At 59.9% G+C, this 57,671-nt stretch carries 42 protein-coding genes, 4 tRNA genes, 1 pseudogene and 1 riboswitch (2 of these 48 only partly in view); of the genes and pseudogenes, 33 read left to right on the forward strand and 14 right to left on the reverse strand.

The features are described 5' to 3' along the window. A protein-coding gene (locus tag CLV65_RS03370; protein WP_158216099.1) for a SpaA isopeptide-forming pilin-related protein crosses the window boundary here: on the forward strand, positions 1-3,147 show its 3' portion. It extends 1,782 nt beyond the left edge of the window; the window shows 3,147 of its 4,929 coding nt (coding positions 1,783-4,929); its start codon lies beyond the left edge, outside the window; the stop codon is at positions 3,145-3,147. 265 nt (positions 3,148-3,412) lie between these two features. Here the strand turns inward: CLV65_RS03370 and gdhA are convergent, their stop codons facing one another. The 3 genes from gdhA to CLV65_RS03385 form a co-directional block, all read right to left on the reverse strand. Continuing rightward, entirely contained in the window at positions 3,413-4,759 is a 1,347-nt protein-coding gene (gene gdhA, locus CLV65_RS03375; RefSeq protein WP_094691311.1) for an NADP-specific glutamate dehydrogenase, read from the reverse strand. 302 nt (positions 4,760-5,061) lie between these two features. Then, positions 5,062-5,679: a DUF4125 family protein gene (locus CLV65_RS03380; RefSeq protein ID WP_094691405.1), complete on the reverse strand. Its 618-nt coding sequence runs from the start codon at positions 5,677-5,679 to the stop codon at positions 5,062-5,064. A 278-nt stretch (positions 5,680-5,957) separates the two neighbouring features. Next, positions 5,958-7,994 (reverse strand): DUF4037 domain-containing protein, encoded by a 2,037-nt coding sequence (locus CLV65_RS03385; protein ID WP_094691310.1) that lies wholly within the window; start codon positions 7,992-7,994, stop codon positions 5,958-5,960. Positions 7,995-8,258: 264 nt separating this feature from the next. On the opposite strand from CLV65_RS03385, the gene CLV65_RS03390 reads away from it, so the two are divergent. From CLV65_RS03390 to rho, 6 genes are all read left to right on the forward strand, one after another. Further along, positions 8,259-8,331: transfer RNA gene (locus tag CLV65_RS03390), tRNA-Thr, on the forward strand. Between the two features lie 103 nt (positions 8,332-8,434). Then, positions 8,435-8,515, forward strand: a tRNA-Leu gene (locus CLV65_RS03395). Positions 8,516-8,698: 183 nt separating this feature from the next. Further along, on the forward strand, positions 8,699-8,896 hold the full coding sequence (locus CLV65_RS09185) for an IS1/IS1595 family N-terminal zinc-binding domain-containing protein (protein ID WP_420848396.1): 198 nt from the start codon (positions 8,699-8,701) through the stop codon (positions 8,894-8,896). Between the two features lie 79 nt (positions 8,897-8,975). Continuing rightward, a complete protein-coding gene (locus CLV65_RS03400; protein WP_094691309.1) occupies positions 8,976-10,103 on the forward strand; it encodes a mannose-1-phosphate guanylyltransferase in 1,128 nt (375 codons plus the stop codon). A 183-nt stretch (positions 10,104-10,286) separates the two neighbouring features. Next, positions 10,287-11,984 (forward strand): glucose-6-phosphate isomerase, encoded by a 1,698-nt coding sequence (gene pgi / locus CLV65_RS03405; protein ID WP_094691308.1) that lies wholly within the window; start codon positions 10,287-10,289, stop codon positions 11,982-11,984. Between the two features lie 431 nt (positions 11,985-12,415). Continuing rightward, the gene (rho, locus tag CLV65_RS03415; protein WP_094691306.1) at positions 12,416-14,287 is read left to right on the forward strand and encodes a transcription termination factor Rho; all 1,872 of its coding nucleotides are present in this window, start codon (positions 12,416-12,418) and stop codon (positions 14,285-14,287) included. A 130-nt stretch (positions 14,288-14,417) separates the two neighbouring features. Here the strand turns inward: rho and thiC are convergent. Next, positions 14,418-16,379: pseudogene (thiC, locus tag CLV65_RS03420) on the reverse strand (phosphomethylpyrimidine synthase ThiC); the annotation flags it as partial. Positions 16,380-16,436: 57 nt separating this feature from the next. Beyond that, a riboswitch (TPP riboswitch) is annotated at positions 16,437-16,544 on the reverse strand. 467 nt (positions 16,545-17,011) lie between these two features. Between thiC and CLV65_RS03425 the strand changes: the two are divergent. From CLV65_RS03425 to CLV65_RS03455, 5 genes are all read left to right on the forward strand, one after another. Beyond that, positions 17,012-17,458, forward strand: coding sequence for a hypothetical protein (locus CLV65_RS03425; protein WP_100346271.1), 447 nt, complete (start codon positions 17,012-17,014; stop codon positions 17,456-17,458). A 150-nt stretch (positions 17,459-17,608) separates the two neighbouring features. Further along, positions 17,609-18,076, forward strand: a complete 468-nt coding sequence (locus CLV65_RS03430; RefSeq protein WP_094691304.1) for a hypothetical protein — start codon at positions 17,609-17,611, stop codon at positions 18,074-18,076. Further along, the gene (locus CLV65_RS08705; protein WP_144441880.1) at positions 18,076-19,734 is read left to right on the forward strand and encodes a hypothetical protein; all 1,659 of its coding nucleotides are present in this window, start codon (positions 18,076-18,078) and stop codon (positions 19,732-19,734) included. Before CLV65_RS03430 ends, CLV65_RS08705 begins: the two co-directional genes overlap by 1 nt. Continuing rightward, entirely contained in the window at positions 19,722-20,414 is a 693-nt protein-coding gene (locus CLV65_RS03445) for an ATP-binding cassette domain-containing protein (protein WP_157847209.1), read from the forward strand. The genes CLV65_RS08705 and CLV65_RS03445 overlap by 13 nt, the downstream gene beginning before the upstream one ends. A 170-nt stretch (positions 20,415-20,584) precedes the next feature. Beyond that, positions 20,585-21,040 carry a chorismate mutase gene (locus tag CLV65_RS03455; protein ID WP_094691299.1) on the forward strand — a complete coding sequence of 152 codons (456 nt, stop codon included), beginning with the start codon at positions 20,585-20,587 and terminating at the stop codon, positions 21,038-21,040. A 215-nt stretch (positions 21,041-21,255) separates the two neighbouring features. Here CLV65_RS03455 and valS read toward each other — a convergent pair whose 3' ends face one another. From valS to CLV65_RS03475, 4 genes are all read right to left on the reverse strand, one after another. Further along, complete coding sequence (gene valS / locus CLV65_RS03460) at positions 21,256-23,982, reverse strand: valine--tRNA ligase (protein WP_094691298.1); 2,727 nt, start codon at positions 23,980-23,982, stop codon at positions 21,256-21,258. A gap of 117 nt (positions 23,983-24,099) precedes the next feature. Then, complete coding sequence (locus CLV65_RS03465; protein ID WP_157847210.1) at positions 24,100-25,893, reverse strand: ABC transporter substrate-binding protein; 1,794 nt, start codon at positions 25,891-25,893, stop codon at positions 24,100-24,102. A 107-nt stretch (positions 25,894-26,000) separates the two neighbouring features. Next, positions 26,001-26,630 (reverse strand): endonuclease III, encoded by a 630-nt coding sequence (gene nth / locus CLV65_RS03470; RefSeq protein WP_094691296.1) that lies wholly within the window; start codon positions 26,628-26,630, stop codon positions 26,001-26,003. Positions 26,631-26,789: 159 nt separating this feature from the next. Next, positions 26,790-27,560, reverse strand: a complete 771-nt coding sequence (locus CLV65_RS03475) for a winged helix-turn-helix transcriptional regulator (protein WP_094691295.1) — start codon at positions 27,558-27,560, stop codon at positions 26,790-26,792. A gap of 279 nt (positions 27,561-27,839) precedes the next feature. Between CLV65_RS03475 and CLV65_RS03480 the strand changes: the two genes are divergently transcribed. Continuing rightward, positions 27,840-28,634: a hypothetical protein gene (locus CLV65_RS03480; protein WP_094691294.1), complete on the forward strand. Its 795-nt coding sequence runs from the start codon at positions 27,840-27,842 to the stop codon at positions 28,632-28,634. A 179-nt stretch (positions 28,635-28,813) separates the two neighbouring features. On the opposite strand, the gene CLV65_RS03485 is transcribed toward CLV65_RS03480, so the two are convergent. Next, positions 28,814-29,308, reverse strand: a complete 495-nt coding sequence (locus tag CLV65_RS03485; protein WP_094691293.1) for an inorganic diphosphatase — start codon at positions 29,306-29,308, stop codon at positions 28,814-28,816. A 354-nt stretch (positions 29,309-29,662) separates the two neighbouring features. On the opposite strand from CLV65_RS03485, the gene CLV65_RS03490 reads away from it, so the two are divergent. Next, positions 29,663-30,409 carry a L,D-transpeptidase gene (locus CLV65_RS03490; RefSeq protein ID WP_244569151.1) on the forward strand — a complete coding sequence of 249 codons (747 nt, stop codon included), beginning with the start codon at positions 29,663-29,665 and terminating at the stop codon, positions 30,407-30,409. Positions 30,410-30,539: 130 nt separating this feature from the next. Here CLV65_RS03490 and CLV65_RS03495 read toward each other — a convergent pair whose 3' ends face one another. Next, the gene (locus CLV65_RS03495; RefSeq protein WP_342351802.1) at positions 30,540-31,475 is read right to left on the reverse strand and encodes a LysR family transcriptional regulator; all 936 of its coding nucleotides are present in this window, start codon (positions 31,473-31,475) and stop codon (positions 30,540-30,542) included. 472 nt (positions 31,476-31,947) lie between these two features. Here CLV65_RS03495 and CLV65_RS03500 point away from each other — a divergent pair, with 472 nt between their 5' ends. Further along, positions 31,948-33,357 (forward strand): aspartate ammonia-lyase, encoded by a 1,410-nt coding sequence (locus CLV65_RS03500; RefSeq protein ID WP_244569155.1) that lies wholly within the window; start codon positions 31,948-31,950, stop codon positions 33,355-33,357. Positions 33,358-33,389: 32 nt separating this feature from the next. Here CLV65_RS03500 and CLV65_RS03505 read toward each other — a convergent pair whose 3' ends face one another. The 3 genes from CLV65_RS03505 to CLV65_RS03515 form a co-directional block, all read right to left on the reverse strand. After that, a complete protein-coding gene (locus tag CLV65_RS03505; RefSeq protein WP_094691400.1) occupies positions 33,390-34,463 on the reverse strand; it encodes an asparaginase in 1,074 nt (357 codons plus the stop codon). 79 nt (positions 34,464-34,542) lie between these two features. Further along, positions 34,543-36,099: an amino acid permease gene (locus CLV65_RS03510; protein ID WP_244569150.1), complete on the reverse strand. Its 1,557-nt coding sequence runs from the start codon at positions 36,097-36,099 to the stop codon at positions 34,543-34,545. Positions 36,100-36,544: 445 nt separating this feature from the next. Then, positions 36,545-36,621, reverse strand: a tRNA-Met gene (locus tag CLV65_RS03515). A gap of 166 nt (positions 36,622-36,787) precedes the next feature. Between CLV65_RS03515 and CLV65_RS03520 the strand changes: the two genes are divergently transcribed. The 11 genes from CLV65_RS03520 (at position 36,788) to nucS (ending at position 48,903) form a co-directional block, all read left to right on the forward strand. After that, positions 36,788-37,828, forward strand: a complete 1,041-nt coding sequence (locus CLV65_RS03520) for a homoserine O-succinyltransferase (RefSeq protein WP_094691292.1) — start codon at positions 36,788-36,790, stop codon at positions 37,826-37,828. A 321-nt stretch (positions 37,829-38,149) separates the two neighbouring features. Next, positions 38,150-38,986: a F0F1 ATP synthase subunit A gene (gene atpB, locus CLV65_RS03525; RefSeq protein ID WP_094691291.1), complete on the forward strand. Its 837-nt coding sequence runs from the start codon at positions 38,150-38,152 to the stop codon at positions 38,984-38,986. A 94-nt stretch (positions 38,987-39,080) separates the two neighbouring features. After that, positions 39,081-39,311, forward strand: a complete 231-nt coding sequence (gene atpE, locus CLV65_RS03530) for an ATP synthase F0 subunit C (protein ID WP_094691290.1) — start codon at positions 39,081-39,083, stop codon at positions 39,309-39,311. 69 nt (positions 39,312-39,380) lie between these two features. Further along, a complete protein-coding gene (locus CLV65_RS03535; protein WP_094691289.1) occupies positions 39,381-39,917 on the forward strand; it encodes a F0F1 ATP synthase subunit B in 537 nt (178 codons plus the stop codon). 55 nt (positions 39,918-39,972) lie between these two features. Continuing rightward, positions 39,973-40,791 (forward strand): F0F1 ATP synthase subunit delta, encoded by an 819-nt coding sequence (locus CLV65_RS03540; protein WP_094691288.1) that lies wholly within the window; start codon positions 39,973-39,975, stop codon positions 40,789-40,791. 99 nt (positions 40,792-40,890) lie between these two features. Continuing rightward, positions 40,891-42,558, forward strand: coding sequence for a F0F1 ATP synthase subunit alpha (atpA, locus tag CLV65_RS03545; protein WP_094691287.1), 1,668 nt, complete (start codon positions 40,891-40,893; stop codon positions 42,556-42,558). A 2-nt stretch (positions 42,559-42,560) separates the two neighbouring features. Further along, a complete protein-coding gene (locus tag CLV65_RS03550) occupies positions 42,561-43,499 on the forward strand; it encodes a F0F1 ATP synthase subunit gamma (protein WP_094691286.1) in 939 nt (312 codons plus the stop codon). Between the two features lie 14 nt (positions 43,500-43,513). Continuing rightward, the gene (gene atpD / locus CLV65_RS03555) at positions 43,514-44,995 is read left to right on the forward strand and encodes a F0F1 ATP synthase subunit beta (protein ID WP_420848398.1); all 1,482 of its coding nucleotides are present in this window, start codon (positions 43,514-43,516) and stop codon (positions 44,993-44,995) included. After that, positions 44,995-45,318 (forward strand): F0F1 ATP synthase subunit epsilon, encoded by a 324-nt coding sequence (locus tag CLV65_RS03560; protein ID WP_094691284.1) that lies wholly within the window; start codon positions 44,995-44,997, stop codon positions 45,316-45,318. Before atpD ends, CLV65_RS03560 begins: the two co-directional genes overlap by 1 nt. Positions 45,319-46,875: 1,557 nt before the next feature. Next, positions 46,876-47,520 (forward strand): sugar O-acetyltransferase, encoded by a 645-nt coding sequence (locus tag CLV65_RS03565; protein ID WP_144441878.1) that lies wholly within the window; start codon positions 46,876-46,878, stop codon positions 47,518-47,520. A gap of 513 nt (positions 47,521-48,033) precedes the next feature. Then, complete coding sequence (nucS, locus tag CLV65_RS03570) at positions 48,034-48,903, forward strand: endonuclease NucS (protein ID WP_094691282.1); 870 nt, start codon at positions 48,034-48,036, stop codon at positions 48,901-48,903. Between the two features lie 249 nt (positions 48,904-49,152). Here the strand turns inward: nucS and CLV65_RS03575 are convergent, their stop codons facing one another. Next, a complete protein-coding gene (locus CLV65_RS03575; RefSeq protein WP_094691281.1) occupies positions 49,153-50,376 on the reverse strand; it encodes an FKBP-type peptidyl-prolyl cis-trans isomerase in 1,224 nt (407 codons plus the stop codon). A gap of 168 nt (positions 50,377-50,544) precedes the next feature. On the opposite strand from CLV65_RS03575, the gene CLV65_RS03580 reads away from it, so the two are divergent. From CLV65_RS03580 to argS, 7 genes are all read left to right on the forward strand, one after another. After that, positions 50,545-52,533 (forward strand): hypothetical protein, encoded by a 1,989-nt coding sequence (locus CLV65_RS03580; RefSeq protein WP_094691280.1) that lies wholly within the window; start codon positions 50,545-50,547, stop codon positions 52,531-52,533. Then, complete coding sequence (locus CLV65_RS03585) at positions 52,533-53,570, forward strand: DUF8094 domain-containing protein (RefSeq protein WP_094691279.1); 1,038 nt, start codon at positions 52,533-52,535, stop codon at positions 53,568-53,570. The genes CLV65_RS03580 and CLV65_RS03585 overlap by 1 nt, the downstream gene beginning before the upstream one ends. Before the next feature lie 102 nt (positions 53,571-53,672). Then, the gene (locus CLV65_RS03590) at positions 53,673-54,644 is read left to right on the forward strand and encodes a tetratricopeptide repeat protein (protein WP_094691278.1); all 972 of its coding nucleotides are present in this window, start codon (positions 53,673-53,675) and stop codon (positions 54,642-54,644) included. Positions 54,645-54,803: 159 nt separating this feature from the next. Further along, positions 54,804-54,876, forward strand: a tRNA-Arg gene (locus tag CLV65_RS03595). Between the two features lie 298 nt (positions 54,877-55,174). After that, entirely contained in the window at positions 55,175-55,561 is a 387-nt protein-coding gene (locus tag CLV65_RS03600; protein WP_420848395.1) for a Rid family detoxifying hydrolase, read from the forward strand. A 239-nt stretch (positions 55,562-55,800) separates the two neighbouring features. Continuing rightward, on the forward strand, positions 55,801-57,180 hold the full coding sequence (locus CLV65_RS03605; RefSeq protein WP_100346273.1) for an amino acid permease: 1,380 nt from the start codon (positions 55,801-55,803) through the stop codon (positions 57,178-57,180). After that, positions 57,177-57,671, forward strand: partial view of an arginine--tRNA ligase gene (gene argS, locus CLV65_RS03610; protein ID WP_094690642.1) — the start only. The gene runs 1,278 nt beyond the window's last position; 495 of the gene's 1,773 nt are visible here — the first part of the coding sequence; the start codon lies at positions 57,177-57,179; its stop codon lies beyond the right edge, outside the window. The genes CLV65_RS03605 and argS overlap by 4 nt, the downstream gene beginning before the upstream one ends.

Consider the following 57,671-nt stretch of genomic DNA (forward strand, 5'->3'; position numbering starts at 1 on the left):
AACGGCGTCTACATGGTGCAGGGAGACACTGATTCAAAGGGAAACCCTGAGTGCGGCATCAATATCTATAACATATGTGACGCTCCCAGTTCCGTCTCGTGGAAGAAGGTCGCATCCGACGGCACCAAGCTGCTTCCCGGGTCGAAATGGTCATTGACGAATACCGGTACGAACGCCGAATACGAGGTCGATGACCTTGCTGACCCGGTCACGGGTCTGACATTCACGACTTCGACGGGCACAACCTTTCTTGGCTTGATGTCTGGCAACACCAATCAAACCAAGGTGACGGTGACATCGGACGGCGTCACGTCAGCCATCCGCTATGCCTCCACGGACCCTGACGTCGCCTCGATTAACTCCACGGGTCTCGTCACCGGGCATGCTGTGGGCAGCGCGCAGGTCATCGCCTATGCAGGAGACAAAACCGCCACCATTCAGGTGCGTGTGGTGTCATCAAGCTCCCCTACGTCTTCCGGGTCAGGCGACTCCATCAGCATTCGTGGTGCGTCCGTCATGCAGCCCCACGAGCAGCAGAAGCTCATGCTGCGTCAAGGCGGGGTGGCATTGCCCAATCCGTCCGTGGCGACATGGACATCCAGTGATGCAACAGTGGCAACGGTAAACGGTGGCAATGTGACAACGGGCGATTGCACATCCGCCTCCGGCTGCCAGGTCACGATCACCGCGCAGTACCAGGGCTACACCGACACTTTTAACATAACGGTGGCCTCCTCCAACGTCGTGACGTGGAAGAACCCCATCACGATCTACTACTACACGCCGCGCCGTCTGTCGTGGAACGCCTACTACCTCCACTACGCCTTCGTGAAGAACGGCTCGGCGGTATTCGACAACAGCGACATCAAGATGGACTCGGCGTGCTCCAACTGGGTCAAGGCCACGGTGACGGACGCCGACGCGCTGCCCCTCGTCGTGACCTTCACCGACACGCCGTATCAGGCGGGCACTACGCAGACCAACGCGCATTGGGATTCCAACAACTCGAAGAACTACTACCTGGCCGCCGGCTACGACACCTATGTGTTCGACCAGGAATCGAACGGCACCAACCACACCGCCCCGTCCTGCTCCGTCACCTCGCTGAGCGTGACCGGCAGCAATGTGGCGGCAGACGGAACGATGACGATGCAGTCGGGAACCAAATCCCAGCTGAACGCCACCATCACGCCGACCGGTGCGGCGAAAGTCACATGGACATCCGACAATACGACCGTCGCCACCGTCGATGGCACGGGCCTGGTCACGGCGCTTAAGGTCGGCACTGCCACGATCGCCGCGACGGCAGGCGGCCAGCAGACGCTGATCAACCTTACGGTTCGTCCCAACACCGACGGCGAGGTCATTGTGGAGGGCAACGACGAGATGATCGTCGGCCGCACACAGACGCTCACCCCCCAGCTCGACGGCGAGAAAGCCGTCACAATCACCTCATGGGAGAGCTCGAACCCCGACGTCGCCACGGTGGACCAGACCGGCCGTGTAACCGCGGTCTCCACCGGCACCGCCACCATCACGGCCACCGGATACGCTACGGTAGCCGGACCCGACAGCGGGTCGAAAAAGGGTATGATCTCCCTGAAGGTCGTCACCACACCGCCGTACTGGAACGATACCGACGCTATCAGCGGCCAGTTCACGGTCAACGGCCTGCCGGACGGCTCCTACACGCTGTGCGAGACGACGCCGCCGAGCGGATACGCGGCGAGCGGTACCTGCTACACCTTCACGCTGTCAGCAGGCAAAGTGACGACGACAACCATTCCGTCTACAGGCGTGACCAATAGCCAGACCAGTGTCACATGGACCAAGGTGGACGCCTCCGACACCAATACGAAACTCTCAGGCACCCAGTGGAAGATCACGGGAAGCGACGGAACATCCGTGTGGTGTGTTGCTGACGGCGGCACCGCCAAAACCACGTTCGCGGCGAATGTATGCAGCGGCACCGCTCTGGCCGACGCCAACGGTTCCAATGACGGCGTCATCATCGTTCAGGGCCTGCCTGCTGGTTCGTATACGCTCAAGGAGGTTCAGGCACCCGCCAATTACAAACTGAGCACCGCTACATACAACATGGTGATTTCGGGCAACTCCACGGTGAAGAGCACTGTGGGCGGCGATTCCAACCTGCATATTGAGAATGACAAGGATTACGGCAAGGTTCTGTGGGTCAAACAGGACGAAACGACGCATGCGAGCATCACCGGTTCACAGTGGGACCTGCGCCGTTGTGACAGCGACGTGAACGATGTGTCCGAGGTCAGTGCCGACAAGTGCAAGACCTCTGTAAAATCTTACGAAGACACGACAGCGTTCACCTTCGAATATGATTCCCTGGTTCTTGGCACGTATTACCTGCTCAAAGAGACCAATGCCCCGTCCGGATACCTGCTGGGCAGCAAACCGTGGTATGCGGTCAAAGCCACGAGTGCGGCGACTCCCGCTACCATCACGCCGCTGTCCAAGGATTCCGCGGTGCAAGGGCAGGTCGGCGATCCGACGACCGACGGCACCTACCCGATTTACAACCGCAAGGCGGCAACGGCCACATGGAATAAGGTCGACGGTACCGGCGCGGCATTGGAAGGCGCTGAATGGACGCTCACCCAGTACAAGGACACGGCGGATTCCACAAACCCATCCGCTGCGCTGCGCGTTTACACAATCACGTACACCAAGCCATCGGGAACGGCCACACAAGGCAGCTACTCCATGACCTGCACGACCGGCACATCCAGCAGTCTGTGTGCAGAGAATGGGGGCAGTCTGTCCGTGACCGCGCCCACAGATAAGCCGGGCGTGACCGCGCTGTCGTATTTCATGGTCTCTGGCCTGCCGTGGGGCTATTACGTCCTCACCGAGACGAAAGCGCCTTCCGGTCATTCCATCGATGGCACCATCCCCGGCCAAGCGGTTGGCGGTGACACGGCGAAATTTGCCATCGAATATGGCACGGTGACGAACCAGAATTCCGTCACGGCGCTTCCTCTGACCGGAGGAACATGGACACCACGTCGCGTGTTGGTGCTCGGCGCGATTCTGTTCACGCTGTCGGGCGCGGCATATGCCGTGGCGCGGCGCAGTGGATGGCGCAGTGGATGGCGCAAGTCCGGTCGTCGGTAATGTGTCGGTGAATGGGTGAATGTGTCGGCGATGTGTCGCTGGCACATTCACCGGCGCACCACGCGCGGGCAAGGCATGCTGAGCAAGGCATGCTGAGCCAAGGCGGCACGCTCAACAACGCATGAGGGCCATGCATCCCATTGGAGGATGCATGGCCCTCATGTTTTATGCATTTGCGATGCACGGTCTGTGCGTGCACCGTTTTGCGTTATGTGTTTGCGCCCGCTGCCGCCATTCAACACAGTGGCAGCGGGCAACTACAGCGTCACAGGATGCCCTGTGCCACCATCGCGTTGGCGACCTTCTCGAAGCCGGCGGCGTTGGCGCCCAGCTGCAGATCGCCTTCGTGGCCGTACTTCTTGGCGGCGTCGAGCGAATTGTGCACAATGCCCACCATGATGTCATGCAGCTTGGAGTCGACCTCTTCGAAGGTCCACGACAGGCGCTCGGAATTCTGGCTCATTTCAAGAGCGGACGTCGCCACGCCGCCGGCGTTCGCAGCCTTGGCAGGGCCATAGAGCACGCCGTTGGCCTTGTAGACGGCAATTGCCTCCGGGGTAGACGGCATGTTGGCGCCTTCGCACACCACGGTCACGCCGTTGGCGACGAGCGTCTTGGCGGATTCCTCGTCGATCTCGTTCTGCGTGGCGCACGGCAGGGCAATGTCGCCCTTGACGGTCCACACGCCCTTGCAGCCCTCGTGGTATTCGGAGCCAGGCACGCGCTCGGCGTATTCCTTGATGCGGCCGCGGTGACCGAGCTTGATGTCCTTGACAACGTCGAGGTTGATGCCGTTGGGGTCATACACGTAACCGTTGGAATCGGAGGCGGTGACGACCTTGGCGCCCAGCTGCTGCGCCTTCTCGGTGGCGAAGATGGCCACGTTGCCGGAACCGGAGATGATGACGGTCTTGCCGGCGAAGCTATCGTTGCGCAGGGTCTTCAGAGCTTCCTGCGTGTAGTAGCACAGGCCGTAGCCGGTGGCTTCGGTGCGGGCGAGCGAGCCGCCGAACTCCAGGCCCTTGCCGGTGAGCACGCCGGAGTATTCGTCGCGGATGCGCTTGTACTGGCCGAACAGGTAGCCCACTTCGCGGCCGCCCACGCCGATGTCGCCGGCGGGCACGTCGGTGTCAGGTCCGATGTGGCGGCACAATTCCGTCATGAATGCCTGGCAGAAGCGCATGACTTCGGCATCGGACTTGCCCTTGGGGTCGAAGTCGGAGCCGCCCTTGCCGCCGCCGATGGGCAGCGTGGTCAGGGAGTTCTTGAGGATTTGCTCGAAACCGAGGAACTTGATGACGGATTCGGTCACGGACGGGTGGAAGCGCAGGCCGCCCTTGTAGGGGCCGATGGCGCTGTTGAACTGGATGCGGTAACCGCGGTTGACTTGCGGCTTGCCGGAATCGTCCACCCAGGCGACGCGGAACTTGATCACGCGCTCCGGTTCGATGAAGCGTTCGAGAACAGCATTCTTCTCATACTCGGGATGGGCTTCCACAACCGGCTGGAGGGTTTCGAGAACCTCACGCACGGCTTCGAGGAATTCGGGCTGGTCGCCATCGCGGCGTTCGGCCTGTTCATAGACGCGCTTCACATAGTCATTCGTGAACAATGCTTCTCCTTTGTTTCTTTTGCTGTTTCTTTCGATTTTGATTTTTACGGCGCGGGCGCAGCTCCGCGCTGAACGGCGATGCGATGAGTCATCCTTGACGGTTTGCCAATCGTGTACGTCGCTTCACACATCGTAAGCCGCCGCGCTTCGAATTGATAGGCGTGTTGGTTAAATTCGTTGCCAAAATTATGAAAAAACACCGTGAAAACCGCTCAATTACGAGAGTTTGCGAAAGTTGCAAATTCGCATGTGAGTCCACGGCCCATTCCGCATTCTGGACTTCAGGCGTGCGGCGCAATGCCTCACGCCTGCGCTTCCTCCGACTCGTCGAGGGACGCGAAACCGCCGAGGAGCACGGTGTTGCGCACGGTCAGGGCCGTGATATTTTCGCCAGCCTGTGCATAATCGCGCACCATGAGGTCATATAGGTCGAGCGTGCGCTGCGAGTACGTGCTCAGTTCGCCGCGCAGATATGTTTCGAAACTCGTGAAATCCTTCGTGTCGTCGCTGGTGCGCAGTGTGCGCATGGCCGCTCCGAGCCGGGGATAGCGGTTCGCGAAGTCCTGCGCCCATGCGACCTGCGTGGCGATGATGCGCTCCTGTTGTTCGATGCGAGCAGTGCTGAGCGTCGGAAGATACGGTTCGAGATTCGTGCGGTAGTAGTCGGGGTCGGTGGATTGCATCATGCGCGCATATTTCTCGGTGAGCAGGTTGCGTCCCTGTTGTGCGGCCTGCCGCAGGTCGGCAAGATAGCTGATTTTTGCATCGTGCGGCCATGTGAGGAATTGTGACAGACGCATCTGGTGGAACGTGGGCCAGTTTCCTTGGCACGCTGCGCGACCGCCTTCGTTGTTGACGCCTTGGAATTGCTGCCATTCCTCGCGCACAATCGCCTCTTCGACGGGTGTGCCGCCCGGCATGCCGATGCGCTTGTCCGGGTCGAGGGGAGCGGTGGACACAGGCGTGCCGTCGATGTCGATGATGGGCTTGGCAGCGTCGTCCGTGGTGCTGACGTTGGCACTGTTGGTGGTCGGAGCAGTCGCGGGGGCATGGGAGGAATCCGTGGTATCTGCCGGTGACACGGTGTCTGTCGATGGCGCCTCAGGGTCGGATCCATGCGATGTGGATTCCGACAGGTCACCGATTCCGCCGAAGTCGCTGACGAATCCTTTGTCTTCCTTATGAGTGGGACGGAGCATCAGTCACCTTCCTTCATTTTTGTGTAGTCGCGCATCTTTTCATCCACGTATGGCCGATGCCAGTCGAGGAACGTCTCATCGCTGCGAGTGAGCCCCAGTTCCTGCAAGACGGCTACGATCTGGCGACACACGGAGTCAACCAGCTGTTCGGCACGTGGACTCAGCACATCCGCGCCAACCACATTGTCTAAGGCAACGGTGGAATCTGATGTAGCGGGATTCAAGATGGCGGTGGAATTCGTGACACACAGGGAATCCAGGTCGCACAGTGCCTCCAGCGGCGCGCACACGCCCCGCAACCTCATGCCAGGGCGTCGTGAAAGTTTGCGCAGCGCTGCAAATTGCCATTTGTAATACGGCATGTAGCCTACGGTCAGGGGATTGTTGAGCAAAAAAGCAAGCGATGTGACCGCGGTGCAAAATTCGCTTACGCACATCCGCATCGCCGGTAGGTCGCCGCGCCGTGCCATACGAGGCAGGTTGTATTGACCGGCTTGCGCCGCCATGCCCAGGCGTTGGGAGATGCGTCGCAGGATTTCCTCGTCGGGCATCGAACGGAATCCTTGGCGCACGTGGCTGAACGCTCCCAAGGGATCGGCGAAAACGCGGCCATTCGTGGCAGCGGCAAGCGTCGGTTCGTCAAGGGTGACCCATAGGCGCGGGTCTGTGGGAGCCTCGGGCATCCCGGTGATAGATTCAAAGAATTCGCCGATCCGGAACACTCCCACGCGCTTGCCCGCATGGTCGGATTCCACACGGGGGCCAAAGCCGTGGAATTGCTGGGGCAACGCATCGTAGTCGGCTTGCAACTGCGCGCCGAATCGTGCATAGTCCTCATCGGTCAGCCATAGGCACACGCCCGGGCCGAAATCATGGTCGCGGCTCAACTCATCGTCGAAGCCATAGCATTCCGAGCCGTGGCCGACGAGTCCGGCGGCGATGCGGTCGCGCACCCGCTCATATTTCGCGGCGATCATGGGCTTGCAACATTCGTCCCAATACGCGCGCGCCAGCGACAGTCCCGTCACATTGTCCACAATGCGGATGGCCGTGGTTGGCTGGTGATTGTCGCGATTGTGCTGGTCTTGCGGGCGTTGTGGATTCTGCTGGCCTTGAGCCTGCTGACTTTGCTGGTCCTGGGGCTGATCTGCGAGCTGCTGCCCGGACTGCTGTTGGGATTCCTGCTGGGCGTGGAGGTCATCCGCTGCTTGCCGCGCAGCGTCCAGCGCATGCTGCGCGGTTTCCCTGTTGTCGCGCGTCACGCGGAAGTAATCGCTGTCTTCGCCATAGCGCTCGCGGATTATGCGCAGCGCCGCATCATATTCCCTCACGGAGGTGGCAGGGTCGCCGCGCAGCAGGAGCACATGCGCCACAGTGGCATGGGCGGCGGCTGCATGGGCGGAATCCAGACCGTTGTCAAACAAGCTCACGGCGTGGGACGCATGGTCATAGGCTTCGTCCAGCTTGCCTTGCGCGGCAAGGCTCAACGCCAGGTTTGAATGCGTGGAGGCGATGTCGACGACGGTGTCGGGGGACGTGGCACGCACGGAGTTTTCAAGGATTTGCAGCGCCGTTGTGAATTCGTCGATGGCGGCGTCATGACGATTGGTCTCTTGATACAACAATGCCAGGTTGTTGTGCAGGGCAGCGAGTTCGTGGCTGTCGGGCGCAAGCGTGGACTTCGCTGATTCCAGCGCCTGGTGGTACAGATCCTCGGCCTGCTCGTATTGATGCGCGGCGCGCAGCTCCGTGGCGGCGTTGATGAGAGTGTTCGTGAACTCCGGTGTGCCCTCCAGCCCCAGGCTCAGCGCCAATTCCAATGATTGCTGCACAAGGGGAAGGTTTTCTTGATGGCGTCCGCGTGACCGGTAGAAGCCGATGAGTTCGGCGAGCACGGCGAGGCGCGCCTGGGCATCGTCCGCTTCATCGGTCTGAGCCAACGATTCCAGCAGGAACTGTTCCACCTCGGTGGTGCGATGCTGGGCGAACAATTCATCTAAATCGCGATGGAAGCGGTCGATGTCGAATGATTCCATGCCTTCAGTCTACGATGGCGGTCGTCCGGTGCCGTGCATCAGGTGGCTGCGCATCAGGCGACTATCCGTCTGGAGGCTGCGCGTCTGTCGAAAGCGTGTGATGGTCGCCGCTGCGCATGTGCGTAATGGCGTAATGGTCGCTCGGCAAGGGAGTCCGATCGGCGCGATGCGGGGCGGCACGCCGTGAGCGGGCTCAATTGGACAATCTGAGAAAATGCATTATGATTCTTTAACTGTGCATGACGCTCACAAAGCGTTGAGCATGCCACTTTAGCTCAGTAGGTAGAGCGGCTCACTCGTAATGAGCAGGTCGGCAGTTCGATTCTGCCAAGTGGCTCCCCAAAATCCCGGCCGCATGACCGGGATTTTTCTTTCGGCACGGCCGGCGCCTCCATCGATGCGCTTCCACCTATGATGGTGCGCTGCGCCGTGCCGAAATCGCGCGAGTGGCGGAACTGGTAGACGCGCAGGATTTAGGTTCCTGTGTCTTCGACGTGAGGGTTCAAGTCCCTTCTCGCGCACGGTTCACGGCCTTGCAGACATCGTGCTGCGAGGCCTTTTGTCTATGCGCTCGTTCATGTGCGCTGCTTGCCCCATGCTTTCTTGGTATATAGGAACCAAAGTTATTGCTTATAATCCCCGCAGGCGTTGTGGCCGTAGGCGTGTCGGGGTGTCGGACTCGGCTCCCGTGTCTTCATGGGGTGATGAGGACACGATCGAACAGGGCCCCGGAGTGCGGATTGTGCGGGGCGCGGATGAAGAAGAACGGCCATGACCGGCTCGGGCGCCAACGCTGGATGTGCCCGGGTTGCAGCGCGACGGAGACGCCCCGGAACCCGACACCTCAATCGAATGGACCGACCTGCACATGCCCGTCTTCAACACCTGAACGAGAAGTCTAAAGCAATAACTTTGGTTCCTATATGCCGCTTTCTTCGCCATCGCTATGGAATCGCCACGGATATGTGAGAAGATAACCGTATGAGTGGCGAAATCATTGACAATTTCTACGCGATCATTCCCGCGGGCGGTGTCGGATCGCGTCTGTGGCCGATCAGCCGCAAGGATCGGCCGAAGTTCCTGTATGACTTCTTGGGAACGGGCAGCACGTTGATTCAATCAACCTACCTGCGCCTCGTGGCGCTGGCAGGCGACGGCCATGTGCTCGTGAGCACGGGGGAGCGCCATGTGGAGGCTGTGCGTGAGCAGATTCCCGCGCTCAAGGAATCCGATATCTTCGCCGAACCGGTGGGACGCGATTCCACCGCCGCCATTGCGCTCGCCACCGCGATCCTTGCCCGTCGGCATGGCGATGACATCGTCGTGGGTTCGTTCGCCGCGGACCATGTGATTCGCGACCAGCGTGCGTTTGCACAATCCGTGCGTCAGGCCGTAGCCGCCGCGCGCGCAGGCTACGTGTGCACGATCGGCATCGCGGCATCGCGTCCCTCCACCGCCTTTGGCTACATCCAGCAGGGCGAACCGTTAGGTGGCGCGATTGCGGATGCCCCCGACGCCTACACGGTGCGTAAATTCGTCGAAAAACCTGATGCTGCAACGGCTCAGGCATATTTGCTCACTGGCGAATACCGGTGGAACGCAGGCATGTTTGTGATGCGCGCCGGCACGCTGCTGGAACGCCTCAAGGAATACAAGCCGGTGATGGCGGGGCAGATTGCCCGCATCGCGGACGCATGGGACACCCCGCGTCGCGATGAGGTCATGGCATGCGAATGGGCGGGAATCGAAAAGATCGCCTTCGACTATTCCATCGCCGAACCCCTTGCCGCCGAAGGGGGAGTCGCGATGGTGCCCGGCGGGTTCGGCTGGGACGATATTGGCGATTTCAATTCGCTGGCGGCGCTGCTTCCCAGTCGCAATGCGCAGAACATCAAACTGCTGGGCGACAACGATAGCCTCGTGCAGCTTGACAGCGCAGGGGACGTGGTGGTTGCCGACGGGAACCGCACGATTGCACTGCTGGGCGTGAACGACATGGTCGTCGTGGACACTCCCGACGCCCTGCTCGTTGCCCCGCGCGCTCGCAGCCAGGAAGTCAAGGACATGGTCAAGAAGCTCGACCAAAACGGGCGTGACGACATCCTGTGACATGGATCGACATGGCTGATAAGGGCGTTATTGAGAAGGGGAAGGCGGGTATCCGCATGCCGTCTTCCCCTTTTCGCCTGTCCGCTGTGTGAGTAGATTATTGAGAGGAACTTCATAGGCCGCAAGGTCAGAAGAATAGCCGTCAATTACATGGCGGTAAATACAAAGGAAAGGACCAGCATCATGGCCATCAATCCTCCTGTTGATGCAACGCAGACCCCGGCGTGGGCTGCCCTGCAGAAGCATTACGACGAGCTGCAGGCAGAAGGCATCAACCTGCGCAAGTGGTTCGCTGAGGACCCCCAGCGCACCGAGAAGCTGAGCTTCCAGGCAGGCGACCTCTACTTCGATCTGTCGAAGAACCTCATCAAGCCGGAAACCCTCCAGCTTTTCGCAAACCTCGCCAAGGACGTCAAGCTTGATGAGCGCATCAAGCAGCAGTACACCGGCGTGCACATCAACAACACCGAGGACCGCGCTGTGCTCCACACCGCATTGCGCCGCCCGGTCGAGGATGAGGGCAAGTACATCGTCGACGGTCAGGACACCGTCAAGGACGTGCACGAGACCCTCGACCGCATCTACGCCTTCGCCAACAAGGTTCGCTCCGGCGAATGGAAGGGCGTGACCGGCAAGACCATCAAGACCGTTGTCAACATCGGCATCGGCGGCTCCGATCTGGGCCCCAACATGGCTTACGAAGCCCTCAAGGCTTACGCTGACGCAGGCATTTCCGCTCGTTACGTCTCCAACATCGACCCGACCGACCTCGCCGAGAAGACGAAGGACCTCGATCCGGAGACCACGCTGTTCATCATCGTCTCCAAGACCTTCACGACGCTCGAGACCCTCACGAACGCCCGCTGCGCTCGCACCTGGCTGCTGGGCAAGCTCGAAGCTCAGGGCGCCATCGACGGCTCCGACGCTTCCAAGAAGGATGCTGTGAAGAAGCACTTCGTTGCCGTCTCCACCGCCCTTGACAAGGTCGAGGCTTTCGGCATCGATCCGACCAATGCATTCGGCTTCTGGAACTGGGTCGGCGGCCGTTATTCCGTCGATTCCGCCGTCGGCACCTCCCTGGCCGTCGTGCTCGGACCGGAACGCTTCGAGGACTTCCTGCGCGGCTTCCACACCATCGACGAATACTTCGCCACCACGCCGTTCGAGAAGAACGTCGTTGCCCTCATGGGTCTGCTCAACGTGTGGTATGTGAACTTCTTCAAGGCTCACTCCCACGCTGTGCTGCCTTACAACCAGTACCTGCACCGCTTCCCGGCATACCTGCAGCAGCTCACCATGGAATCCAACGGCAAGTCCGTGCGTTGGGACGGCACGCCCGTCACCACCGAGACCGGTGAGATCTTCTGGGGCGAGCCCGGCACCAACGGCCAGCACGCCTTCTACCAGCTCATCCACCAGGGCACCCGCCTCATCCCGGCTGACTTCATCGCGTTCGTCAACACGAAGAACCCGACGCAGGATGGCGACCAGGATGTGCACGAGCTGTTCCTCGGCAACTTCCTCGCCCAGACGAAGGCCCTGGCATTCGGCAAGACCGCTGACGAAGTGCGCGCCGACGGTGAGACTCGCGAGGACGTGATCCCCGCCCGCGTGTTCACCGGCAACCGCCCGACCACCTCCATCCTTGGCGACGACCTGACGCCGTACGCACTCGGCGAGCTCATCGCCCTGTACGAGCACATCACGCTCGTCGAAGGCACCGTGTGGGGCCTGGATTCCTACGATCAGTGGGGCGTCGAGCTGGGCAAGGTGCTTGCCAAGCAGATCACGCCGGCCATTTCGCAGGATGATGACGCCCTCGCTGCGCAGGATCAGTCCACTCAGGGCCTCATCAAGTTCTACCGCGCACACCGCCGCTAGAATCCACCCGTGCGGAACCGCAACCATTCGTGTGCATGGCAGTGCACAGCAGTGCATGACCGTGCATGATGGCTGTTTTCGGTAAAAGCGCGATTAAAAATCAAGGAGCTCGGAACCATGTGTCCCGAGCTCCTTTGTATTGTGAGGCGGCGGTTGCAGCCGCAATGCGCCACGCCCGAGTCAGAGGCGTTTTTGATTTGGTCGCAGGTTGTGGGTATTCTTTCTCACAGTTCCGCAGTTCGCATAGCGATTCCGCAAGAGTTCATGCTTCATCCCTCATTAGGTTTCCGCATGGCTGTTTGCTGCATTGCATTGGATTTTGTCGAACTTCGGTTGAGGAAGAAAAGGAATTCAACCTCGTATCTTATGGATATCCCGGCAGCGCAGTGAAGGCATTCGCATGACCGGGAGCAGTGAAAGGTACACACAAAGTGGCAGATAGCCAGAATCTTTCATCATTGACAGTCGCGGAGCTCCGTGAGAAGGCCAAGAACATGGGCCTCAAGGGCTTCACCGGACTGCGCAAATCCGACTTGGTCAACAGAATCGAGCAGTCCCTGCCGCAGCCTGCCGAGGCTTCCGCTGCTTCGTCCGAGCGTGTTTCCGTCGAGGAACCGACCCCGTTGGTGCGGGTTGCAGATACCGGTGCGGGACGTCGCGTGACGCGCAGCGCCGGTCAGCCAATTCATTTCGATTTTGATGACGTGCGCAGCAAGCGCAACCAGGCTCCTTCGCAATCCCCTCGCAAGGAGAACGCGGCGGAAGAGTCTGCACACACCGGTCAGCTCGATCTCAATCTTGACCTTCCGCGTCGCCGTCACCGCGGGGCGGAATCGCGCGACAACGGACGCAATGCTAGCGTTGCCGCCGAACTCGACAACATCCTTGCCAATCTGCCCAATCGTGCGCATGACGCAGCCAACACTCCGTTGCCGCCGAACTCGCAGCACGCAGGTCGCGCAACGGGTGGTCAGCGCAACGATTACGCAGACCGCAATGACCGTGTGAATCGCCGTGACATGCGAAACCAGCGCAATGACCGCAATGACCGTTTTGCTGAGCGTTCCAATGACCGTCGCAACGTGCGCAACGACCGTAACGACCGCAATGAGCGCGGCAATGCTCGCGTGCGTGAGGAGCGTGTGGAAAGCTACACGCCGGTCGCGGGCATTGTGGATGTGCTGGATTCCTATGCGTTCATCCGCACATCCGGCTACCTGCCTGGCCCCAACGATGTGTATGTGTCGATGAGCCAGGTGCGCAAGTACGGTCTGCGCAAGGGCGATGCCGTGCGCGGCTACACGAAGGCGAATGGCGGCGAATCCGGGCGCGGCGGCAACGGGCGCAACGCACACCAGAAGTTCGTGCCGCTGCAGGGTCTCGAGACCATCAACGGCATGAGCGTGGAAGAAGCGGCGCAACGCCCGCAGTTCAGCAAGCTCACGCCGCTGTATCCGCAGGAACGTCTCAAGATGGAAACCACTCCCAACCGTCTGGTCGGCCGTCTCATCGACCTGTGCGCGCCCATCGGCAAGGGACAGCGCGGTCTGATCGTGTCCCCGCCGAAGGCTGGCAAGACGATCACGCTGCAGCAGATCGCCAATGCCATCACGACGAACAATCCCGAAGTGCACCTGATGGTCGTGCTCGTGGACGAACGCCCTGAGGAAGTCACCGACATGCAGCGCACGGTGCAGGGTGAGATCATCTCGTCCACCTTCGACCGCCCCGCAAGCGATCACACGATCGTGGCTGAGCTCGCCATCGAACGCGCCAAGCGTCTCGTTGAGCTGGGCCAAGACGTCGTGGTCCTGCTGGATTCCATGACGCGTCTCGCACGTGCTTACAACATCGCCGCCCCGGCGTCCGGCCGAATCCTTTCCGGCGGTGTGGATGCGCAGGCACTGTATCCGCCCAAGAAGTTCTTTGGCGCCGCCCGCAACATCGAGAACGGCGGTTCCCTCACCATCATCGCTTCGGCGCTTGTCGAAACCGGCTCCAAGATGGACGAGGTGATCTTCGAGGAATTCAAGGGCACCGGCAACATGGAACTGCGCCTTTCCCGCGATCTGGCCGAGAAGCGCATGTTCCCCGCCATCGACATCAACGCTTCCGGCACGCGCCGCGAAGAGCTGATCACCGATCCGAAGGAACTCATGATCATCTACCGTCTGCGCCGTGCACTTGGCGGTATGGAGCCCGAGCAGGCATACAACGCGATTGTGCCGCGCATGAAGAAAACCGCGACGAACCGCGACTTCCTTGCTGCGCTCGCCACGGGGCAAAATCCCAACGCCGCGTAAGTCTTGCGCACAACGCGACATGAGGCGTGGCGGCCCTAGAGCTCACACGTTCATAAATGATGAATGCATAAAATGATGGCCGGTTTGCTGGGCAGAGCAAACCGGCCAAGTTTTTAATCCATGCGGCGAATCAGTTGAGCCGCACGGTCTTGCGGAACTGTCCGCTCAACGCTGCGGCGCCTTGCATCGTTGCATCAGCGCTGGCATTGCCGAGCGTGCCCGTGCCAGTGGTGGCGCTGTTCACAATCGCGTTGACCAGATCGCGCTGTGCGTCAGCGCCGCCGAACTGGTTGCGAATGTTTTGCGAAATCGCCATGGAGCAGAACTTCGGCCCGCACATCGAGCAGAAGTGCGCGAACTTCGCCGCGCCCGCGGGCAATGTCTCGTCATGGTAGGCGAGCGCGGTGTCAGGGTCGAGCGACAGGTTGAACTGGTCGTCCCAGCGGAACTCGAAGCGCGCGCGGCTCATCTCATCGTCACGCTGGCGTGCGCCGGGATGGTGCTTCGCCACGTCGGCTGCATGGGCGGCGATCTTGTAGGTGATCACGCCGGACTTCACATCATCCTTGTTCGGCAAGCCCAGATGCTCCTTGGGCGTGACATAGCACAGCATGGCGGTGCCGTAGCGTGCGATCTCCGTGGCGCCGATGGCTGAGGTGATGTGGTCGTAGCCAGGCGCGATGTCGGTGGTGAGCGGTCCGAGCGTGTAGAACGGGGCGCCCTTGCACAGAGCCTTTTCGATTTCGATGTTCATGCGCACTGTGTCGAACGGCACGTGGCCGGGGCCTTCGATCATGACCTGCACGTTGTGATCCCGTGCGCGCTGCGTGAGCTCGGCGAGCGTGAGCAGTTCGGCGAACTGCGCTTGGTCGTTGGCGTCCGCAAGGGAGCCGGGGCGCAGGCCGTCGCCCAGTGAGAAGCACACGTCGTACTTGGCGAAGATGTCGCACAGTTCATCGAAATGCGTGTACAGGAAGCTTTCCTGATGATGCGTCAGGCACCATTGCGCCATGATGGAACCACCGCGGGAGACAATGCCGGTCACGCGGTTCGCGGTGAGCGGGACGTATCGCAGCAGCACGCCTGCGTGGATTGTCATGTAATCCACGCCCTGCTCGCACTGTTCGATCACGGTGTCACGGAACAGTTCCCAGCTGAGCTTCGTCGGGTCGTCCTCCACCTTTTCAAGTGCCTGATACATCGGCACGGTGCCGATCGGCACGGGGGAGTTGCGCAGGATCCACTCGCGGGTGGTGTGGATATCGTTGCCGGTGGAAAGGTCCATCACGGTGTCAGCGCCCCACTTGGTTGCCCAGCGCAGCTTGGCGACTTCTTCGTCGATGGAGCTGGAGACGGCCGAATTGCCCATGTTGGCGTTGATCTTGACGAGGAACTTCTCGCCAATGATCATCGGCTCCATCTCGGGATGGTTGATGTTGCCGGGAATCACGGCGCGGCCTGCCGCCACCTCGGAGCGCACGAGCTCGGGGTCGCAGTTTTCGCGCGCAGCCACATAGCGCATCTCCGGGGTCACGATGCCCTGGCGGGCGTACCACATCTGAGTCACCGGATGCTCGGTCTTGCCGTTTGCATCGGTCTTGGCGCGCAGTGGCGTACGCTTGGCTCCGCGCCATTCCTTGGAGGCTTCGCCACGCTGCTGGGCGCGCTTGCCGTCATCGGCAAGGTCGCGGCGGCGGCCTTCGTATTCTTCAACATCACCGCGGTCGGCGATCCAATCGATGCGCAGTGGTTCTAGGCCATCCTTGGGGTCAACCTGAGGACCTTCGGTGTTGTAGTCATAGACCGGTGCGTTCGACTTCGGCGGCACGGTCAGTCCGTTCGCCAGCGTGAAGCTCGGAGTGTCTTCCAGCTTGATTTCGGTGAATGGAATGTCCAGGTCATAGGAGCCGAATTGATTGTCGAAATGCACGGGGCGGGTGATGCGCTTTTGCACGGCGTCGCGGCGAGCGCTGCCACGTGCGGCGTCGTCCACCTTGTGCTGCTTGGCGAAACGCTTCGCGTCAACAGGGTCGATGCCATTGGCTGCGGCATCCTGCGCGCCGCATGTACACTCATGCGCAGCGTGTGACTGCGGGGTGTCGACAGAGTCGTTTGTGGAGTCGTTTGCTGAGGGGAACTGCTGAATAGGCATAAGAAGCCACTCACTTCCTTCGCACGCATTAACGTGACAGGTTCGGCCGGTGCTCAGGAAACCATCCTGATCTCAGCTCCTTACGGAGCGCCCGGGTGTTGGACATTTGTGAGTATCGCATGGAGGGTTGACAGCTCCCCGCCCCGCTCAAGCGAGCGCGCGTCGTCGGCGTGGCGAGCGAATTCCCCACATTTTGTAAACGCGGCGTTTACCAATGGTGATGGCGCGGCTCACGAGTTGCTACACTACGAAACATCGCTTTGTTTTCGAGACTGGGATTCACGATTCCATCAGGCTGTTTCTTATGTCGATAACAATGTTGTTGACGGCGTCAATATTGGAGGTGATTTCGATTGAGCTATTTTAGAGATGCTGAGAAAAACCAGCTGGCAGCTGGTAATCCTGGGAATGATTCTGATTGCGGGGTTCGCAAGCGGTATCTGTGTGAGCGGTGGGCTCTTCCCATTGGCGTTGCAATGGCAGCTCTAGGCTTTGCCGCGCGTTTGATTCGTCGGCAGTCATTTCAACAATTGTTGGATTCTGCTCACGAAGCAGGGATTTCCAACGATGGCATGGATGCGGCCTCCTTTGAATCCTCCTTGCGTTTTGGGTATTACTTGGGAATTGCCTCCAGCGCGGTTCCGTTCATCATCCTTGCCGTTGCATTGATTGCCTTGACTCGCCGCGCCGAACGCCGAGCCGTGGAGGAATACTTGCCTCGTGTGGCGCCTCAACCGTGGTTGCCTTGGGCGACGCTGGTGATCGTCTCGGTTGCATGCGTGTGGATGTCTGCGATGGTGGTGCTCCAAGTGAGTGGCCTTGCTGCCTTGGTGCTGCTTGCAGTCGGTTTCGCTGTCTGTTGCCTGATCAATTTCTTGGTTATTAAGCCACAGGATCTTCTCAATCCTCTCACGTGGTGGCAACGGGCGTTGCCACTTGTGGCGGGAATCATTGTTGTCGCTGTGATGTTCACGGATGTCGTGAAAAGCGCTGGCTCCGCTTTGGGCATTTCAGCCTGACTGAGTCAATCCGTGCCCGCTTGTGAAAGTGATGCAATGATGGCGGCCCCACTGTACTGCGCATGAGGGAGTCGTGGTGCACTGTGAATAAAACAGCGAGAACAGGCGGATTCGCCTGCTCCAATAGAGAATAGAGAAAGGAAGAGCATAGTGGAAAAGGAGACTGTCACATCTTCCACTCCCGCGGATAGCGCGAGCCCAGACGGGGAACGTTCTGAATCAGAGGTGCGCGGTGCGTTGACATGGGCGGTATTCGCGTGGGCGGCGGCGATATTGTGCAGTATCGCCGCACTCGTGGTATGCGCAATAAACGGTTATGGTCCTGCGATTTTCACTGACTCGACCGTTCCGGCCCAGCGAGTGGCGTCAATCGGTGTCATCTGTCTGTGCGCACTGCTGAATATTGTCGCGGCGTTTGTGGTTCGCAAGCATCCTGTGGCTGCATTTATCTGCTCTGCATGGTGCTCCGTCTGCGCCGTTGCGGTGTGGAGCTTCATTCCCGTGACCCTGGCGAAGGTCTTGGAAATCGTTGCGATTGCTCTGACCGCTGCAGGTTTGCTTATTTCGCTGCCGGCGGCGCTGGATTCCAGTGAGAAAAAACATCGGGATTTCTTCTGATGCCGCGCGATGCAGTTGAAGTATGTGATGTTCAGCCACGAAGCGACGCCCATACGCAGGCACCGTGGAGTGCGGGGAAGACCGCGATATTTCTATATGTGAGTGAACGGCTTGATACTTTGGGACTGTCACTTCCGCCGCTTGCCGTTGCCAAGATCATGGGATTCCTGGGTTTTGTAGCGTGGACTGTTTACGTGATGGTGATCAGGGTCGTCATGGCTCAGCTGGATCCGCAACAGTCCGCGTCCTCTGCACGAAGCGGGGCTGCGGCGGCATCCGTCAGTGGTTTGGTAACGATTGGTGTGGTGTTTGCAGTCGGAGATGTTGCCGCTGCCGTAGTGAAGATGGTGGGGACGCAATGGCACACCGATACGGCGTTCGCCCATTGGCGGATGCTTGCGATTTCAGCACGTGAAGCATTCACAACGACCGTGCTCATGCCTCTGTTCATTGGCATTGCATGGTGGTGGACTCCATTGGCGGTGTGTGTGGGCACATTCCATGCACGCATGTCGGTGAGTGATATCTCAGGCGTACTGCTGCTCGTGGCAATCGGGGCGAGTGTGTATGCGTTCATGATGCGAGTGGAGAGTGGTTGGCTTCAAGGCACTTCCACACTGCGATGCTATCCCGGTTTGCAATTGGCTCTTCGATATGGTGCGATGGCGATTGTGGGGTGCTGTGGGGGTCTGCTGTCCCTTGGTGTTGTCCCTGTGGTCCAAGCCGTGGTGAATCATTCGACGAACATGGCGACAATCGGTGTCGTAATCTGGGATACTCTCATGGGCTTGCCGTTTCTTGGCGAATTTCAACGCTTGTTGGCATATCCTACCGTGTGTGTGCTGTGCGGTATCGCAGCGGTGGGAGGTGTGCTGTGGTGTGTGTGCGTGGTGTGTTCAGCGTTGCGCCGTGTGCCGATAGCGCGGCAGGATTTTGCACGGGGACCGGTTGAAGAGCGGTTTGCAACACGCGATTCCCACACGGATGGATTCCGATCCGGAGTGAACGATGCTTCGGAAGCCGGCGCCTCCATGCGCCCTGTTTTATCTTCGCGGCTGCTCTTCCCCGTAGCAGGCATTGGCATGGTGCGTTGGGTGCTGAGCAGGGCAGCGAATCAATTGTATGCGCTTGCAGCGGCGTTTGTCGCGACGATTGCCGTCTGTCATCCTGTGATGCTTCCAGCAGATGGCCAACTCGGTGCCGCATTAGCATGCGCACTATGTGAAGCCACGATGCTTCCCTCGTTATGTGAAGGCGCGCTTCTTGGCGAAGCTCGATCACGGTATCGCTTTGCTGTTGAAATGGGAGAACGGGCAGAAGTGATTGCGCTCAAGGCGTGTGCTGTAATGCTGCTGTGCGCTGTTCCCAGGCTGTGCACAATTTATGCAGTGTTGATGCTTGTGCGCATACCTTGGTGGCTGGCATTGTGCGTTATGATGCTCCCCGCGGTGTGTTGCCTGCTGGCAGATGCTTTCTTTGCAGTGCGGGAACAGGGCAGGATGAGCACGATGTTGCTGGTGGCGGTGCTCGGCTTCGTGTTGAGCGTGGGGTCGGTCGCGCTGTGCATGAAATTTCCGATGATGGCGTGCTGCGTAGTGATGACGCTACTCATTGGGTGTGCACTGACATGGAAAAGGAGATTGGCATGTGCCGTATGACGATTCAACAATTGGCGATTGCACCGTCCTGTGACGAGAACAGCCTGAGCGCGGGTGCGCACGATGCCGCAGACATAGACCTTGAGGTTCGACGGATCAGCGCTGGCTACCGCGGCCGTAAGAGCGTGCTCAACGATATCTCCCTGCATTTCGCAGGACCGGGATTGTATCGTCTGGATGCGCCGAATGGCACCGGCAAATCAACGCTGTTTGAGGTGCTCAGTGGGTTTTTGCCGGTTCGCAGCGGTGAGATGTTGCTCAATGGCGAAACGTTGACTGCTGCCCGGCTGTTGAGAGAGATCACCTTGGTGCGTACGCAGCCTCAACTCGTGCCGTATATGACGGTGAGGGACAACCTGTTGCTGTGTGCGTCTCGTTTCGGGACTGACCTTTCCAAGGCACTGGGGAGAGCGCGCGAATTCGGTCTTGCCCCTCATATGCAAAAAATCCCATCGGAACTATCCACCGGCACTCTTCGAAAGACATGGCTTGTGTGCACGCTACAGAGCGACAGACCTGTGTTGCTGCTTGATGAACCGTTTGATGGGCTTGACGTTGAGGCGAGCGAATTGCTCGTTGACTGGCTGAAATCATTGTCGGGCAGTCGTCTCGTCATCCTCATCGCCCATACGCTTCCCCAACGGTTGCGTGTAGCGGAAAAGGAGAGCAGTGTTGTTTGATTCGGCATCTGACGAATTGGGAATTCCCCAGGTCGCTATCTTCGATGATGACCCCTATGCGGCAATCGGGCTTTCCGCGTGTGTCCAGAAAATGCTCGGCGTCGCAGGTGCAGTAGAGGGGGATGTGCCTATATTCAGCAGACGGGGGAGGACGCGGGTAAGCTGGAAGCATGAGTGAAACAAGCAACGGCACAGGTGAGTGGCCCCAGGGCCAAGGCAATACTTCTTCTCCCAGCGATGCTCTTTCTTCGCATGCTGGCACCGACCAGCAAGCCACTACCATCGAGGCGGCGGACACCCCTCAGACGCACGAAGCTGTGCGCAAGATTGAGGCGTTGCGTGCCACCATCGACAACATCGATGCCGCCGTGGTGCATTTGCTCGCCGAACGTTTCAAGGCAACATCGCAGGTCGGCGTGCTCAAGGCCCAGGCTGGTTTTGCCCCTGCGGACCTGCGGCGTGAGGAGCAGCAGATCGAGCGTCTGCGCCGCATCGCCCAAGATGCCGGGCTCGATACTCAGATTGCCGAGATGTACAAACAGTTCGTTGTCGAAGAGGCAAAGAAACGTCACCGTCGCATCGCTGAAGCCGGCGGCGACCCTGGCGTGCTCGATATCTACGCATGATGTGGGCAGGAATCGGCATGAAAAGTAATCTCGGCGTAATTGAATCCAATATCCGTTGCTTCAAATCATCGTGAAGAATCACGAGAAGCAAGCGTGATATGCGTGTGGGGCATCGAACGACTCGATGCCCCACACGCATATGTAGATTCGGGATTCTGCTGGCAATCAGTCCGTACAACGAGCTGATTGCCAGCAGAACCTAGTCAATCATGCGATCATGCCTTTGGCTTCTTGGCCGGCGGCTCACCCAGCTTGCTGGAGACGACCTTGATGCCAGTGTCCTGGTCGTCATCGGCGTCATTGGCATGCGTCACGGCGGTAACCGCAATCGGACCGGTCACATGGCCGGCTTCTGCGATATCGATCAGCGCGGACTTGACGAAGCCGGCGCCTTCACGGTTCACGTTGATCTCGGCGCTCAGGATCGGCGTCTTCATCGAGACCTTCGCCTCGGACTTGATCTTGCGCAGCGCGGCAAGCGTGCGGCCAGCCCAGTCAAGCTGCGCCGGGTCTGCCTTTCCTGCAATGGCGGCATAGTAGCCGGCATCCGGCCATGCGGCGCGATGCACGGAACCGCCGTCGGAATGCATCCAGCTCCACACTTCTTCAGCGGCATACGGCAGGTATGGCGCGAACAGGCGGGCGAAGGCATCGAGACCCAAGCCGAGCGTGGTACGTGCGGAGAGCACATCCTCCGGGCTGGGCACCTGATGCGTGGCGTCCGCCGTGCCGTAGGCGCGGTTCTTGACGAGCTCGATGTAATCGTCGCAGAACTGCCAGAAGAACGTCTCGATGGCGTCGAGCGCCTTGGCGTGATCGTAGTTCTCCAGCGCGTCGGTGGCTTCGCGAATCACCGCGGCGAGCGCGCCCATCGTCGCACGATCGAGGGCGACCGTCACGTTCGCCGGATCCCACACGGCCTGCGCGGGCTCGGTCACATGATGGTTCTCGTCTTCACGGCCGATGGCCAGGGCGAACTTCGTGGCGTTGAGCAGCTTGATCGCCAGACGGCGGCCAATCTTCATCTGGCCTTCGTCATATGTGGCGTCCACGCCGAGGCGTGCGGAGGCGGCCCAGTAACGCACTGCGTCGGCGCCGTACTTCTCGATCGGCTCGTTGGGCACCACCACGTTGCCCTTGGACTTGCTCATCTTCTTGTGATCGGGGTCCAGGATCCAACCGGAAAGCGTCGCATGCTTCCACGGCAGCACGCCGTTCTCAAGATGAGCGCGGTCGATGGTGCTGAACAGCCAGGTGCGGATGATGTCCTGTCCCTGCGGACGCAGGTCCATCGGGAACGAGGCGTTGAAGAATCCGTCTTCGCCCGGCTCGCCCCAGTGGGTCACGATTTGCGGGGTGAGCGACGACGTCGCCCACGTGTCCATGATGTCCTTCTCAGCGGTGAAGCCGCCGGGCTGGTCGCGCTGCTCCTCGACGAAGCCTTCGGGCACATCCTGCGTCGGGTCGATTGGCAGGTCGGCTTCCTTCGGGGTGAGAGGATGCTCGAAGTCGGTGGAGCCGTCTTCCTTCACGGGGTACCACAGCGGGAACGGGATGCCAAAGTAGCGCTGGCGAGAGATCAGCCAGTCGCCGTTGAGCCCCTGCACCCAGTTGTTGTAGCGCACGCGCATGAAGTCCGGGTGGAAGTCCAGCTCCTTGCCGCGTTCGATGAGTTCGGCGTTGAGCTTGGGGTCGGTGCCGCCGTTCTTGAGATACCACTGGCGCGAGGTGACGATTTCGAGCGGCTTGTCGCCCTTCTCATAGAAGTTCGTCATACGCTTCGTGGGGCGGGGTTCGCCATCCAGATCGCCGGACTGGCGCAGCGCATCCACGATGATCTGGCGCGCAGTGTACGTGGTCTTGCCTTCAAGCTGCTGGAACAGACCGATGCCTTCGGGATCCTCAAGCCAATCAGGCACGCTCATGATGATGCGGCCGTTGCGCTGGATGATGGATCGGGTGGGCAGATGCAGGTCGCGCCACCACTCCACGTCGGTCACGTCGCCGAACGTGCAGCACATGGCGATGCCGGCGCCCTTGTCCATTTCCGCGGCCTTGTGCGCGAGGATCGGCACCTTGACCTTGAACAGCGGGGAGTAGACGTAGCTGCCGAAGTACTTCTTGTAGCGTTCGTCATCGGGGTGGGCGATCAGTGCGCAGCATGCAGGGAGCAGCTCGGGTCGCGTCGTCTCGATGTAAATCGGCGTGCCGTCTTCGAAACGGAAAGCGACGCGGTGGTAGAAGCCGTCGTATTCACGGCTTTCCAGCTCTGCCTGAGCGACAGCGGTCTGGAACGTGACGTCCCACAGGCCGGGGGCTTCCTTCTGATAAGCCTCGCCGCGGGCGAGGTTGCGCAGGAACGCCTTCTGCGCCACACGGCGCGCATGGGTGCCGATCGTGTTGTAGGTCTGCGTCCAGTCAATCGACAGGCCGAGGGCGCGCCACAGCTTCTCGAACTGGGCTTCGTCCTGCGGGGTGAGCTTCTCGCACAGCTCGATGAAGTTCTGGCGAGAGCAGGGCACCTGATCCTTCGCCTGAATCTTCTTGCCTTCGGTTCCTTCGAACGGAGGCTTGAAGTTCGGATCGTACTTGAGCGACGTGTCGACGCGCACGCCGTAATAATTCTGCACACGGCGTTCGGTAGGCAGGCCGTTGTCATCCCAGCCCATCGGGTAGAGCACATCGAACCCGCGCATGCGCTTGTAGCGGGCGATCACGTCGGTGTGAGTGTATGAGAACACGTGGCCCACGTGCAGATGGCCGGACGCGGTGGGCGGCGGGGTGTCGATGGAGTAGACGGCCTTGCGGTCACGGGTGTTGTGGAAACGGTAAACCTGGGACTCTTCCCACTGGGCTCCCCACTTGGCTTCGAGGCCTTCGACCCCTGCGCGGTCGGGCAGCGGAGTGAGGTTCGCTGTGATGGATTCTTGTTTATCAGCCATAGCCGCTAGTTTAAGGATTCAGCGTGACATGTGGCGGAATTTCAACGATTCTTGAGGGCGTTGCCTCAACGGCCTCACATGGCGATGTTCCATGCGTCGCAGCGCCTGCGCAGCGTGTCATTCCACATGCAGGGAGCCCAAGTCCATTCGGCCGGCGGAATACAGCGTGGGCATGCCGCTGAGCGATGTGCGCGCCGCCGCAGATGGAGTGGAGACATACAGCCAGTCGTATGCACAGTCATTGTTGATCTGCCGTGCCAGCGCCGCAGCCGCATTGCTGTAATCCGTGTCGGTGGTGGCTGCCTGCACCTGTTTCCACAGGTCGTCGGTGGTGGCGTTCGTGTAGCCCACGAAATTCGTGGGGTCTTCGATGCTCGCCAGGTCGCGGCTGCCGTTGAAATGCACGATCGTCAGGTCATAATCCTGTTGGTTGATCACTCGTTCCTCATACGCTGCGTCGTCCAGTTCAACGCCGGTGACGCGCCAGCTGGCTGCGGTGAAGGCATTGATGATGGTGTTGGCGAGCGCCTCATCGGATTGCCGGTAGACGAGATTCAGTGCGTAGCGTCCCGTGAAACGGTAGTTCGTCATTGCAGCCTGCGGGTCATAGCCCCACGTGTCGTCCAGCTCTTCATAACCAGGGTCGAGTGGCGCAATGGGGCCGTTGAGCCGTGTGCCTTCCACTCCTGCCGCGGAGACGATGGCGTTTTCGTCGAGAGCGGTGCGGGCCGATGCTCTCACATCGGAATCAGCGAAGAACGTGGCGCCGCCTGAATGGAAGGCGATTGCTGTTTTTTGCGTGGATTGCATGGTGGTCGTGCGGATGCCGTCGATGCCTTCGACGCTTGAAGCACGGAACCCGGCGAGCGGCAGTATTGCGTCGATGGCGCCGCTCTGCAGGTCGGCGCAGGCTTGGGAAGCGTCGGTGTATGCGGCGAGTTTCACGGTTGCCGGGACTTCCGTGTGATGTGGCCTCCAATAAGCGTCGTTTCGTGTGAGCGTGAGCGCCGTTCCCGCATCCAGCGTTCCCAACGCGTAAGGTCCTGAGCCGACGCCAGGGGTCGTGGAGTCGCCGGGGTTTTCTTCATCCCACACGATGCCAGCCACTCCGGAAAGCTTCCATGGCAGCGTTTGGTCAGGGGTGGAAAGCGTCATGACCACGGTGCTCTCATCAGTGTTGGAGACGGATGCCAGTGTGCTCAGTTCGCTGGCGCCTGCGTAATTGTTCGACACGGTTTGCTGCAGCGACCACACCACGTCGGAGGCGTCGAGTGCATCTCCGTTAGCAAAATGCATACCGGTGTTGAGATGGAATGTGAATGTGAGGCCGTCATCGGATTCATCCCAGGAACGGGCGAGCCCGGCGGTGGCGTTATTGGACTCGTTGCGTCCTGTGATGGTTTCATAGACATTGCCCACAAGGTATTGCGCGGCGCTTGCGTTCGCGGCATCGTGCACGTCAAGGGAACTAGGCACCGTGCCTACGGCGATGGTGACGCTTGCGGTGCTTTTGCCTGTTGCTTGCCGCACCAGCGGATTGTCGTGCGTGACCACAGCGCCCCATGCGAGCCATGCGACGAAGCCGAACACCACGAGGCACGCTATGAATACGACCCAGCTGCGCGCTGCGGCGGCGCGGGCATTGCCGTGGCCTCCCGTGCCGTGGGAATCCTGCGCGGAGGAATCCTGCGCGATCGATTCTGGCGCGGGGGCTTGGTCTGCGGGGAATGTCGCGGATTCCTGTGTGACGGATTCGTCGGCGGGGTATTCCGCGGGTTTGGTTTCTCGCAATCCTTGTGCCGTGGATTCCTGAGAAGCGGGCTCCTGAACGTCGGTTCGTGCAAGTGACTGCTGTGGTGCGTGCCAGTCCTGAGGTTCATCGCCGTGCGTCGCATGTGGGGGAATGGTCATGTCTCTAACTGTACGAGCAGTGCGGGAGCGACCGTGGCCGTGCGGTGGGCCATGGAATGCTCGTGAGTGGCGTGGGGCGTTGCCGGCGGGATTGTCAGGCTCGATTGTCAGAAGATTCCAGCGCTGGGGCAGGTGCCGGCGAGCGGACAGCGCCCGCATTCCGGTCCGCGTGCATGGCAGGTGTCACGCCCATGGAAGATGAGCCGGTGCGACAGGTCCGTCCAATCCGCAGGATCGAACACGGCGCAGATTTCGCTTTCGATATGCACGGGGTCGGGGTGCGGCGTGCGCCAATCGGTGCGCCAGTGCAGGCGTCCGGTCACTCGAATCACATGCGTGTCCACGGGGAAGCCGGGGACCCCGAATGCGTTGCCCAACACCACATTTGCGGTTTTGCGCCCCACGCCGGGCAGGGCAGTGAGCTCATCCATGGTGCTCGGCACCTCGCCGTCATGCGTCTCCAACAGGGCGCGCGACAGATCGATGGCTCGTTGCGCTTTGGTGTGGAAGAAACCGAGGGAGTGGATGATGCGCTCCACATCCTGCACGTTCGCACCGGCGAGCGCTCGCGCATCGGGATAACGCGAAAACAGTTCTGGCGTGACCTTGTTGACCTGCTTGTCGGTGGTTTGCGCCGACAGCATGGTTGCCACCAGCAGTTCAAAAGGGTTGGTGAAATTCAGGGCGCATACGGGGTGCGGGTAGGTTTCGCACAGGATTGCATATTCTTCATGCATGCGCGCATGGCGTGCCTTTGCGTTTTCACGAGGCATGGGGATAGGGACCTTCGGTTTGAGTTATTGAGACGGCGGTTGTTGTTGAGATATCGGTTATGTGCTAGTTGTTAGACGTCGGTCTTTGGCTAGTGGTCGATGATGGCCAATCGCTGACTGCTGTTAATTCTCGTCGGTGTCAAGGTCGGAGTCCAAGCCGTTGTCAAGGTCGTCATCGGCGCCATCGGACTCCTGGGGCGGGTCGAAGCGGTAGCCCACATTGCGCACGGTGCCGATGAGGTGCTCGTATTCCCCGCCCAGCTTGGCGCGCAGGCGGCGGATGTGCACGTCCACGGTTCGAGTGCCGCCGTAATAATCGTATCCCCACACCTCTTGCAGAAGCTGGGCGCGAGTGAACACGCGCCCAGGATGCATGACGAGGTATTTGAGCAGTTCGAATTCCTTGTATGCCAGGTCGATGGGCTTGCCGCGAAGGCTTGCGGTGTAGCCGTTCGTGTCGACCACCAGGTCGCCGCAATGAATGACGCCTTCCTGAGTGTCGAACGAGGCGTTCGTTGCGCCGGGGGCAGCGGGGACTGATGCAGAGCGGCCGCGTTCTGCGATGAGCCGCAGACGGGCTTCGAGCTCTGCGGGGCTGGCGGAGGCAATCACCACGTCGGCGATGCCCCATTGCGCGTTGACGACGGTGAAACCGCCTTCGGTGAGCACGAGCACGATGGGAGTTGACAGACCGGATGCGTGAATGAGCCGACACAGGGTGCGGGCGCTGGCAAGATCATCCCGGGCGTCGATGAACAAAATCGTGGACTCCGGCATTCGCACAAGCGAAGCGGCATCAAGCGGCAGCACCCGAACACGATGGGAGAGCAGTGCAAGGGATGGCAAGACGGTAGCAGGGTCTTGGGTATTGGTCATCAAGGTTAAATCTGTCATAGCTATACCTCCTTGCGAGCCGATCGGGGTGTTAGCAGATGCAGTTCCCGGGAAAGTTGTTGTTAGCAGACGCAGTTTCCGGAAATATTGCGTATGTGAACCAGTTTAATCACGCCGAGGTTTCAAAAACCTGCATTGTTCGTTAACGTGGAATTTACGAAGCTTGATGCAATGGCTTGAATGCGGGCATCGAGCAGGGTGGCGGTGACGGCGGTATGTCTGGCTCGGTATGCTTGAGGGCATACGTGGCTTTGCGTGCATCGATCAAGGAGGAACGATATGGCCGACCATGATGCGGACTCTCTCCAAGCGGATTCCCGGAAGTCCGGGCAATCGCCCGCTTCCCTGGGCGTGGCGCCGCTTGTGCAGAACGGCGCCGGCATGGTGGTGCGCACGCTGCTCGTGGAACTCGTGGCGTATTTGTGCATGGCGGCGCTGTGGTTTGCGCCGGCCACATCCAACGACCCTCTCGCAACGTCCCCGTGGGCTGCATGCGAGGCTTTCGTGTGCGCGTTGATCGTGGCGGCGGTATATCCCTTCCGTTTGCGCACCCCGTCGCAGCTTGCGGCTCGCGTGGCTGCGATTGCGATGGGCGCTGGCGGATTGCTGGCTGGCTTCCTCGGGCCTGTGGGCGGACGCTGGATGGTGTGGATGGTCGCGCTCGCATCGCTGTTGGTCATCGGCGCGTTTTTGTATGAGCTGCTGCGCGCGTCGCGTACACGCATGATCTTTTCGTTGTCAACCACGATGTCGGCAGGGTTGATCGCTTTGTGTGGTATGGGCTGGTGCATGCTTCCCCAATTGCATCTGTGGGGCGAGGCACGGCGGCGCAACCCCGTGGGGGCGTGGTGCGTGCTCGCCGGCATGTTCCTGGCGCTCGCGCTGCTGGCGTTGGCGAGCTACCTGTGGTCACGGGGCTCCGGTTCTGTGGCGGATTTCGTGCGCGTGGATGTCGATCCTTCGATCGTGGCTCCTTCGCTGCGCAATCTGTGGCTGTGCTGGGGGCTGATTCCGGTGCTGTTGTATGGCGCTGTGATCGCCGTGGCTGCATTGCTTGTGGTGATGCTCCTGTGATGCGCGCGGTCGCTCCGGCGGGGCGGGCATGATAAACAGACATAAAAACGGCGGGGCTGCAACTTGCAGTCCCGCCGTTTGCATTGCCGTTTACAGTGCCGTTCACATGGCCGTTTACACTGACCGGCGATTGGATCGTCGCCTGGTCATTTCGCAATCAGGCAGTGGTCAGGCAGTTTTCACTTCTCGGAATCGGCCAGACGCTTGCGAGCGGCGACGATTTCGGCCTCGGCCTTGGCGGCGTTGGTCCAGAAGGATCCCGGCTTGACTTCCTTGCCCGGTTCCAGAGCCTTGTACTGCGAGAAGAAGTGATCGATTTCCTTCTTGTGGAATTCGGAGACGTCGTCGATGTCCTTGATGTTGTCGTAGCGCACATCGGCGGGCACGCACAGCACCTTATCGTCGCCGCCGGCCTCGTCAACCATGTGATACAGGCCCACTGCACGGCACTCGACCACGCAGCCGGGGAACACGGAGATGGGGAGCATGACCAGCGCGTCGAGCGGGTCGCCGTCCTCGCCCAGGGTTCCCTCGATGTAACCGTAATCATCGGGGTATTCCATGGAGGTGAACAGGGTGCGGTCCAGACGAATGCGACCGGTCTCATGGTCGACTTCGTACTTGTTGCGCGAACCGCGAGGGATTTCCACAACGACGTCAAAGGTTTCAGCCATTGGTTTCTCCTTTAATATGTATGAACTTGTGCGTGAACTTGTGCCGGTGCCTTGCTGGCGCTCGTGGGGTTCGCGGTATCGTCCTCGGCAATGGCTTGGGGCGGCCGCAACGACCGACGACGGCTGGCGCAGCATCGGGCCCGCACGCATGTCGGGCTGATTACAGGATACTTTGCGGTGGGGATACGGCGTTCGCACTGCGGTGCGCAGGCTTAACGGGCGGTATGTGATTGTGCGCACGCACGCACATCACATACCGCTCATAGAGACACGGGAACGCAAGACGGGGAGGGTTGCTATGATAAGCCGCGCTTATGTTTCGTACCGTTGTCTGGTGAACGTGCAGGAGGCTCCATGAGTGGCATGACAGATCCTTCGAGGAATGACGCTCCGAAAAAGGATGGGCGCGACGGGGATGTGCAGTCGGCTAGCCGGCGGACGAATGCCGGTAGCCGCCGCATGGTTGCGCTCGCCGTGTGCCTGATTGTGGTGGCGATACTGATTGTGTGCGTCGCAGTTGTGCAGGCCAAGGCGGCGGTTTCGCGCCATCGGGGCTATCGGGGAACGGAGCAGATCCAGCTCGTGCAGCCTCAATCCGCTCCTTCGAATTCCGCGTCGAGTCCAGCGCAGCCTGATTCCACGGCAAGCGGCGCATCTGACGAGTCGTCGTCCTCGGCGGCGATTGACTGGCAGGGCGCTTCCGGCGGTGCGTATCCGGATGTGAGCCAGGCCGAGGACCTGTCGATCAGCGTGTCCCTCGCTGACCAGCGCGTGTATATCAAAGACGGCGATACCACGATCTATACGATGATCTGCTCGTCCGGCATGGATGATTCCACGCCGCATGGCACGTTCACGGTGCAGTCACGCGGCGAGAATTTCTTCAATCCCAATGAGCAGATGGGCGCGAACTGGTGGGTGAGTTTCTATGGCGACTACCTCTTCCACACCGTGCCCACCGATTCCGACGGAAACTACATCGTGTCGGAGGCTGAGAAACTCGGCAGGCCTGCATCCCACGGGTGCCTTCGCCTCACTGTGTCCGACGCCAAATGGATTTATGACAACATCCCCGACGGCACCACCGTCGAAATTGCATGATTCGTGCACGATTTTTAGATTTCAAGCGCTCGGTCGTATGGCCGGGCGCTTTTCTTGTGCCTTGTCGCAAGGTGTTTTGATGCGTGTTTGTGCGCGAATGCTTGCTCAAGCGGTTGTGTGCCGCGGGTGGTCACTGTGTGTCGTTCCACAGGATTTGGTCGTTGCGCGAAACCGTTGACAGCAGCCTTTCGACAGCGATATGCGCCAGTTGTTGCGTAATGGGAGACATATCCCAGTCCTTGCGGGTCACCAAGGCGAATGTGTCGAACAGCGGATGGTCAAACGGCGTGGTGTGGATGTCGGAGGGGAAGCGCGGGGAATTAACCACGGCGCTGGGCAGCAGGGTGTCACCAAGCCCGGCAGCGACGAGCTGCACGGCGGATTCCACCGACTCCACCTCGATCTGCGGCTCCAGCGTGACGCCTTTGAGCTGCGCCCGTTGCGCCAGCTGGCGTCGCGACGGGTCGTTCCACCCATGGTGAGCGTCATACAGGATCACCGGCGCGTGGGGAATGTCTTCCACTCGCATCGGAGCCGCGCATCGTTCGGCGGAAGCGCTCGCCCACACAATCTCTTGCTGCATGATGAGCCGCGTCTGCAAATCATGCACGGGCACCGGCAGACACAGCAGTCCTGCCTCGAGTTCCCCGGAACGCACGGCATCGGCGACTTCGAAGGAATTCTGGCCTACCAAGCGAAGCTTCACATGCGGGTGCGCACGGCTGAAATCCGTCGCCAGATCGGAGAGACCGTAATAGCCTGCATTGCGCAGAATGCCGAACGATACCGTGCCGCTTTCGCCGGTGGTGAGCGCTCGCAATGCCGCGTCGCCGCCTATCTCGCCGTCAAGCATGCGTTTGGCCCATGGCAGCAGCGTGCGCCCTGCCGCCGTGAGCACAAGCTTGCGGCCGGAACGGACGAACAATGCGATGCGGTATTCGTCTTCAATGCGCCGCACCAGTTCCGAAACCGTGGGTTGCGTCATTCCCAGCTGCCGGGCTGCCGCTGTGAAAGATCCCTCGGTGGCCGCGAAATAAAAGGCCTGGATTTGGGTAAGCGTCATCATGAGGCGATTGTGGGGCGGCGCGGTTACGCGAAGGTAACAACGTCAACATGATGGACGGTTCATGTGACGGGTGCTCTGCGGGGGTGCTCTGCGGGGCGGATGCGTCGCAGGGGCACAACCAAAGGTAAAACCTATGGAAGTTCAAGGAAGTAGGGGTCTTGTGCGGTGTGTCGCAAGTTCGTACGCTCGGGGTTTGTGATCATTCGGAAATCACGGAAGCGCAATGCATCGAATGCGAATTCCATCGTCGCGATTCCGTGAATCCGCCAACCGACAGCCACAGCCAAGCAAAAGCCAACAAAGGAAGAGAACAGCCATGACCTACGAGATCGCCCCAAGCCACATTGCAGCCGACATTAGCACCAGCGTCGACGTCGCTGCCGAGATTCGCGAGGAATCCATGCTGGACGCGGCAGCACGCCGCGCCGCCGACAGCGAAACCGCTAGCGTCGCACAGAAGGCCTCCCATACGATGGAAGGCATGAAGGCAATGCGCAAGGAATGCGACTCGCTGGGTTCCAGGCTCGTGCCCGCCGCGGCATACTGGGGCATTCACACGCAGCGCGCTATCGAGAACTTCCCGGTCAGCGGCGTGGCGGTGAGCAGCCACCCTGAACTCATTCACGCTTACGCCCTCATCAAGCAGGCATGCGCCCGGGCGAATGCGGAACTGGGTGGCATCAGCGACGAGCAGCTCGCACTCATCGACCAAGCGTGCTCCGAAGTGTTCACAGGTGCGTTCGACGACCAGTTCCCCGTCGACGTGCTCCAGGGCGGTGCCGGCACCAGCACCAACATGAACGTGAACGAGGTCATCGCCAACCGTGCATTGGAAATCGGCGGATACAAGCGCGGCGCCTATGACGTGATCAACCCCAACGACACAGTCAACAAATCTCAGTCCACGAACGACACATATCCGGCGGCATGCCGTCTCGCGCTCGTGTTCGCGCTGCGCCCCGTCATTCGCTCCGCACGTGCGCTCGCAATGTCGTTCCGCACGCTGGCACGGCGCAGCAAAGACATGGTCAAGCTTGGCCGCACGCAGTTGCAGGATGCGGTGCCGATGACCTTCGGTCAGGAATTTGGAGCCTACGCCTCTGTATTGGAAGATGACGTCGCCAAGCTCACCGCACAAATCGATGCGCTGTGCGTCGTGAACCTCGGCGGCACGGCAATCGGCACGGGCATCTGCGCCGACGCCCGCTTCCGCAGCCTCGTCGCCCACAAGCTCAGCTATGTGTCTGGTCTGTCAATCCGATCCGCCGAAGACGCCATCGCCGCCACCAGCGACATGGCCGATTTCGTGGACGTCTCCTCCCAGCTCAAGCGCCTCGCCGTGCACTTGGGCAAGACATGCAACGACATTCGCCTGCTCGCATCTGGCCCGCAGTCTGGTCTGCAAGAGATTCACATCCCCGCACGCCAAGCTGGTTCGTCCATCATGCCGGGCAAGGTGAACCCGGTCATCGCCGAATGCGTGAACCAGGCCGTGTTCACGATCTTCGGCATGGACGCCACCGTCACCGCCGCTGCGGAAGCCGGCCAGCTGCAGCTCAACGCCTTCGAACCGGTCACCGTGCACGTGCTGCTCACCGGCATGGGCGTGCTCGCCAAGGCGATGGACACGCTGCGCGTGAACCTCGTCGACGGCATCGAACCCAACGAAGAGCTGGGTCGTTACCGCGCCGAACACAGCGCCTCCATCGCCACGTCGCTCAACGGATACCTGGGATACGCAGGTGCCTGCCATGTTGCCAAGCGCGCGCTGCGCGAAGGCCGCTCCGTCAAGGAAGTGGCGCTCGAAGAAGGCAATATCCGCGCTGAAGTGCTTGACGATGTGCTCGATCCCGCCAACCTCACCCACGCTGCGGAAGAGTAAGCGCTGGGCACTCGGCGCAGGGAACGTAGGGACTACTGCTGCACGGTGATTTCACCGGCTATCGAACGTCCCATCCAATCGGCGAAATCATCTCCCTTCACTCCTTGTGAAAGAAGGAAGATGATTTTTGCATAGGCGGCTTCAAGCGTCATGTCACCCGTGCCGATGGCGCCCGCCCGGGCAAGCGCATCGCCGGTCTCATAGCGGCCAAGCATCACATTCGCCTGCTGGCATTGGGAAGCCACGACGACCGGCACGCCATGCCCAAGGGTGCGGGCGATCACGTCAGCGAACCCGGGTTCGTCGCTGGGGATGTTGCCCACGCCATAAGCGCGCAGCAGCACGGCTTCGGGCAGCGGGTCGAGCATGGCGGCGAGACGCGCGGCACTCATGCCGGGCGCCACGTCAATCACCGCGACGTCATGGCGCGTGTAAGGCGCCGGGTCGCTCCAGCCTTCGCATGGATTGTCGAACGGCTCCCATTCCCATGGCGTGCCGGTGCAGGCGAGCGTGCCGGTGGATGGCGCATGGAATCCCTCGAATGCCCAGCTCGAAGCCTTCGTCACGCGATTGCCGGCGAACAGATGATGACCGAAGAACAGGCACACGCTTTCGTGGGCTTCATGGGTTTGGACTTCGTTGGCGCTGGTGGCGCTGTCCAAAATCGCTCGGCGGTTTCTGCCGACGCGACCGCTGAGCGCGGCATTGAGCGCCCCCGTCATGTTCGCTGCGGCATCGGATTCGATGCGGCCCAGTGGATGCTGGGAACCGGTGAAAATCACCGGCTTGCCGAAATCTGTGAGCGCATATGACAATGCCGCGGATGAATAGCTCATCGTATCGGTGCCGTGCAGCACCACGAACGCATCGGCGTCATCGTGGTGGGCGCGCAGGTCGTCGATCATCGTCTGCCAGTTCTCCGGAGTGGCGTTCGATGAATCGATTAATGGGTCGAGCTGTGTCAGGCTCACTTGGTCCGGGGTCAGTTCATCGCTGCCCGAGAGCAGCTGACGCAGCCATCCGGCCATGTCGGCGCCCGGCACCAGGCCGTGCTCGGATTCAACCATGCCGATTGTGCCGCCTGTGTAAGTGATGTGAATGCGCATGATATCTCCTGTCGCGATGCTGCAGTCAGTTGCCGTCTGTTCAGTTGCCGCTTGTCGGTTGCCGTGTGCAAAACGTAGGTCACGCAGCGGCAAAATCATCGGAAAGCTCCTCAAGGGAATCCTCATCCGAATCATTGTCAAGAATCTCGTCCATGAGGCTGCCGTTGATGCGGCCGCGTACGGCGAACCATCCGATGATCATCAGGATGACGACAACCGCGAACAGCGCAAGCGTCCACCTTCCGGAGGTGCTCGTCAGATTCGACACGACGACAAGCGTGAAGAACGCCAACGCTAGGTAATCCGTGAACGGTGCGCCGGGCATGTGGTAATCCGGTCGGGTCTCCTTGCCAGCCTTGACGCGGCGCATGAACGCCAGATGCGTCACGAGAATCGACGACCACGTGCCGGCGATGCCGATGCCAGCCAGATTCATGATGATGTCGAATGCGTCGGACGGAAGCACAGCGTTGAGCACTACGCCCAGCAATCCCAAGGCGGATGTGATGATGATGCCGCCGTAAGGGATGTGGTTGCGGTTCATGCGCGCTGCAAAGCGGGGACCGGAGCCGGCCATCGCCATCGAGCGCAGTGTGCGGCCGGTCGCATACAGCCCGGCGTTGAGCGACGAAAGCGCTGCGGTGAGCACGACGACCTGAATCACGTCGCCGGCATGAGGGATGCCCAGTCCGGCGAAGAACGTGACGAACGGCGACTGGCTGGACGAATACGCGGTGTAAGGCAGCACCAGCGCCATCAGAATCACTGAACCCACGTAAAAGCCGAAGATGCGCAGAATCATCGAGTTGATCGCCTTGGGCAGCACCTGACGCGCTTCCTTCGCCTCGCCGGCGGCCACGCCCACCATCTCGGTGCCGCCGAAAGCGAACACGACGCCCAGCGTCAAGGCAAACACCGGTGCGATGCCTTCAGGGAAGAACCCGCCGTAATCCGTGATGTTGTGCAGACCGGCATGATAATCGCCCACGGGTGCGCCGGTGACGATAGCCCAGATGGCGATGACCATGAACGCCAGGATCGTGAAGACCTTGATGGCGGCGAACCAGAACTCTGCCTCGCCGAAAGCCTTGACGCTCAGCATGTTGAGCGCGAACACCGCCGCCAGCGCGCACAGCGCGAGCAGCCATTGCGGCACCGGTTGGAACGCCTTCCAATAATGGAAGTACAGCGCCACGGCGGTGATATCGGCCATGACCGTGGTGGACCAATCGAGGAAGAACAGCCATCCGGTGATGTATGCGCCCTTCTCGCCGAGGAATTCACGAGCATATGACACGAAAGCGCCGGAGGAAGGGCGGCGGATGGCGAGTTCGCCGAGCGCGCGCACCATGAGGAACGCGAAGATGCCGCACACCGCGTATGCGATGGTGAGGCCTGCGCCGCCTTGCGCAAGACGTCCGCCGGCGCCGAGGAACAGGCCGGTGCCGATGGAGCCGCCGATGGCGATCATCTGGATATGCCGGGGTTTGAGGTCCTTGGCATAGCCGGAATCGGCCTTGTCGGCGTGGATTGCGGGCGTGGCGCTCGCTTCGGGTGCTGCGGATGTTTCGGGTGCTGCGGATGTTTCGGGTGCGGCGGAATCGTGGCCGGTGCTGTTATTGGATGAAGTGCTCATCGGTGCCTCTGAGAATTCACAACGAGTTCTGACATGACGAAGGCGGGAATCGTGCGATTCCCACCTTCCACGGGTACGGGCATGGTGCAGGGCAGCGCATGCCATGCGCATTTGAGATGCCGCCGTGTGATGTGAATGGGGCATGTGGCCACGAATATAAGGGAACGGGCCTGGGGTCAAACACGCAAGCGGTATCGTAACACCACGTATCGTTATTTCATCGGGCTGTGATCATATGTGACACGTGTGGCGCGTGTGACGCGAGGTACAGGCGTGCAGAGGGTGGGACGCATCTGTTGGTGGGTCAGTCATCCATGCAAGTTCCACAAGGGTGCAAGTTCCACAAAGGAGTGTGCCGGAAGGTGAGAGGGTGCAGAGGGGAAATGCAAAGGGAAAAGGCGGATGATATGGAAAAGGTCAGGAATCGTTTGATTCCTGACCTCATTGGTAGCGGGGCATGGATTTGAACCATGGACCTCTGGGTTATGAGCCCAGCGAGCTACCGAGCTGCTCCACCCCGCGATGGCTTGCCGTTTCAGGCAGCGTTACTTACTTTAACGATAATGTGCGTTTCGTCAAAGACGGCGTGTCGCGATCAAGGTGTGCCCGCGGTGTCGCTTGCACGTAGATGGGTCGTCATGCGATTTCTTCTCACGGCGTAGCAGTGTGCGCCCATTAGTATAGAGATATGCCTATCAAGATACCGATGGGATTGCCGGCACGAGGGGTGCTGGACGCCGAGCGGATCTTCGCTTTGGAGGATCCGGTTGCCGAGAGGCAGGAAATCCGCCCCCTGCGCTTTGTGATCCTCAACCTCATGCCCAAGAAGATCGAGACCGAAACGCAGCTGCTGCGGCTCATGTCAAAGTCGCCGTTGCAGCTTGACGTGGACTTCATGCGCACTGCCACCCACACGGGTTCGCATGTGAGCAAGGATCATCTCATCAAGTTCTATGAGACGCTTGATGCTTTCAAAGACAATTGCTACGACGGCCTTGTGGTGACCGGCGCGCCGGTCGAGCACATGGATTTCGAGGACGTCGACTACTGGGATGAGTTCACGCAGATCCTCGACTGGGCGTCCACGCATGTGTTCTCGACGATGTACCTGTGCTGGGGCGCCATGGCGGGCCTGTATTACCACTACGGCGTGCGCAAGCATCTGGAGCAGCAGAAGATCTTCGGTGTGTTTCCGCAGTATTTGCAGGATGAGTATTGCTTCCTGACGAACGGGTTCGACGAGATTGCGCTGCAGCCGCATTCCCGCCTTGCGTCGGTGGATGAAGGCGATATTCGCGCCAATCCGGATTTGCAGATCCTCACGTGGGGCCCTGATTCGGGTCCGGGCCTTGTGGCGACGCGTGATTTCTCTGAAGTGTTCGCAATTGGCCATTGGGAGTATTCGAAGCGCACTTTGGCTGAAGAATACGAGCGTGACATGAAGAAGGGTCTTACCAACGTGCCCTTCCCCAAGAACTACTTCCCGCATGACGATCCGACCCAGGAGCCTGTGTTTTCGTGGCGCGCGCATGGCAACCTGCTGTGGCGCAACTGGATTAACTGGATCTACGAGACGACCCCGTATGACCTGTCGCAGATTCCGCGACTGCGCCGTGAAAAGAAGCTTGGCACGGACCGGAGCCTGCGCCATGAGCCGGAGTCGCCAAGAAACGATGGTTTCGCGCCTTTCGCGCATGACGGATACGGGTTGGTGCCGAATTTCCGCTGAACGCAAAAAAGACGCGTTTGTCCATACTTCGGAATCCTACGGAGACGTAAGTTGATTGCAATCTGAAAACGTTGCAAATCCTACGTTCCGTAGGATTGTTTTATAATGGGAGCGTGTTCGCGTTTCTCAAAACCGCAAGCAAAATCGCTGTATGCGAGCCGTGTCGCGAAAAATTGCGAAAACTCGCGCAAAATTGCTGAAAACACTACGTTCCGCGTTGCGTTATAGACGCGACGTGACGAAGAAAGCGCACGAAAGTAACATTTTGATGACGCGGAGCGGGGCTATAGTGTCACGTGTCACAAGAGGTAGGAGGCGCATATGACAGGTTCTGTCGGACTGAGTGCCCTGGCAGCCGCGCACGGTTCAGCCGTGCTGGCGTCGGGACCCTCGGAGCTTCCTTCTATCGATGACTTCCTTCCCCCGGAGATTCTCTTCCAGGGGACGCCGTTTGCAATGAACCGCATCGTGCTGATCAGGGTCATTTCGACCGTGTTCCTGCTCGTGGTGTTCGGTCTCACTGCAAAGAGGGCGAAGCTCATCCCCGGTAGGTGGCAGGGCTTCGTCGAATGGATGATCGACTTCGTGAAGTACAACGTCGTGTACGCGACGATGGGCGAGTTGCGCGGCAAGCGCTACGTGCCCGTGTGCTGCACGATTTTCTTCGCCGCACTGTGCTTCAACCTGTGCGGTGTGATTCCCGGCATGAACATCGCGGCAACGGCGACCATCGCCATGCCTTTGATGTTCGCACTGTGGACCCTCACCCAGTACTGGCGCTCCGGCATCCGTTCCAACGGAGGTCTGTGGAAGTATCTGAAGAAGGAGATGTTCCCCGCGGGCGTTCCTTGGCCCGTGTACATCCTGCTGTCGCCGATCAAGTTCCTCGAGATCGCCATCATCCAGCCGGGCGCACTGACGCTTCGACTGTTCGCCAACATGGTGTCGGGCCATTTGACCCTCGCCACCGCGCTGGTCATGGCGGATTGGTACATCGTGCAAGCACATAACGCAGCCATGGTGCCCGTTGGCGCACTGTGGTTCGTGTTCGGCTTCCTGATGACCGCATTCGAGATCTTCATCGCGTGCCTGCAAGCATTCATCTTCGCCGTCCTGACAGCTGTCTACATCAACAGCAGCTATCCGGAAGACGAGTAAACCCAGCCTTTCTTCAAGGCGCGGAACCACTCATAACCTATATATTTCATGCTTAGAGCGAGGCGCCAGCCTCGCGTTAAGAAAGGAAACAACAATGGATCTCACTACCCTCGCAGAGGTTGCCGGCAATCTGTCCGTCCTCGGCTATGGCCTCGCTGCAATCGGCCCTGGCATCGGCCTGGGCATCATGTTCGGCAAGGCAATGGAGTCCACTGCCCGCCAGCCTGAAATGGCCAACAAGATCAACACGATCATGTACATCGGCCTGGCAATCATCGAGGTGCTCGCCCTCCTGGGCTTCGTCGCCTTCATCATGAAGAGCTAAAGAAATCCGCGGGAAACCGAAACTGAAGTGCTTGGGCATCCAAGCGTTACACAGTGAAAGGAGGGATGCATGACGACACTGGCGGAAGGAAATTCCGGAATCGATTTGTTCTTGCCGAAGACGTATGACATCTTTTGGTCGTTTATCATCCTTGTGATTCTCGCGGTCTTCTTCTATAAGTACTTCCTGCCGAAGTTCCAGAAGATTTTCGACGAGCGCGCCGAAAAGATTCAGGGCAACATCGATAAGGCTGCCAAGGCTCAGAAAGAGGCCGAGGAAGCCAAGAAGAAGTACGAAGACCAGCTCACCAAGGCCCGTGTCCAGGCTTCCAAGATTCGTGACGACGCGCGCGCCGAGGCATCGCATATCATCGCCGATGCCCGCACTCGCGCTGAGGAAGAGGCCGCACAGGTCTCTGCCAATGCACAGAAGTCCATCGAATCCCAGCAAAAGCAGGCTCTCGTCTCCCTTAAGGGCGAGGTCGGTTCGCTGTCGGTGGCTCTGGCTGGCAAGATCCTCGGCAAGCAGCTCGAATCCGATGCCGTTCAGTCCGACATGATCGACTCTGTGTTGGGCGATCTGGACAAGGACGACGTCAAGGCCTGAGAATGCGTGCAAACCACAAGGTGAACGACAAGGTGACAGGTAAGGAGGTGACGGAATGCGCGGAGAAACTTCACTGACCAGTGAGAAGGCCGTGCGCGACAAGTTTGCGCCGGTGCTCAAGCAGAAGGGCGAAGGCTGCGGGGAGGTCGCACAAGATCTCTTCGGCTTTACCCAGATTCTTGACTCCACCAAGAAGCTGGAGCGAGCACTGACCGATTCTTCGCGTCCTGCACAGGACAAGATCACGCTCGTGAGGAACATCGTCGGCAATGCCGTCGATCCACTGACCATCGAGATTCTCAGCGATGTTGTCTCCCGTCGTTGGAGCCGTGTGCCGCATATCGCCAACGCGACCGAAGACTTGGCAATCGACGCCCTGCTGTATCAGGCGGACGCCCGTGGTTGCACAGGCAAGGTCGCAGTCGAACTCGCGGAGATTCGCTCCGCTCTGCTCAACCTTTCCGTGCTGCGGTCGGAGCTTTCCGATCCGCAGATGGATCCTGAACGCCGCGTGCGGCTGCTGGACCAGCTGTTCGACAAGGACACGCTCGATCCCATCACGCTGTATCTGGCGGAGCAGGCAACGAGGAATCTGCGCAACAGGCGCTACCTGTACACGATTCAATGGCTCATCGACAAGATTTCTGAACATTGCGGCGAGACCGTCGTCACAGTCACCACGGCTGTGCCGATGAGCATCGAGCAAATCAAGCGAATCATCGAGATCTATTCGAAGAAGCTGAACCGTCCGGTTCATGTCAATGCCGTTGTGGACCCCTCCGTCATCGGAGGAATGCGTCTGCAGTATGGTGCCGAGGTGATCGACCATACGGTCGTCGCCAAGCTGCACAACCTGCAGCGCACAATGGCCTGAACCTTCGGCTGGCTTTGATACCAGCCGCATCGGCGGCGCCGGCATCGACCGGCGGTAGCTGTTCGAAACGTAAAAATAGAGGAAATTAAGGAGTGATCTATGGCTGAACTGTCCATTGATCCCGCCGCGATTCGTCGGGCGCTTGACGATTTCGTCGACTCCTACAAGCCCTCTCAGACACCGACTGAAGAAGTCGGCTATGTGAGGACTGCAGGCGACGGCATCGCGCACGTCGAAGGCCTCCCCGGTTGCATGGCCAACGAACTGCTCAAGTTCGCTGACGGCACGCTGGGCTTGGCTTTCAACCTCGACGCCCGAGAGATCGGCGTCGTGGTGCTCGGCGATTTCTCCGGCATCGAGGAAGGCCAGGAAGTGCGCCGTACCGGCGAAGTCCTGTCCGTTCCTGTCGGTGACGGATATCTGGGCCGCGTGGTGAACCCGCTGGGCGAGCCGATCGACGGCTTGGGCGACATCAAGTGCGAATCCCGCCGAATCCTGGAAGCGCAGGCTCCTGACGTGATGCATCGTCATCCCGTCGACCAGCCGCTTTCCACGGGTCTCAAGGCAATCGACGCGATGACGCCTATCGGCCGCGGTCAGCGCCAGCTGATCATCGGCGACCGCCAGACGGGCAAGACCGCAATCGCCATCGATACGATTATCAACCAGAAGAAGAACTGGGAGACCGGTGACCCGGCCAAGCAGGTGCGCTGCATCTACGTGGCAGTGGGCCAGAAGGGCTCCACGATCGCTTCCGTGCGTGGCGCCCTGGAAGACGCAGGCGCCATGGAATACACGACGATCGTGGCATCCCCGGCATCCGACTCCGCAGGCTTCAAGTACATTGCCCCCTACACCGGCTCGGCCATCGGCCAGCACTGGATGTACAACGGCAAGCACGTGCTCATCGTCTTCGATGACCTGAGCAAGCAGGCCGAGGCATACCGTTCGATCTCGCTGCTTCTGCGCCGCCCGCCGGGGCGCGAGGCTTACCCGGGCGACGTTTTCTACCTGCACTCCCGCCTGCTGGAACGTTGCGCCCGCCTGTCCGACGACCTTGGCGGTGGCTCCATGACCGGCCTGCCGATCGTGGAGACGAAGGCGAACGATGTGTCCGCCTACATTCCGACCAACGTGATTTCCATCACCGACGGTCAGATCTTCTTGCAGTCCGACCTGTTCAACGCCGGCCAGCGTCCTGCAGTGGACGTCGGCATCTCGGTCTCCCGAGTCGGTGGCGCTGCGCAGACGAAGGCCCTCAAGAAGGTCTCCGGCACGCTGAAGATTTCGCTGGCACAGTACAAGTCCCTGGAATCCTTCGCCATGTTCGCTTCCGATCTGGATGCGGCTTCGAAGGCCCAGCTGACCCGTGGCTCCCACTTGATGGAACTGCTCAAGCAGCCGCAGTACTCACCGTTCTCCCCGGAGCAGGAGGTTGTCTCCATCTGGGCCGGCACGCACGGCAAGCTTGACGATTTGCCGCTGGGCGACGTCCTTCCGTTCGAGAAGGGCATGCTGGACTATGTGGCGCACAACAGCGACGTCATCAAGACCATCGCTGCCACTGGTGACTTCACTGCCGATACCGAGAAGGCGCTGGAGAAGGCCGTGGATGATTACCGCGACACCTACGTCAAGCTCGACGGCACGCCGCTTATCAACAAGAAGGACGAGAAGCAGGCTCCGACGGCTGTGAAGCAGGAAACCATCGTGCACCACACCCGCAAGAGCACCAAGGCCAAGACGGCTGAGAAGGCCGGTGAGTAACCATGGCATCCCAGCTCGCATACAAGTCACGCATCGCCTCCACGAAGTCGTTGGCGAAGATTTTCAACGCCCAGGAGATGATCGCGTCTTCGCACATCGCCAAGGCGCGAGACGTCGCCATGGAAGCGAAGCCATACTCTGATGCGATTTCGGATGCATTGGCCGCTCTCGTAGCACATGCCAAGCTGGATCACCCGATCTTCAAGAAGCATGAGAACAAGCCGAATCACCATGTCGCGGTGCTGGCACTGACCAGTGACCGCGGCATGGCCGGCCCCTACACGTCATCCGTGCTACGTGAAACGGAGACGTTGCTCACGCGACTTGACAGCGAGGGCAAGATTCCGGAGCTGTATGTCTACGGGCGTCGCGGCATCACGTACTACAAGTACCGCAACCGCGATATCAAGGCCACATGGGAAGGCCATACCGACGAACCCGGCGTGGAAATCGCCGAGGAGATCTCCAAGACGCTCCTCGACGCTTACATGAAGCCGGGCGAGCAAGGCGGGGTCTCCGAGCTGTACATCGTCTACACGGAGTTCATCAACATGGTCTCGCAGAAAGTGCGCATCCTGCGCATGCTGCCGGTCCAGGTGGTGACGAAGGAGATTGATCCGAACGCCGAAGGCGCCCAGGAAGAGATCGAGAAGGCACGTGACCTCACGGCACCGCTGTACTCGTTCGAACCCAGCGCCGAGGAAGTGCTTGACAAGATCCTTCCCAAATATGTGCAGTCCCGAATTCACGAGTGCCTGCTGACGGCAGCCGCGTCTGAAACCGCAAGCCGGCAGAACGCGATGCATACGGCAACAGATAATGCCAACAGTCTGATCGATGACTTGACGCGCAAATACAACGCGACGCGTCAGGCCTCCATCACTCAGGAACTGACCGAAATCATCGCAAGTGCCGACGCACTGAATACCTCAGAAGAATAAGGAAAGCCATGGCTATGAATGAAAGTGTGGCCGAGCTGAAGGCGGAGGACAACGCCGCCGCAGCCAAAGGCCGAGTTGTTCGAGTCCAGGGCTCAGTCATTGATGTCGAATTCCCTGTCGGGCATCTGCCTGACATCTACGACGCGCTGACTGTGCGAATCAACAATGTGGGCGCCACCGAAGGCGAGACTCTCAGCGAAATCACGTTGGAAGTCGAGCAGCACCTTGGCGACAACATCGTGCGCACCGTTGCACTGAAGCCGACCGACGGCCTCGTGCGTGGCGCATCCGTGACCAACACCGGCGGCCCCATCGAGGTGCCTGTTGGCGATGTGACGAAGGGACACGTCTTCGACGTGGCCGGCCACATCCTCAACAAGAAGCCCGGCGAGAACATCACCGTGACCGAGCGCTGGCCCATCCACCGCAACCCTCCGGCATTCGACGAACTGACGTCGAAGACCGAAATGTTCGAAACGGGCATCAAGGTCATCGATCTGCTCACCCCGTATGTGCAGGGTGGCAAGATCGGTCTGTTCGGCGGCGCAGGCGTGGGCAAGACCGTGCTCATCCAGGAGATGATCCAGCGCGTGGCGCAGAACCACGGCGGTGTCTCCGTGTTCGCTGGCGTCGGCGAGCGTACCCGTGAGGGCAACGACCTCATCGGTGAAATGGACGAAGCTGGCGTGCTTGAGAAGACCGCTCTGGTCTTCGGCCAGATGGATGAACCGCCGGGGACCCGTCTGCGCGTGCCGCTCACCGCTCTGACGATGGCTGAGTACTTCCGCGACGTGCAGAACCAGGATGTGTTGCTGTTCATCGACAACATCTTCCGCTTCACGCAGGCTGGCTCTGAGGTGTCCACCTTGCTGGGCCGTATGCCTTCCGCCGTGGGTTACCAGCCGAATCTGGCCGATGAGATGGGCGCCCTCCAGGAGCGCATCACGTCGACCCGAGGCCACTCCATCACGTCTCTGCAGGCTATCTACGTGCCTGCTGACGATTACACGGACCCGGCCCCGGCAACGACGTTCGCCCACTTGGATGCAACGACCGAGCTGTCCCGCGACATCGCGGCAAAGGGCATTTACCCCGCCGTCGATCCGCTGGCATCCACGTCTCGAATCCTCGACCCGCGTTACGTCGGCCAGGCTCACTACGACTGCGCCAACCGCGTCAAGGCGATTCTGCAGCGTAACAAGGAGCTGCAGGACATCATCGCCCTGATTGGTATCGATGAGCTCGGTGAGGAAGACAAGACGACCGTTGCACGCGCACGTCGCATCGAGCAGTTCCTCGGCCAGAACTTCTACGTTGCCGAGAAGTTCACGGGTCGCCCGGGCTCCTACGTGCCTGCCGACGAGACCATCGAGGCCTTCACCCGCATCTGCGATGGCGTTTACGACGACGTCCCGGTGCAGGCGTTCTCTGGAATCGGTGGCATCGACGACCTTGAGCGTCGTTGGCACGACATGAAGAAGGAACTGGATGCGTAATGGCAAGCGATAAACCCACCATGAAAGTCACTATCGTGGCTGCCGACCGCCCCGTGTGGAACGGTACTGCGTATTCTGTGGTCATTCCGGCTTCGGCCGGGCAGATGGGTATTCTGCCTGACCACGAGCCGATCCTGACGGTGATCAATCACGGCACCGTGCGTGTGCACAGCACGAGCGGGCACGACCACTTGTTCACGGTCTCTGATGGGTTTGCTGCCTTTGACTCCAATTCCATGACCGTGGCGGTCTCTGATTCCAGTGATGACGAGATCAACAACGCAGGCGCAGCGGATGCCGCGGCTGCGGAGGATGCCGACTGACGGCTGGCGGCGACTGCTGGTTGCGGTTGGTGACGGCTGGTTGCTGAAAGCGGCTGAGGATTGCTGAAAGCGGCCGGTGATTGCCGGCGGCGGTTGGTGACGGCTGGTTGCTGCTATTGGTGGCGATTGGCGGTGGCTGACGGTTATTGCGACTAGCGGTCGGCTGACTTCGACCGGTGCGATTGCGCCGGCTGGCGTCGACTGCTGGCAGCCAGTGCTGGCGGCCGGTTGCTGACGGCAGTTGCAAGTTGTTGCTGTTGGCGGACGGTGCGATTGCGCCGGCTGCTGGCTTGCCTTCCGGGCAGGCATCCGCGAAGCGGTTGATTCCGCTGTTATCTCCTAGGCTCTGGGTGTGAGTTCATTCTCACGCCCAGAGCCATTTTTATTGAGAAGCGAGAGGATGCCATATCGGTTGTAATGCCCACCCTGTTTCGGCTGCAATGTGCGAGTGGTGGCTGGCACATAGCCGCGCCGACAGGGATGTGAGGCCGCTATGTGTGAGTGGTGGCTGGCGCATTGGGGGTTGTTCGGTGTGCTTGGTTGGTGGTGGGGTTCTGGGAGTGGCTGCTTTCTGCGGTTGTTGGTGTTTGGGATTGTCGGCGGGTTGGCTATGTGCGAGTGGTGGCTGGCACATTGGCGCGCCGACAGGGGGTGGGGCCGTTATGTGTGAGTGGTGGCTGTCACATTGGTGGGCGGATTGTCGGCGGGTTCGTTATGTGCGAGTGGTGGCTGGCGCATTGCGGTTGTGCGGTGTGCTTGGTTGGTGGTGGGGTTCTGGGAGTGGCTGTTTTCTGCGGTTGTTGGTGTTTGGGATTGTCGGCGGGTTGGCTATGTGCGAGTGGTGGCTGGCACATTGATGGGTCTGAGGGGTTGTTTGGTCCGGGGAGTGGCTTGTTTGCTGGGGTCCGGTTTTGTGATGTGTCCGCCGGGTTGTTATGTGCAAGTGGTGGCTGTCACATAGCCGCGCCGACAGGGATGTGAGGCCGTTATGTGTGAGTGGTGGCTGTCACATTGGTGGGCGGATTGTCGGCGGGTTCGTTATGTGCGAGTGGTGGCTGGCACATTGGGGGTTGTGCGGTGCGCTTGGTTGGTGGTGGGGTTCTGGGAGTGGCTGTTTTCTGCGGTTGTTGGTGTTTGGGGTTGTCGGCGGGTTGGCTATGTGCGAGTGGTGGCTGGCACATTGGGGCTGTTTGGGTGTTCGCTGGTGTGGGCGGTTGGAGGGAGTGGCTTGTTTGCTGGGTTTGGTTTTGTGGTGTGTCCGTCGGGTTGGTTATGTGTGAGCGGTGGCTGTCACATTGGTGGGCGGATTGTCGGCGGGTTCGTTATGTGTGAGTGGTGGCTGGCGCATTGGGGGTTGTGCGGTGTGCTTGGTTGGTGGTGGGGTTCTGGGAGTGGCTGTTTTCTGTGGTTGTTGGTGTTTGGGAGTGTCGGCGGGTTGGCTATGTGCGAGCGCCGGCTGACACATTGGGGTGCCGGCATCCGCTTCGGTTGACTATGTGCGAGTGGTGGCTGTCACATTGGCGCGCCGGTAGGCGCGTCGCCCTGTACGCTTGGGGTATGAGCGAGAAAGAACGCATGCTTGCTGGCGAGCTGTATTTTGCCGATGATCCGGAACTGAATGCGATGCGCATGAAAAAGCGCAAGTTGGAGCGTGAGTTCAACGACACGCCTTACGACGCTTTTGAACTTAGAGCCAGCATCATCCGTGAACTTTTTGGCTCGACGGGCAAGAATTGCTACGTGGAGCCGCCATTCCACTGTGATTATGGCTGCAACACGCAGGTCGGTGATAATTTCTACGCGAACTTCGACTGCATCTTCCTCGACGTGGCGCCCATCACCATTGGGAACAATGTGTTCTTCGGTCCGCGTGTCGGGCTGTACACCCCGTACCATCCCATCGATGCCGGCGTGCGTGGCGAGGGGTTGGAAGGCGGCCGACCTATCACGATCGGCGACGATGTGTGGTTCGGCGGCAATGTGGTTGTCTGCCCCGGCGTGACGATTGGTTCCGATGTGGTGATTGGCGCAGGCAGCGTTGTCGTGCATGACATTCCGTCGCATTCGGTGGCGGTGGGCAATCCTTGCCATGTGATTCGGCAGATCAGTGATGCAGATCGCGAATACTGGGAGGGAAAAGCACAGCAGTATCGTGCGCAGGTGAATGCCGAGCGCGCCGCCGCCGAAGCCAACAAAGCGTGAGCGCCGGCGACTGACAGTCGGGATTGCCTGAGGTGAGTCCATGGGTTGCGTGTGCCTGCGCAGGTCGACAGGGCGTGGGTGCTTGAGTGGGTTGTTGATAAAGCATGATCCAGAGCAGGGCGGGGAAGCGTGAGTGCCTGCACAAGCCCACGCATGAGTGCCCGGGGCGGCAGATAGTGTGAGTGCCGCGACAAGCTGAATGGCAATGCCCTTGTAGCCCATGCGGTATAAGTGCCTCAGAGATACGGCGGCCACACGCTTAACTGCTGTAATCGGCGATTTCTGAGCGATGCAATGGCTTGCAGCTTTCCGCTAGGTGCGCTGTGCGCTGTGCGTCGTATGCCGTGCGATGTATACAGTGCAATCCTGCGTTTTTCATCGTGGGTCCTGCATCGTGTGCTCTGCGTCGTGCAATCTGCACCATGCGCTGCGCAATGTACACAATGCGATGTACTGGGCCCATCTCGGCGCTGTGCGAGCGCCTTCCGTAGGCGTCTCCCGTATACTGCTTGTGTGCGAATCATTGTTGCCGATTGTTCCGCGGTGTATTCAGGCCGCCTCAACGCGATGCTGCCGCGCGCCACGCGTGTCATCTTGGTGAAAGCGGATTCCAGTGTGCTGATTTTTTCTGAACTGGGGTCTTACAAGCCGCTTAATTGGATGGCTGCGCCGTGCACAGTGCATGAATACAATCCCGACAGCGAAAGATGGGAATCGCTGCTGAGGGATGTCTATGTGGACGATGACGCGGACGACGCCGATTGTGATGCAGATGAATCTGCTCCCGATTCCTCAGACAACGAAGCAAACACTTCCACCGACAACCGTGCGAGCAGCTCCTCGATTGAGGATCCGCACGCGGAAGGCGCATCTTCGCAAGAAGCTCCGTCCGTGCCAATCGCTTTTCTGCGTGCTTGCGCCAACAAGGGGCCGGACATTCTCACGATTGCCATCTACGCGGTGCATTCTGACCAGACCTTCGATCTGGGGGTCGATCCCGGGCTTGTCAAGGACGGCGTGGAGGACCACCTGCAGCGTTTCCTCGCCGAACAGATTGAACGCATCGGCAAAGGTGCGCAACTCGTGCGTCGCGAATATCCCACGGCGGTCGGTCCGGTCGACATCATGGCGAAAGATGCCGATGGCACGCATGTGGCCATTGAGATCAAACGCCACGGCGGCATTGATGGAGTGGAGCAACTGACGCGGTATTGCAAGCTGCTCAACCGCGATCCCTTGCTCGCCCCGGTCCGGGGGATTTTTGCCGCCCAGACCATCACCCCGCAGGCGCGCGTGCTGGCAACCGAGCGTGGTTTTGAATGCCTGATTTTGGATTATGACGATATGAAGCAACAGGATTCCGGCGACATCACGCTTTTCTGATCGTTCCGTTGGAACCCATGGCTTGATGAAACAGCGCGATGAGACGGCGCGATGAGACAGCGCGATGAGACGGTGACAAAGCAACAATAAAAAGGCGGCGGTGCATCAGGGGTGAGAACCTGGTGCACCGCCGCCTTGTGATATCAGGCTTCGCTAGGCGCGACTGATTGCTTGTGCAGGTGGACGGCTGGCGCTTTCGGAGGAAAGTCGCGCGCCGTCAGTTGCCGCTAAATATCAGTCGCTGTGCCGTCACTTGCTACTGCTGGAATAGAGGATGTCAACCACGAAGATGAGCGTGGAATTGGCCGGAATCGATCCCTGCGCGCTGGAGCCATAGCCCAAGTCCGGCGGAATGATCAGCAACACCTGGGAGCCGACCTTCTGCCCGACAAGCCCCTGCATGAAGCCCTTGATGACCGAATCCTCGCTCATCGTCAGCTGCGTGGACGTGCCGTTCGACCAGTTGGAATCAAACTGCGTGCCGTCCGTCAGCCAGCCGCTGTACATGACGTCGAGGGTGTCGCCTTGCTGCACGGTGGCACCGGTGCCTTGGATGAGCGTCTGCGACACGAGGCTGGTCGTCGAACCGCTGTAGGTGCTTACATCGATGGACGGCTGGCCGGTGGAGGCGTCGCGCGTGACGGTGGGCAGTCCGCTGGGCAGATCCGTGACCTCGGTGCCTTGTGCGCGAGTGGCCGGTTGCGTGGCGCTCATGATCGTGAACACCCACAGGTAATGGCTGTTGACGTTTGTGGAGCTGGTCGAATCGGAGCTCGACGAGCTAGTTGAATCTGAGCTGGTGGAATCCGAGCTGGCGGAATCCGAGCTGGACGCGCTGGCGGAATCCGAGGCGCTGGACGACTGCGATTCGTCATCCACGACGGTTGCGGTGAAATCATTGAGCGCGGCGAGTGAGGACAAGCCGGTGCTGGATGCTGATGCACTTGCGAGGCGTTGCGCGGAATTTGTGGCGGTGGCTGCCGAATTGGCTGCCGAATCGGAGCTGGAGGAGCTGGTTTCGTCAAGGTTGTAGCCGATGGCGATGGTCGTGTGCACTTTCTGCCCCACGAGCAGCCCGTAATAATCGGAAGGCGTTTGCGACTGGGTGATCGTGGCGCAGTCCACGGGGTCGGATCCCCAGGAGGACGACAGCACAGAGCCATCGTCGGTGTTGACGAACATGTTTTGCAAGCAGATGCGCTGGCCGTCTTGCACGGTGTCGCCATCGCCGGTTTGCAAGATCGCGTATGAGTTGTTGTGCACGGTGTACGGCAGCGAATCAAAAGAAACAGTAGGCTGCTCGCCCAGGTTTCCGGTGGCGGTGATGCCGTCCATGTGGGTGAAGCTTGTGGAAGCGGTGGGGCTGGACGTGGTGGAGGCCTGCTTGGAACCGCATGCGCTGGCTCCAAGGCTCAATGCACAAGCGCAACCCAACGCGGCAAGGCGTTTCAGCAATGTTGTATTAAGTGCCATGTGCTAAATCGTAGTAGATGCCTTGCCCAGTCAATGTGGCTTTCTGTGAGCGCTGGGGCAGTTGGATTGGCGCAGGGGATTCTTTCGATTAGCTGTGCGAATTGCCGCGATTCGTTGGGGTGGGGGCGGGGTTGGGGGCGGTTGGTAAAATTTATCGACATGAACGATATGAACCCACAAGACGATGCCTATTCCCCTGATGGCAGCCGGTCGGACACCAATGAGCCGGTGTTCGACTTCCCAGCCGGCGGGGATACGCCGGCTGAGCACAACGAGCCGCATGATGATGGTCCATATCACGGGATTTCATTTGACGATTCCACACTGGGCACGATTTCCATGCATGATGAATTCTCTGGTCTGACGTCGGATGGCGCTGTGTCTGCCGCCGATGACAAGGATGATCAGGGTGACCAAGATAATCAGGATGGCGTTGGGGCTGACGCCAGCCAGCGTGATGAGATGCCTGCCACCGCGACAGCGCAGGACCCGGCGGCGCAGGACCCGGTGGCGTCCATGCCTCAGCCGGACGCATCCACGCAGCCGGATGAGACTGCATATTTCGCAGCAGCACAGCCCGATGGGGCAGCGCAAACTGATGGGGCAGCGCAAACCGACGAACCAGCGCAAACCGATGAGCTAGTGCATGCTGACGAGACGGCGGACAAGTCGTCTTTCGCCATGCCATCCACTCCGATGCATGTGGGCAATCCCTTCGGCAGCGCGTTTGATTTTGCCAAGCATGATGATTCCAGCAAGGGCGACAACAATAACGCGACGCAGAATTCCGCCTATGCCAAGGCGCGTGCGAAGCGCAAGGATTCGAAGTCGAATGCCTCTTCCAAACGCGTGGCGATCATGCGTGGTGTCATCACGCCGCTTTTCGGAGTCATCGCCGTCATCTCTTTGATTTTTGGAATACTTAATTCTACACTGTGGAAGCCGCAGCATGACATTTCGGCAAGCACAACGCAGGTGTCCACACAATACTTGGCGACGATTCCCGGCGTCCTGCAGCTGGTGGACGACAGTGTGACCGTGGACGTGAAGGCGGAGGACCCCAGCACCGAGCTGTGCATGGAGGTCTCGAATCAGAACGATGTTTCGTCATGGCTTGATGGAGCGGTCTATACGCAGGTTTCCGGAATGGAATCATGGAGCGCATTGCAGACGCAGCAGGCGAAGACCGGTGAGGCTGATACCGCTGAGGGCGCTGACAGCCTCTCGTTCAAGGACTCCGATCTATGGACCCAGGCGACATGCGACACTGGCGAAATCTCCGTTGATTCGCTTACTTACAATCCACAGGATGCTTTGATTGTTGTGTCTAATCCAGAGAATCCCGGAATGTCGGATTCCGCGGCGAAGCCATACACCCTTACGTTGAGATGGCATCGTGATTCCGCGCCGAATTACGCAATGCCGTTCTACGCCGTTGCGCTGTTGTTCGCGCTGCTTGCCGTGCTTGCCGCTACTGTGTTTTCACGTGAACATGCCGGCAGGCGCGTGGCAGGTGAAGACGAGGTGCCGCTGTGGGAGCAGACCGCCGTCATGATGCGTTTGCGCCACAAGTCCTTCACCTCGCATCGCGGCGATGCCCAGTCGGCTGCTTCCGTTGACGAGGGGAACCACACGGTGTCATCCGTCGACGTGAACGACGGTCAAGGTGTAGAGATCAAGGACGAGCTGGGCGAGATTACGGCGTCGTATTCCGTGCAGGACTTCCGCGATTACTTCAACCAGTTGCAGAACGAGAACCCTGATCTTTCGGCAAGTTCTGTGCTGGAGGATGTGGTGGCGACGACTGGCAGCATGCCGGCGATCACCAATGAAAAATTCCGTCCTGAACCGCGGCATGCCGATACGTCCGTTGACACAGAGACGCCCCACAGCAATATCGAGAATGACGGCACTGTGGATGATGAAACGGTGGATGACAATGCAGCAGGGGATGCCGGAACAGACGGCGATTCGGCGGCGGACAGCGCTGCTGAAGCCACGGCAGCCTCAATGAACAGCGATCAGACGGAGGACGTTTCGACAGGCGAACAGTCGACGGAGGAATCCACAGCGGAGGAATCCACAGCGGAGGAATCCCAGACGGAGGAATCCCCGACCACTGAGCAAACCGGCGACGAGGAAGGAGCCCAGCTGTGATGTCACGACATGCATTCACACGATGCTCGGCCAAGAAAACCGCGGCAGCAGTCCTGTCCATGTGCCTTCTCGGTTCGGTTGCTGCATGTTCCGAGCCGCTGCCGACCGTGCAGACGCGCATGGGGCAGCTCACATCCAATACCCAGAACGTCGAGACAGCTGTCACCGAGGACCAAGAGAAAACGATCCGCTCTCGCATCCTCGAAGTGGTGAACGAGGCAACCGCGGATCATGACGCCTCCAAGCTCGCGTCACGAGTGACGGGACCGGAACTCGACGTGCGCACCAGCGAGATAGCCGTCTACACCGCCACAGGCAATGCCTCGGACATCACCGAACTGCCTGCCGACGCCTCCCAAGTGAACCTGCCTATCACCACCACATGGCCTCGGTCCATTTTCACATTCACCACGACCACCAGTGACCAGCAGTCACAGCGTCTTCTGGTGATGACGCAGGATTCCCCGCATAGCAACTACAAGCTGTGGGGTGTGTGCCCGCTGTTCCAGAACGCTTCGATGCCGGCGTTCTCCGTGGACGGCAGCCAGCTGGGCGAGGCGGACGACAGCGGATTGGTCGCCACCCCCAAGGACGCGCTCGCCCAATACGCGGATGTATTGCAAAACCGCGATTCCAGCCAGTATGCCGCGCAGTTTGAAGACGACCAGTTGCGCGACAGCGTGAAGTCCGTGGCAGACAAGATCCAGGCGACGTTCAACTCCAGTGGTGTCACGTTCAGCCAGGAAGAAGTATTTTCGCCCGATGATGCGCAGATTGAGGTCATGCGTACCGCCGATGGCGGCGATCTCGTGGTCGGTCGCATCAATTCCGTGTGGACGAGGCGCTTGGATTCCAACCGACAGGCTCTGCCGGCGTCCGATGCTGAGCGTGCGCTGTTTGGCGGGGCGACTGCCACCAGCACGATCCAAGTGACGTATGTGAACACCGTGGCGCTGTATGTGCCGCCGGCGGATTCCGGCCAGCAGATACGCGCCGTGGGTGCGCAGCGCCAGCCCATTCAGGTGGCGGCTGTCTGACACGGACGATTGTCTGGCGCTCTCGTTGTTCTCTACAGTGGTTCTCTACGCGGGCGGTGAAAGTGGCTTGCGCATTGCACGCATATGCGAAAGGATGAAAGCATGGCAACTCCACAACCGAATCTTTCTGCAATGAATCTGGCGGGCGCTGTGGACCTTGAAGGCTTGAAGCACAAGGTCAGCGCCCAAGAAGGGGAGCAGGGTGGCGCCCCCGCGGCCGGCAAGTATGTGATTGATGTCACCACGGCGAGCTTCGAGGCGATGGTGCGCACATCCGCTACGTTCCCGATCCTGCTGCTCCTGTGGGTCAAGAATGATGACCGTTGCTTCCCCATGGCGCGAAAGCTTGCCGACATCGTCAACGGCAAGGATGGCCAGCTGCAGCTCGCCCGCATCGACGTGACGGAAAGCCCCGAGATCGCGCAGGCGTTGCGCATCAAGGGCGCTCCTGCGTTGTTCGCGCTCATCAACGGCCAGCCCATGCCGATTCTCGAAGGTGTGCCGCATGATCAAGAGATGCAGCAGATCGAGGATGCCGTGATTCCGCAGATCCTGCAGGTCGCAAAGCAGGCGGGCGTGGCTGGCACTGCTCCGATGAGCGGTGGCGGCGACCAGTCCGCCGATGAGGGTGCGTCCGCCGATGATGCCGCCGAACAGGAGCAGGTGCCCCAGGCGCATCAGCAAGCCGATGAGCTCGCCAAGTCCGGGGATTATTCCGGAGCCGCGGTGGAATACGCTCACCTGATGGAACTCGACCCCCATGATGTGCGTGCGGCGCGCGAGCATTCGAAGTGCCTGCTGCTCGCCCGCAACGGTGCTTCCGATGTGCGCGCAGTGCGTGAAGCGGCTGCCGCCAAGCCTGACGATGTGGAGGCGCAGCTTGATGTGGCTGATGTCGACATGATCGGCGGCCAGGTCAAGGACGCTTTCGACCGTCTGCTGGACTTCCTTGCCGCGCATCCGGCCGACAAGGAATCGGTGCGTGCGCGTTTGCTGGAATACTTCGCCATGTGCCCGGCATCCGACGCACGCGTGGCACAGGCACGTCGCCGTCTGGCGACACTGATGTACTGATTCGGTGCGCGGATTCCGTTTGGCGCATGGGTCCATTGGGCGATGAACCCATGCGCCACAGTCGCCACATTGGCGTTCTGCGCTGAATCGTGGTAGCGTGGCGAAAGCGCGTTGTGCCATTGCACCGTCTGTGGCGGTGTGCGTGGCATGCGATGCAACGGGCTTGTAGCTCAGTGGATAGAGCGTCTGTCTCCGGAACAGAAGGTCGTGGGTTCGAATCCCATCAAGCCCACAAGGCATACACACGTCATATGTGTGTATCTTTCTGTGTGTATCTTTTGGGGCTTTTTCTTTTCTCCTGCTTTTCCTTCCGTCTTCTTCCCCTCGTTCCCCTCGCTCTCATTTTCCTCGTTCTTTTTAATGTGGATTTCTGGCATGGGCTCATCGTGTAGTGCCTCTGTGGCTTGGAATCGGTGATGATTCATGCGGTTCGCGGTGATAATATCGGCGCAAACCGCATCGAACGCGGCGGAAAGGCTTTGACGCAATCTCACGATCAAGGCTTCTCAGGATTCTACGGAAGGCATATCATGGCAGATCTTGAAGCAATCGCTACCTCGAACGCACCTGCGGCACTGGGCGCTTACAGCCAGGCAGTGCGCGCCAACGGCTTCGTGTTCGTCTCTGGGCAGCTGGGCATCGACCCCGCCACGGGCAAGCTCGCCGGCAGCACCGCCGCCGAGCAGGCGGCGCAGTCGCTGAAGAACATCACGAATATTCTCGCCGAGGCGGGCTTGGGCACCGACCGCGTGGTGCGCGCCACGATTTACCTGCACGACGTGGCTGATTTCAAGGCCGTGGATGCCGAGTATGCCAAGGTGTTCGGCAATGGTGTGAAGCCGGCACGCGTGGCGTTCGGCGGCAACGATCTGCCCACCGGCGCGCTTGTGGAGATCGACGCCATCGCAGCCGAGTGAGGCTGAGCCGATTTTTCGTGCCCCGCGTCTACGGTTAGGTGCGTGGTCATGGCTTCGAACGTGCACAGATCCTTGCGGAATCATCGCACGTCCGAAGCCATGACAAAGGCAGAAAAGGACGGCACATGACCCAGAACGACAACACACAGGCCCATGGCTTGCACAACACCCAGCAGGGAAGCACCCAGAAGGGCAACACCCAGCAGGGCAGGCCTGCGCACGATCAGCTGACGCGCTCGATGGAATCGCGCCATCTGACGATGATTTCTCTGGGCGGTGTCATCGGCACCGGCCTGTTCGTCAGTTCCGGCCACACGATCCATGACGCAGGTCCGTTCGGCGCTGTGCTTGCCTACATCATCGGATCCGTGCTTGTCTATTGCGTCATGCTGTCGCTGGGCGAACTATCCGTCGCCATGCCTTATGCCGGCAGCTTCCACCTGTATGCCCGCCGTTTCATCGGCCCGGGCACCGGCTTCACCATCGCAATCCTTTATTGGCTCAACTGGGCTGTGGCGCTTGCCTCGGAATTCACGGCGGCGGGATTGCTCATGCAACGGTGGTTCCCCAATTCATCCGCATGGGTGTGGAGCGCGGCGTTCATCGTGCTTGTGTTTTTGCTCAACATCCTGTCGGTGCGTTTGTATGGCGAAGCGGAATTCTGGTTCGCCAGCATCAAGGTGCTCGCGATCGTGGCGTTCATTGTCATAGGTGTGCTTGCCATCGTGGGCGTGTTGCCCATTTCGGGGCGCAGCTCGGCGCCGGGATTGTCGAATTTCTGGAATGATGGCTGGTTCCCCAACGGTGTGGTTCCGGTGTTTTCAACCTTGCTCACCGTCGTGTTCGCGTTCTCCGGCACCGAGGTGATCGGCGTGGCGGCGGGAGAAACGAAGGATCCGGGGCGTGCCGTTCCCAAGGCTGTGCATACGACCGTGTTGCGTCTGGCGATTTTCTTCATCGGCTCCATCGCCGTCATGGCGGCGTTGATCCCATGGCAGCAGTCCGGCGTGGACACCAGCCCGTTCGTGCTCGTATTCCAAAGCATCGGCATGCCTTTCGCCGGCGACATCATGAATGCCGTGGTGCTCACCGCCGTGCTGTCCGCTGCGAATTCCGGCTTGTATGTGTGCTCGCGCATGGTGTGGTCCCTTGCCAAGGAAAACATGATTCCGCCAGTGCTGGCCAAGACGAACTTCCGTGGCGTGCCGGTGTTTGCCGTGCTTATCAGCCTGGCAGGCGGTCTGCTGGCGTTGTTGTCGAGCGTGTATGCCGCAGACACCGTCTACCTGGCGCTGGTGGCGGTGTCCGGACTCGCGACGCTGCTTGTGTGGATTTCCGTGGCTGTGTGCCATATACTGTTCCGCCGCCAGTTGGCTCGCGAAGGCAAATCCACGGATTCCTTGGGATACAAGGCTCCCGGGTATCCGATCGTGCCGATCGTGGCGATTGTGCTGTGTGTCTTCTCGTTGGTGCTTGTCGCGTGGGATCCCACGCAGCGCAGCACGCTGCTCATGATGCTTCCGTTTGTGGCGTTGTGCTACGGCTTCTTTTATGCTCGGCAGGCGTGGAGGCGCAAACACGGCTCTTGTGCAACGCCCTCGCTAGACTTTGAAGAATGAATCCTGAAGCACTCGCAAGCATTATCGAACGAACAGCCCATGACCTTGCAGCCTCTGGTGAGGCGGGCCAGTTGGCTGATGACATGATTCCCGCCAAGGTCACGGTGATGCGACCCAAGGATCGCTCTCACGGTGACTGGGCGACAAACATCGCCATGCAGCTTGGCAAGAAGGCTGCGATGAAGCCGCGCGACTTGGCGCAGCTGTTCGCGGATCGTCTCGCTGCCGCCGATGGCATCGCTTCCGTCGAAGTGGCAGGTCCCGGATTCATCAACATCACGCTGGATTCCGCTTCCGCGGCAGCCATCGTGGACCAAGTGCTGGCGGAAGGTGCGCAGTTCGGTCGCAACACCCATCTGGCAGGCCGCACGCTCAATCTGGAATTCGTCTCTGCCAACCCCACCGGCCCGATTCACATCGGTGGCACGCGCTGGGCGGCCGTGGGCGATTCCATGGCGCGAGTCCTTGAAGCCAACGGCGCCAAGGTCGTG

Origin of the sequence: Pseudoscardovia suis (assembly GCF_002797875.1) — a bacterium.
Classification (GTDB): domain Bacteria; phylum Actinomycetota; class Actinomycetes; order Actinomycetales; family Bifidobacteriaceae; genus Pseudoscardovia; species Pseudoscardovia suis.

Bases quoted from the DNA above. Each gene is read 5' to 3' on its own strand.
- CLV65_RS03495 (WP_342351802.1), bottom strand. From the start codon at position 31,475: ATGATGACGCTTACCCAAATCCAGGCCTTTTATTTCGCGGCCACCGAG.
- CLV65_RS03550 (WP_094691286.1), top strand. From the start codon at position 42,561: ATGGCATCCCAGCTCGCATACAAGTCACGCATCGCCTCCACGAAGTCG.
- CLV65_RS03585 (WP_094691279.1), top strand. From the start codon at position 52,533: ATGTCACGACATGCATTCACACGATGCTCGGCCAAGAAAACCGCGGCA.
- CLV65_RS09185 (WP_420848396.1), top strand. From the start codon at position 8,699: ATGAGGACACGATCGAACAGGGCCCCGGAGTGCGGATTGTGCGGGGCG.
- CLV65_RS03565 (WP_144441878.1), top strand. From the start codon at position 46,876: ATGAGCGAGAAAGAACGCATGCTTGCTGGCGAGCTGTATTTTGCCGAT.
- CLV65_RS03510 (WP_244569150.1), bottom strand. From the start codon at position 36,099: ATGAGCACTTCATCCAATAACAGCACCGGCCACGATTCCGCCGCACCC.
- CLV65_RS03560 (WP_094691284.1), top strand. From the start codon at position 44,995: ATGGCAAGCGATAAACCCACCATGAAAGTCACTATCGTGGCTGCCGAC.
- CLV65_RS03500 (WP_244569155.1), top strand. From the start codon at position 31,948: ATGGAAGGCATGAAGGCAATGCGCAAGGAATGCGACTCGCTGGGTTCC.
- CLV65_RS03380 (WP_094691405.1), bottom strand. From the start codon at position 5,679: ATGCCGGGCGGCACACCCGTCGAAGAGGCGATTGTGCGCGAGGAATGG.
- nth (WP_094691296.1), bottom strand. From the start codon at position 26,630: ATGCATGAAGAATATGCAATCCTGTGCGAAACCTACCCGCACCCCGTA.
- CLV65_RS03590 (WP_094691278.1), top strand. From the start codon at position 53,673: ATGGCAACTCCACAACCGAATCTTTCTGCAATGAATCTGGCGGGCGCT.
- CLV65_RS03520 (WP_094691292.1), top strand. From the start codon at position 36,788: ATGCCTATCAAGATACCGATGGGATTGCCGGCACGAGGGGTGCTGGAC.
- CLV65_RS03575 (WP_094691281.1), bottom strand. From the start codon at position 50,376: ATGGCACTTAATACAACATTGCTGAAACGCCTTGCCGCGTTGGGTTGC.
- CLV65_RS03400 (WP_094691309.1), top strand. From the start codon at position 8,976: ATGAGTGGCGAAATCATTGACAATTTCTACGCGATCATTCCCGCGGGC.
- CLV65_RS03425 (WP_100346271.1), top strand. From the start codon at position 17,012: ATGGATGCGGCCTCCTTTGAATCCTCCTTGCGTTTTGGGTATTACTTG.
- CLV65_RS03535 (WP_094691289.1), top strand. From the start codon at position 39,381: ATGACGACACTGGCGGAAGGAAATTCCGGAATCGATTTGTTCTTGCCG.
- CLV65_RS03475 (WP_094691295.1), bottom strand. From the start codon at position 27,560: ATGACAGATTTAACCTTGATGACCAATACCCAAGACCCTGCTACCGTC.
- CLV65_RS03485 (WP_094691293.1), bottom strand. From the start codon at position 29,308: ATGGCTGAAACCTTTGACGTCGTTGTGGAAATCCCTCGCGGTTCGCGC.
- pgi (WP_094691308.1), top strand. From the start codon at position 10,287: ATGGCCATCAATCCTCCTGTTGATGCAACGCAGACCCCGGCGTGGGCT.
- CLV65_RS03465 (WP_157847210.1), bottom strand. From the start codon at position 25,893: ATGACCATTCCCCCACATGCGACGCACGGCGATGAACCTCAGGACTGG.
- atpD (WP_420848398.1), top strand. From the start codon at position 43,514: ATGAATGAAAGTGTGGCCGAGCTGAAGGCGGAGGACAACGCCGCCGCA.
- valS (WP_094691298.1), bottom strand. From the start codon at position 23,982: ATGGCTGATAAACAAGAATCCATCACAGCGAACCTCACTCCGCTGCCC.
- atpA (WP_094691287.1), top strand. From the start codon at position 40,891: ATGGCTGAACTGTCCATTGATCCCGCCGCGATTCGTCGGGCGCTTGAC.
- CLV65_RS03455 (WP_094691299.1), top strand. From the start codon at position 20,585: ATGAGTGAAACAAGCAACGGCACAGGTGAGTGGCCCCAGGGCCAAGGC.
- CLV65_RS03580 (WP_094691280.1), top strand. From the start codon at position 50,545: ATGAACCCACAAGACGATGCCTATTCCCCTGATGGCAGCCGGTCGGAC.
- atpB (WP_094691291.1), top strand. From the start codon at position 38,150: ATGACAGGTTCTGTCGGACTGAGTGCCCTGGCAGCCGCGCACGGTTCA.
- atpE (WP_094691290.1), top strand. From the start codon at position 39,081: ATGGATCTCACTACCCTCGCAGAGGTTGCCGGCAATCTGTCCGTCCTC.
- CLV65_RS03480 (WP_094691294.1), top strand. From the start codon at position 27,840: ATGGCCGACCATGATGCGGACTCTCTCCAAGCGGATTCCCGGAAGTCC.
- CLV65_RS03385 (WP_094691310.1), bottom strand. From the start codon at position 7,994: ATGGAATCATTCGACATCGACCGCTTCCATCGCGATTTAGATGAATTG.
- CLV65_RS03605 (WP_100346273.1), top strand. From the start codon at position 55,801: ATGGAATCGCGCCATCTGACGATGATTTCTCTGGGCGGTGTCATCGGC.
- CLV65_RS08705 (WP_144441880.1), top strand. From the start codon at position 18,076: ATGCCGCGCGATGCAGTTGAAGTATGTGATGTTCAGCCACGAAGCGAC.
- CLV65_RS03600 (WP_420848395.1), top strand. From the start codon at position 55,175: ATGGCAGATCTTGAAGCAATCGCTACCTCGAACGCACCTGCGGCACTG.
- CLV65_RS03445 (WP_157847209.1), top strand. From the start codon at position 19,722: ATGTGCCGTATGACGATTCAACAATTGGCGATTGCACCGTCCTGTGAC.
- CLV65_RS03490 (WP_244569151.1), top strand. From the start codon at position 29,663: ATGAGTGGCATGACAGATCCTTCGAGGAATGACGCTCCGAAAAAGGAT.
- CLV65_RS03540 (WP_094691288.1), top strand. From the start codon at position 39,973: ATGCGCGGAGAAACTTCACTGACCAGTGAGAAGGCCGTGCGCGACAAG.
- CLV65_RS03505 (WP_094691400.1), bottom strand. From the start codon at position 34,463: ATGCGCATTCACATCACTTACACAGGCGGCACAATCGGCATGGTTGAA.